This window comes from Streptomyces sp. XH2 (assembly GCF_049725035.1).
Lineage (GTDB): Bacteria > Actinomycetota > Actinomycetes > Streptomycetales > Streptomycetaceae > Streptomyces > Streptomyces roseoverticillatus.
In genome coordinates this window covers 335,825-390,558 of record NZ_JBMMMZ010000002.1, presented here as the reverse complement: position 1 = coordinate 390,558, position 54,734 = coordinate 335,825, and the positions used below count along the sequence as shown (strand labels likewise).

Below are 54,734 nucleotides of genomic sequence, written 5' to 3'. Positions count from 1 at the left end.
GTTCGAGCAAGCAGCAAAGGGAAGCGGTAAGCGGGAAGGCGGGGACCGTGATCCGGGTACTTCTGGTACATGACACCTATCTGCTGCGCACAGCGCTGGCGTTCCTGCTCGGCAGGGAGCCGGACCTGGAGGTCACGTCGGCCTCGTGGCAGCGCGCGGCGGACCTGTCGCGCTCGTTGCGGCCGCACGTGTGCGTGGTGGACATGGACAGCCCGGAGGCCGGCGGGCCGCGCGGGCTGCGGGAGCTGTCCGGGCACGGTGACGCACACGGCGAGGCCCCGGCCGGCGGGGACGGAAGGGCGGCGCTGCTCGCCCTGGTCAGCGCGGGACGGCCGGGGCCCCTGCGCCGGGCGTACGAGGAGAAGGCCCTGGGATACCTGAGCAAAAACGCTTCACCGGACCGGCTGGTCGAGGGGATACGGCATGTGGCGAAGGGCGAGCGGTACATCGACGAGGCGCTCGGCTTCGGCTTCCTGGAGGCCGCGGCGATCCCCCTCACGAGACGAGAGCTGAGCGTGCTCTCACTCGCGGCGGAAGGGGCGTCCATCGGGGAGATCGCCCGCAGTCTGCACCTGTCCAACGGGACCGTGCGCAACTACATGGCCGCCATCACCCGCAAGACCGGGGCGCGGAACCGGGTCGACGCGATCCGCATCTCGCGGGGGGCGGGCTGGGTGTGAGCCGTGCGCCCCGGCCTCCTCGCCCATGAGGTCCCGGTAGAGCGGCGAGCTCGCGAGCAGCTCGTGGTGGTCGCCGCAGGCCGTGTCCGCGCCGTCCATCACCAGGACGCGGCCGGCCCGGCGGGCCGAGGTCGCGCGGTGCGCGATGACGACGAGGGTGCCGCCGGGGCGGCGGGCGAAGGCCCGCTCAGCGCGGGCCTCCGCGGCGGGGTCCAGGTGACAGGTCGCCTCGTCCAGGACGGCGAGGGGGGCGGGCGACAGGTAGGCGCGGGCGAGCGCGATCTGCTGCCGCTCGCCCGCGGACAGCTCCGCCGGGGCGAGCGGCGCCGCGAAGCCGCCCAGGCGGCGGACCAGTTCCGTCATGCCGAGCGCCTCCGTCGCGGCCCGCAGCTCCTCCTCCGGGACGGTGCCGGCGCGCAGATAGCCGAGGTTGGCGGCGAGCGTCCCCGAGAACACGTACGCCTCCTGCGGGATCAGCACCCGCCGGGCGGCCGCCGCGGCCGTGTCCGCCCGGTCCCCGCCGACCGCGACCTCCCCGCTCCCCGGCCGCAGCAGGCCCGCGATCAGCCCGGCCAGCGTCGACTTCCCCACGCCGCTGGGGCCGACCACGGCCAGGTGCGCGCCGTGGGGCAGGGTCAGGTCCAGGTCCCGGACGACGGGGTCGGCGTGGTCGCCGTAGGCGAAGGTGAGGCGGCGGAGGCGGAGAGCGGGGGCCGAAGGGGAGGGTGCGGGTGGGCCCGGGGCCGCCGCGGCCGGCGTACGGGGCGGCGGCGTGAGCCTGCGCGCCACCACGGCGAGGCGCGAACCGCTCGTGCCGAGGCCGTGAACGAGGTTCTGCAGCGCGGGCATCAGCGACTGCGTCAGGTAGGCCAGCGCGCCCACGAGGGCGCCCGCCGTGACGCCGTGGTCCAGCAGCCACGGCGCCGCGGCCAGCAGCAGCACGACCGGCAGCTGGCCCGCCAGGGCCAGGGCCACGACCCGGACGACGGACCAGCGGGCCAGCGCGCGGGACACCCGCAGCGCGGCCTCGGTGAGCGCACCGGCCTCCGCGCGGACGCGCGGCTCGGCGCCCGCCGCCGTGACGTCGCGCAGACCCGCGAAGACCTCGCCGAACCCGGCCGCGAGGGCCTCGTCCGCGGCCAGGTACGCCTCCTGCCGGCGGGCGAGCGGGCGCAGCGTCACCAGGAACAGGGCGAGACCCAGGGCGAGGGGCGGCACGACGACCGCCAGCAGCGGCGGCGCCAGCAGGAACAGACCCGTCAGGGCCCCGGCCGCGGTGAAGACGAACGACCGCGCGACCATGACGAGGCCGGCGAACGCGTCGCGGGCGATCTCGGTCTGGTGCGTGAGGCGGGACACGGCCGCGGAGTCGCCGCGGCGCAGCGCGCGGTCCACGACCGCGGTGACGAGGCGGTCGCGGAACGGCTCCACGAGGCCGGCGACGCCGCCGTACGTCTTCCCCGTGCCGTACGCGCCGGCCACCACGGCCGCGGCGGCCGCACCCAGCCAGGCGAGCCCGGTGCGGGGCTCGCCCGCGAGGAACCCGTCGTCCAGCGCCGCGGCCAGCGCGTACCCCATGGCGAACGTGTGCCCCGCCTCCACGACGGACCACGCGACGAGCCGGGCGACGACGCGTCGCCGCCCCACGAGGAACCGCACCCCTCGCCGCAGGAGCCCGGGCTCAACGGGTGTCACGGTGACCTCCTGGGCACGGCCTGCAGCCGGGGAGGGCACGGCGCCGCCGGATACGGGGGTGGGGGTTGCCCACCGCGGGGGCGGGGGTCAAGAGGCATGGCCTCTCCACGCGCTCCGCTGCCGCGTCGGACGCCCCCGGCGGGTGCGGACAGCCCGAGCCCAGGGCGGGTACGGCACCGCCGGACACCGCCGCGGTGGTTACTCGCCGCTGCGGCGGAAGGGAGAGGCATAGCCTCTCCGCACCCGCTGCCGCCGGCCAAAACAACCCGCCGCAACGGCGCGCAACCCCCACCCACGCCGTCGGCGGTGCCGCACGGCCCGGGCCCACGGCGTGCACGGCGCCGCCGGACACCGCGGGCGGCTTCTCCGCCGGGGAGGCGTGCGGGCTCACGCATGGAAGACCTCGCGATAGGACGGGTCTTGCCAGAGGGTCGCGTGCGGGGCCACCGCGCGCGCTCGGCCCTCGTGGAGCCACAGGACCCGGTCCGCCGTCGCCGCCGTCGCGGGGCGGTGGGCGACGGTCAGCCGCGTGACGGCAGCGGAACCCCGCAGCGCTGCCGAGACGCGCCGCTCCGTCGCCGTGTCGAGGCTCGACGTGGCGTCGTCCAGGATCAGGACGCGCCCGGCGTGGGCGAAGGCGCGGGCGAGCCCGAGGCGTTGGGTCTCGCCGCCCGAGAGGGGCGCGTCCGCGCAGGGCGTGTCGTAGCCGTGCGGGAGGCGGCGTACGAAGTCGTGCGCGCACGCCGCCCGGGACGCGCCCTCCAGCGCCTCGCGCCCCGGGGCGAACGCCCCGAACCCGATGGTGCCGCCGACCGTGCCGCCCAGCAGCGCCGGCCGGGCGAAGGCGTAGCCGATGGCGCGGCGGAGGTCCTCGCGGGGGATCGAAGGGAGCGGGGCGCCGTCCAGGAGGACCGACCCGGTGTCGGGGTCCGTGAGCCGTCCCGCCACTTCCGCCAGCACCGTCTTCCCGCTGCCCGACAGCCCCACGACCGCCAGCGACGTCCCTCCCGGCACCGTCACGCTCACGTCGTCCAGGACCGTCCGCCCGCCCCGCACGACGCTCACTCCCCGCAGTTCCAGCGTGCCGGGCCCGGCCGGCAGCCGCCGCTGCCCGTACGGGACTTGCGGCACGGCGAGCACTTCGGCGACGCGCCCCGCGGCGGCCCGCGCCCGGGCCGCGGCGTTGAGGTGTCCGACGAGCATGCCGACGCCGGTGGCGAGCACGGCGTAGCGGGAGGCGGCGAGGAGGTCGCCGACGGTCAGGAGGCCCTGCGAGAGCCGCAGCCCGGCGACGGCGAGGACGGCGATCTGCAGCAGCGGCACGAGCGTGCCGGCCTGGGCCGTGGAGCGGCCTTGGACGCGCCACATGCGCCGGCCCTGCCGGGAGAGCCGGGGCAGCGGTTCGAGGATGCGGGCGCGCTCCCGCTCCGCGGTGCCGGCGGCGGCGATGGTGCGGGCGCCGCCGAGGGCTTCGACGAGGCGCGCGGCGATCTCGCCCTGGTGCTGCTGGTAGCGGGCGACGCTGTCCGTGGAGGCGCGGGTGAAGGCGCGCAGGAGGGCGGCGAGGAGGGGCGCTCCGGCGAGGAAGGCGACGGCGAGCCAGGGGTCGATGAGCCCGAGGGCGACGATGCCGCCGACGGGTCCGGCGACGGACGCGGCGGCGTGGGCGAGCGTGGCGGGCGCGGTGCCGGTGTCGGCGGCGTTGCCGACGGCGCGGGTGACGAGGTCGCCGGGCGGGAAGCGGCCGGCGGCCCGCGGCCCGGCGGCCAGGACGTGGCCGAGGAGGCGGTGGCGCAGCCGGGCGGTGGCGCGGGCGGCCGTCGTCCCGGTGAGGAGTTCGCCGGCGGCGTCGAGCGCGGCGGGGCCGGCGACGAGGAGGGCGCACAGGGCGGTCCACCGGGCGGCGTCGGGGCCGCGGCGGGCGAGGAGCAGGTCGAGGGTGTGGCCGAGGGCGAGGGGCAGCAGGAGGGCCGCGCCGGTCGAGGCGACGGCGATGAGGGCGAGCACGGCGGCGCGGCCTGCGCTGTGCCGGGCGGTGCCGAGCAGGAGCCGGTCCCCGGCGGAGGCCGAGGCCGAGGCGGAGGCGGAGGCGGAAACGGAAGCGGTGCCGGCAGCGGGAGCAGAGGTGGAGGCAGCGGCTGAGGTGGAGCGGGATGCCTCCGCGGCGCGGGTACGTGCCATGGCAGGGCGGCCCTCCTCTCCGTACCATCCGTGGGTGCAGGACCCGGGCGGGCCCCTTCTGCGACAAGGGGCCCGCCCGGTGCCGGACCGCCGGACCGGCTGGAATCCGGCCTGTCAGCGGCGGATCAGAGACAGATCAGCACGCTGGCCGTGCTGATGCAGGAGAGCAGGCTGACGGTGCTCTGACCGCCGCCGCCACCGTGGGTGTTCTCCTCGGACTCCATGTTCTGCAGGTCGAGAAGCGCCATGGTCGTGCTCCTTTCGTGGATTTCCCGTGGGGACGGGGTTTCCGGATGTGTTTCTTCTTGCTACGGCTCCACAACGGCATGGAGCCGGCTCCGGGGCCCCTGCAGGGGCGGGAGGAACGGCAGCTGCGCGGGCCGGGCCCCGTCGCCGAGGGCGGCGGCGAGGGCCAGCAGGCAGCCGGCGGTTCCGGTGGCGAGGTCCATGGACAGCCGCATCATCTGGCTGCCGGGGTAGGCGAGTTCGCCCTGGTAGGACATGGCGTACCAGGACATGCCGCGCACCTGGCCGGCGAGGTGTCCGGGCCCTGTGCCCGGCGCGGTGGTGCGGGCGAGGTGGAGTACCATCCCGGCCCGGCCCTGGAACAGCCCGGGCTGGGCGTAGAACCGGGAGCGGGCCGCGGTGAGGATGCCGTCGCGGGCCTCGGTGAAGTACGGGTCGGGGTCGGGGTGGTGGGCGAGGAAGTCGTCCAGGACGGTGCCGATGCCGGCGCTGCCGTCACCGAGGTAGGGCATGGTGCGCCAGCCCTCGTCGACTTCGAGCGTGCCGCCCGGCGTGCGGGTGCAGCGGGCGAGGTCGGCGCGCAGGGCCTGCTCGGCGAGGCCGAGGAGGGCGGGGGCGCCGGTGCGCTCGTAGAGCCGGAGGAAGAGCAGGGCGGGGCCGGTGGCGCCGCGCAGGAGGCCGGCGCGGCGGCGCGGGCCGTCCTCACCGGGGCCGGCGGTCTCGGCTGCGAGCCGGTCCGCGAGGAGCTGGGCGGCCTCGACGGCCTGGTCGTGGAGCTGGCGCTCGCCGGTGGTGCGGGCGAGGTGGTCGAGGGCGAGGCCGACGCCGGCGAGGCCCCCGCGCAGGTCGGAGGTGAGCCGCTGCCACTGCTCGCCGAGGAGGACGCCGGACAGGTCGAGGGCGCGCTGCGTGTGGCCGAGGCGGTCGAGGGTGCAGGCGACGCCGGCGAGGCCGTCGTAGAGGCCGAGCGGGGTGCCGGACGGCACGGGGGCGGTGTGGCGCAGGAGCCACTGCTCGCCCTCCTCGTAGCGCTCGGCGCCGGCTTCGGCGAGGGCGTGCAGGACTCCGGCTGCGCCGTGGGCGAGGCCGAGGCCGCCGCCTTCGGAGAACGTGGCGATGTCGCCGGGGAAGAGGCGGTCGTCGCGGCCGGGGGTGGCGGAGGCGAGGAGGGCGCGGATCATCGAGGCGCGGGCGGCGGGCCAGTCCTCGGCGGGGTCGGGGAGCGCCTGCGGCGCGGCGGCGCGGCCGGCGCCGGGGCCGATGGTGCGGTGCGTACGGCGCCGCGGGGGCGCGTCGGAGGCCGGGGCCGTCTCCTGCCGGGCGGCATCCCCCAGGGCGCCGGCTGCGGCGCCCCCCAGGGGCCCGGCTTCGGCATCCGCCGGGGTCCCGGCTGCAGTGTCCACCGGGGAGCCTTCCCCCTCCCCCACGATCTCCACCGAAGTGCCCGCCCCTCCCCACGTGCTCTCCGCCGAAGTGCCCGCCCCCTCCCGCATGATCTCCGCCACCGCCTCGTCCAGGAATTCCCGCGGCACCGGGAACTGTCCTGCGATGACGTCCGCCAGGTGTGCCGCCTTGGCCCGGTCGATGACGAACAGCGTGGTGATGGGCAGGAACAGGGCGAGTCGCAGGCAGGCCAGGGCGTACTTGTCGACGTCCGTGCCGCGTCGGTCCGGCGGGGCGAAGAAGCCGGGGTGGGCGACGACCTGCCGGCCGTGCTCGGAGGCGGGCGCCGCGGCCTCGAAGTCGATGAGGGCGACGGAGCGTTCGTCGGGCGCGACCATGATGTTGAACATGTGGAGGTCGTTGAAGACGAGGCCGCGCGAGTGGACCTTCGCGACGGCTTCCTCGACGGCCCGGAAGATGCGCAGGGCCCATGCCGTGTAGTCGGCCGTGGCGGTGGGCGAGGGGTCCGCGGCGAGCAGCGGGTGGCGGTGGGCGAAGAAGGAGTTGAGGGGTTTGCCCTCGACGAAGTCCATGACGAGGAAGCGGTGGTCGCCGACGGTCAGCCAGTCCCGCGGCTCGGGGGCGACGCCGAGGCCGGAGAGCCGCTCCAGGGCGTCCTTCTCGCGCTCCAGGCGGGCCACGGCGTCGGCCCCGTCGGCGGCGAGCCCGGCGTGCGGGCGGCCTTCCTTGAGGACGACCTTGCGGCCGCCGCGCGTGTCTGTGCCGGCGTAGACGCCGCCGCCGTTGGAGAAGTGCAGGGCCTTCTCGATGCGGTAGGGCAGGTCGGCGACGGTGGTGGCGTTGCGCGCGGCGAGGTGCGGTGCGAGGAAGCCGGGGAGCGTCACCCACGCCGGCACCTGGAAGGCCGGCTTCCGGGAGTCGGGGACGAGGCGGCCCTCGCCGTCCTCGACGGCGGGCACGAGGCTGCCGCGCCCGTCGATGCAGAAGCGGCGGGCGAAGGCGCCGTAGCGGACGTAGAGCGGGCCCTCGTGCCAGCGCAGGTCCGTGAGGATGTACGGGCCGGGCCGGCCGCCGAGGATCCCGTGCAGGCCGGTCAGGGTGGCGTGCAGCTGCTCCTCGCCGTCGGGGTAGACGGTGACGAACTTCCCGCTGTGGCCGCGCTCCGCGTATTTGTTGTTGCGCAGGTGCAGCAGGTGCGGGCCGGGCACGAACTTGAACGGGATGCCGCGGGCGGTGCAGTAGTCCCAGACGTCGGCGGCGGTCTTCTCCGCGGTGTCGGCGGTCGCCGAGACGTGGATCTTCCAGCCCTGGAGGGGCTGCCCGGGGCGCGGGCCGCCCTCCTCGCCGGCGGGGAATCCGCCCATCGGGACCACAGGGAACACATGGAGCCATTCGCCGTGGCGGGAGGTGGCCCAGCCGGCGGGGGCCGGGCGGCGGGCGGTCTCGTACAGACCGCGGTCCTCGCCGCCCGCCCCCGGGACGGACAGGCGGTCCGGGGTCTCGTAGAAGTGCCTGTCGGCCAGGCAGTAGACCTCGTACCGCGCGTCCATCGTCGCCCCCCTCGGCTGCGTTGCCTAGAGATTTCCACGCCGTGAGGGGCCCGGCCAGTCACATGTGTCATCAAGAAAATGTGCGGAACGCATGAGTAACAACGCCCATGCGTACGAAGGGGTTTCACTCGTCGGGAGGAAACACCGTCTCGCCCGTGTCCGGCCTGCTGATCGTGATCGCCTCCACGGGGCAGGTCTCCGCGGCCGCGAGCACTTCCTCGGACGGGTCCGTCTCCTCCGCGAGGGGCCGGGAGCGGCGGCCCGCGTCGAGCGCGAACGCCCCGGGCGCGCTCCCGGCGCACATTCCCGAGCCCACGCACAGCCCCCGGTCGACCCGCACGTGCCAGCGCTCGGCGGCAGTCATTCCGTCAGCCCTCCTCGTAGTCCGCGGGCAGGTGGATCGTCTTGTGCTCCAGGTACTCGGCGAAGCCCTCCGGTCCGAACTCCCGCCCCAGGCCGGAGTTCTTGTAGCCGCCGAAGGGGCCGAACATGTCGAGGCCGAAGGTGTTGACCGAGTACGTGCCGGTGCGCACCCGGCGGGCGACCTCGATGCCGCGTTCGGCGTCGCGGGTCCAGACGCTGCCGGAGAGCCCGTAGTCGGAGTCGTCGGCGATGCGCACGGCCTCCTCCTCCGTGTCGTAGGGCAGCAGGCAGATGACGGGGCCGAAGATCTCCTCGCGGGCGATGCGCATGTCGTTGGAGACGTCGCCGAAGAGGGTGGGCTCGACGTACCAGCCCTTGTCGCGGCCGGCCGGGCGGCCGCCGCCGGCCAGCACCTTGGCGCCCTCGCGCTGCCCGAGCGCGATGTACTCCAGGGACCTGCGGCGCTGCCGTTCGGCGACGAGCGGCCCGACCTGGGTGGCGGGGTCGAGGGGGTCGCCGACGACGAGGGCGGAGGCGGCGGCCGTGAAGCGCTCGGCCAGTTCGGCGTAGTGGGCGCGGGGGGCGAGGATGCGCGTCTGGGCCACGCACGACTGGCCGTTGTTCATCCAGGCCGCGGGGACGATGCCGGCGACGGCCGCCTCCAGGTCGGCGTCCGGCAGGACGATCGCCGCGGACTTGCCGCCGAGCTCCAGAGTGACGCGGGTCAGCCGGCGCGCCGCGACCTCCATGACGCGCTTGCCCGCCGCGACCGAGCCGGTGAAGGCCACCTTGTCGACGCCGGGGTGCCCGACGAGGTACTCGCTGACCTCGCGTTCCGCGGGCAGGATCGACAGGACGCCCTCCGGCAGGCCCGCCTCCGTGACGATCTCCGCCAGGAGGTACGAGTCCAGCGGCGTTTCCGGCGAGGGCTTGAGCACCACCGAGCAGCCCGTCAGCAGCGCGGGCGCGAGCTTGGCCGCCGTCACGAGCTGCGGGACGTTCCACGGCACGACGGCAGCGACGACGCCGACCGGCTCGCGCCGCACGAGCAGCGGCCCGAGGGCGCCGGCCCGCCGCTCCTCGTAGGGCAGGCCGCGGGCGACGGCGATGGCGCAGTCCCACACCATCATCGCGCCGAGGGCCTGGGCGAGGACGCTCCAGGAGTACGGGGAGCCGTTCTGGGCGGAGACGATCCGGGCGATCTCCTCGTGCCGGGCGGCGACGCCGTCCTTGATGCGGGTGACGACGTCGATGCGCTCGGCGAGGGGCCGGTCGGCCCAGACGCCGGAGTCGAAGGCCGTGCGGGCCGCGGCGACGGCCCTGTCGACGTCCTCGCGCGAGGCGTGCGGGACGCGGCCGATCACCTCCTCGGTGTGCGGCGACACGACGTCGATGACGGCGCGGCCGGCCGGGTCGGCCATGGCGCCGCCGATGAAGAGCTGTCCGTGCTCGACGACCGGTCCGTTCGCATGCTGGTTCATGATCCGGATGCCTCCCGCGCGTCTGCGGAGCCCTGCGCGCCGTAACGAAAAACTGACGCAGCATCAGACACTTAGCAGCCCGCCCGGCAGCGGGCAACAGGTCGCCGGACCGTTGATCTTCAGGCCGTCCGGTTAAAGTGTCCGTGACAACTTCATCCCGCCTCGGAACGGGGGAAGCCGGTGCAAATCCGGCGCTGACCCGCAACCGTGACTACGGTCCGCCGCCCGGCGGCCGTACGAGCCGGACCACCCGGTCCAGGCGGCAGGCTTCCGGAACCGGTCGTGCCGCCTGGCGGTGCCGTCCGGTCCACCGGCACCGCCGAGGTATGCGGAGCCGAGCCCGGTGCCACCGCGCGCAGCGCGCGGGGAGGCGGCCGTGCGCGGCCGCGGACCCCGTCAGCCGGCCCTGCCCCCGCCCCCGCAGTGACACCCCACCGAGAGGCTCGACCCCATGGCCCCCTCCCTCGCCGTCCACGCGCGCCGCGGCGCCGCGGCCCTGGCCACCGCCGCCGTCCTGGGCGCGGCCGCGGCCCCCGCCGCCTTCGCCGACGGCTCACCGTCCCCGGCGCCGGGGCTGTACGGCACGGCCGACCCCAAGTTCGACGGTGTCTTCCGGCAGTCGCTGGCCTTCGTGGCGCAGAACGCCACGGGCGTCACCCCGGCCAAGCCGGGGGTCGACTGGCTCGCGGGCCAGCAGTGCGAGGACGGCGGCTTCCCCGGCTACCGCGCGGACACGAGCAAGGCGTGCGACCCGAAGAAGGACGAGTTCACGGACGCCACCGCCGCGGCCGTGCAGGGCCTCGCGGCCGCCGGCGGGCGCGCGGACGCGGTCAGGAAGGGCCTGGACTGGCTCAAGGCCCACCAGAACGACGACGGCGGCTGGGGCTACCAGGCCGGCAGCCCCACCGACGCCAACTCCACCTCCATCGCCCTCGGCGCGTTCGCGGCGGCCGGCCAGGACCCGGCCAAGGACGCCGTCAAGAACGGCAAGAACCCCGTGGAGACGCTGCTGGCCTTCCAGCTCGGCTGCGACGCGAAGGAGGGCGAGCGCGGCGCGTTCGCGTACCTGAAGGACGACAAGGGGCTGCGCGCCGACAACCTGGCCAGCGCCGCCGCCGCGCTCGCCACGCTCGGCAAGGGCTTCCTCGCCGAGCCCCCGAAGAAGGACGCCGACCGGCCCGTCAAGGCGCTGGAGTGCGCGGGCGAGGACAAGGCCGGTCCCAAGGACGCCGCCGCGGCCGCCGAGGCCGTGGACGGCTACCTCGTGGCCGCCATGGACAAGAACGGTGGCTACCTGCTGCCGTCCATGCCCGGCGCCCCCGCCAAGCCCGACCAGGGCAACACGGCCGACGCCGCCCTCGCCCTCGCCGCGGGCGGTCACCGCGCCGCCGCCGAGAAGCCCCTGAAGTGGCTGCGGTCCAAGGAGAGCGGCACCGCCGAGTGGGCCAAGGGCCAGCCCGGCCGGCTCGCCAAGCTGATCCTCGCCACGCGCGCCGCGGGCGGCGACCCGCGCGACTTCGCGGGCACGGACCTCGTGGCGCAGCTGAACGCCACGGGGCCGGCGCCGGAGCGGGCCACGGGCTCCGACGAGTCGAAGAAGGACGAGGACAAGGACGAGAAGGACGGCGGCGTCACCGTCAACGTCTGGTGGATCGTCGGCGTCGGCCTGGCCTTCGGCGCCGGCATCGGCTTCCTGATCAGCGGCCGCAAGAAGAAGCAGCAGCTGTGACGCGAGCTGCCGGAATGCGCCCTGCCGGGGTGCGAGCCGCCGGGATGCGCGGCGGTGCGGTCGCCGCGCTGGTCGCCGTGCTCCTCGTACTGCTCGGCACCGCCCCCGCCCAGGCCGCCGGCTACCGGTACTGGTCGTTCTGGCAGGGCTCCGGCGGCCAGTGGGCGTACGCGACGCAGGGGCCGGGCACGGCGCGGCCCGGCGACGGGGACGTGATCGGGTTCCGGTTCGCGGTCAGCGCGGACTCCTCCGACGCCGCGAAACCGCGCGCCGCCGCCGGCTTCGAAGCGGTCTGCGACAGCACGCCCGCCAAGGACGGGGCGAAGCGCGTCGCCGTCGTCCTCGACTTCGGCACGCCCGCCGACGCCCCCGACGGCGAGACGCCGCCCGCGGCCCGCTCGGCCTGCGCCCAGGTGGGCGAGGACACGACCGCGGGCGAGGCGCTGGCCGCGGTCGCGAAGCCGCTGCGCTACGACTCCTCCGCCCTGCTGTGCGCCATCGCGGGCTACCCGCGGACGGGCTGCGGCGAGCAGGTGAGCGGCGCGAAGAAGGGTGCGGAGAGCGCGCGGCCGAGTGCCGCGGACAAGAGCGGCGGGAGCGACGGAAACGACGGGGGCAGCGGTGACGGCGTCCCGTCGGCCGGCCTGATCGGCGGCGTCGCCGCCGTGGTCGTCCTCGGCGCCGCGGCCTTCTGGCAGGCCCGCCGACGCCGCGGATGAGCGACAGGAAGAAGCCGCAGCGCGCTCGGGGCGAGGCGGCGGGGGCCGGAGGCGCGCCGGGGGGCGGAGCCGCGCCGCTCACTGCACGCGCCTCCGCCCTGCACGCGGGCGCCTGGTGGGTGTGGGCGCTGGGCCTGGCCACGGCCGCCTCGCGGACCACGAACGTCCTGCTGCTCGGCCTGCTCGTCGCCGTCGCCGGCTACGTCGTGGCCGCGCGGCGCACGGACGCCCCGTGGGCCCGCTCGTACGGGGCGTTCCTCAAGCTCGGCCTGGCCGTGATCGGCATCCGGCTCCTCTTCGCGGTCGTGCTGGGCTCACCCATCCCGGGCACCCACACCCTCGTCACCCTGCCGGAAGTCCCGCTCCCGGACTGGGCGCGGGGGGTGCGGATCGGCGGCCGCGTGACGGCCGAGGCGCTGGTCTTCGCCCTCGCCGACGGCATGAAGCTGGCCACGCTGCTGGTGTGCGTGGGCGCGGCGAACGCGCTCGCCAACCCGGCGCGGCTGCTGAAGTCCCTGCCGGGCGCGCTGTACGAGGCGGGGGTCGCGGTCGTCGTCGCCATGACGTTCGCGCCGAACCTCGTCGCCGACGTCCAGCGGCTGCGCGCGGCCCGCCGCCTGCGCGGCCGCCCCGACCGCGGCTTCGCGGCCCTGCTCCAGGTGGGACTGCCGGTGCTGGAGGGCGCCTTGGAGCGTTCCGTCGCGCTGGCCGCCTCGATGGACGCGCGCGGCTACGGCCGTACGGCCGAGGTCCCGCGGGCGGTCCGCCGCACGACGGGCTCGCTGACACTGGGCGGCCTGATGGGCGTCTGCGCCGGCACGTACGGGCTGCTCGCCGACCAGGGCGCGGGGTACGGGCTGCCCGTGCTCCTCACCGGCCTGGCCGCGGCCCTGGCGGGACTGTGGCTGGGCGGCCGCCGCTCCGTGCGCACGCGCTACCGGCCCGACCGGTGGGGCGTGCGCGCGTGGCTCGTTTCGGGCGCCGGCGTGGCCGTCGCGGCCCTGATGATCTGGGCGAACACGTACGCGCCGGGCGTGCTGCACCCGCCGGCGGTGCCTCTGACGGCGCCGGAACTGCCGGTGTGGCCGGCGGCGTCGATCCTGGTGGGCCTGCTGCCGGCGTTCGTCGCGCCGGACGCCTCCGGGGGCGGTCCGGGGAACGCCTCCGGGCCCGGGCCGGCCGGGCACCGCCGGACCGGCCGGTGGGGGCCGGGCGGCGGTGCGGCGGAAGAGGTCCCCCGGCCCCGCCCCTTCCCGGAGCAGGGGCGGCCGAGCCACCGGCTCCCCGGAGGCCGGACGGGCACAGCCTCCGCCATCCCGTCCCCCGGTGCCCGGGGCGCAGCCACCCGCTCCCCCGAGGCCCGGGGCGCGGCCACCACCCACTCCCCCAGGGTCCGGGACGCAGCCCCGGGAAACGGTGAAGGGGCGGCGGGACCGGGGCCTCTTCACCCGCCGCAACGGCGAGGAACCCCCACCCGCCGGCCCGGCGGTGCCGGACCCGCCCACACCCCCCACTCCCAGGAGCCCCAGTGATCCGCTTCGAAAACGTGTCCGTCACGTACGACGACACGGAGGCGCCCTCACTCCGAGGCGTGGACCTCACCGTCCCCGAAGGCGAACTCTGCCTCCTCGTAGGCCCGTCCGGCGTCGGCAAGTCCACCCTCCTCGGCACCGTCAGCGGCCTCGTCCCGCACTTCACCGGCGGCACGCTGCGCGGCCGCGTCACCGTGGCCGGCCGCGACACCCGCACCCACAAGCCGCGCGAACTCGCGGACGTCGTCGGCACCGTGGGCCAGGACCCGCTCGCGCACTTCGTCACCGACACCGTCGAGGACGAGCTCGCGTACGGCATGGAGTCCCTCGGCGTCCCCCCGCACACGATGCGGCGCCGCGTCGAGGAGACCCTGGACCTGCTGGGCCTGGCCGGCCTGCGCGACCGCCCGATCGCCACGCTCTCCGGCGGGCAGCAGCAGCGCGTGGCGATCGGCTCGGTGCTGACCACGCACCCCGCGGTGCTGGTCCTCGACGAGCCGACGTCCGCCCTGGACCCGGGCGCGGCCGAGGAGGTGCTCGCGGTCCTGCAGCGGCTGGTCCACGACCTGGGCACGACGGTCCTGATGGCCGAGCACCGGCTGGAGCGGGTCGTGCAGTACGCGGACCGCGTCATCCTGCTGCCCGGCCCCGGGGAGCCTCCCGTCATCGGCGAGCCGGCCGAGGTCATGGCGGTGTCGCCGGTCCACCCGCCCGTGGTCGAGCTGGGGCGCCTGGCCGGCTGGTCGCCGGTGCCGCTGACCGTGCGGGACGCCCGCCGCCGGGCGGCACCGCTGCGGGAGCGGCTGGCGCCGCCGGCCCCGCCCGCCGCGCCGGAGGCGCGGGAGGCGCCCGAAGGGCCCCCGCGCCGCACCGGCTTCCTGCGCCTGCGCAAGGCCGCCCGCCGCACGACGGAGAGTGAGCCGGCTCCCGCGGCCGCCGTGACCAGCCTCGCCGTCCGTCACGAACGCCTGGTCGCGCTGCGCGACGTGAACCTCTCGGTGCGCCCCGGCGAGACGGTCGCCCTGATGGGCCGCAACGGCGCCGGCAAGTCGACCCTCCTGCGCACGCTCGTCGGCATGCACAAGCCCGCCGCGGGCACCGTCCGCGTCGGCGGCACCGCCCCGCACCACACGTCCCCGGCGGAACTGCTGCGCCACGTCGGCCTCGTACCGCAGGAGCCGCGCGACCTGCTGTACGCGGACACGGTCGCGGCCGAGTGCACGGCGGCCGACGGCGACGCGGGCGCCGCGCCGGGCACCTGCCGCGCGCTGGTCTCCGGGCTCCTGCCGGACGTTCCCGGCACGACGCACCCGCGCGACCTGTCGGAGGGCCAGCGCCTCGCGCTCGCCCTCGCGGTGGTGCTGACGGCGCGCCCGCCGCTGATCCTCCTCGACGAGCCGACCCGCGGCCTCGACTACGCGGCCAAGCACCGCCTGGTGGAGATCCTGCGCGGTCTCGCCGCCGAGGGGCACGCGATCGTGCTGGCCACGCACGACGTGGAACTCGCCGCCGAGCTGGCCCACCGGGTCGTCGTCATCGCCGACGGCGAGGTCGTCGCGGACGGCCCGACGGCGGAAGTGGTCGTCTCGTCCCCGGCCTTCGCCCCCCAGGTGGCCAAGGTGCTGGCGCCGCAGCCGTGGCTCACGGTGGGGCAGGTGCGGGAGGCGCTGGAGGCGGGCTCGTGAAGGCCACTGCCACCGGCCGCAAGGGCACCCTCCCCGACCGCCAGGCGCGGGCGATCCGCCTGGGCCGCCGTTCGATCGCGGCCCTGCTCCTCGTCTCCGCCGTCGGCGTGATGGCCTTCGGCTGGCCCCTGCTCGCCGCCTCCACCTCCGGTCTCGCGCACTCCCAGGACGCTCCGTGGCTGTTCGCGGCGCTGCTGCCGCTGCTGCTGGCGGTCGTCGTGGCGGCCATCGCCGACGCGGGCCTGGACGCGAAGGCCATCGCGATGCTCGGCGTCCTGGCGGCGGCGGGCGCGGCCCTGCGGCCGCTGGGCGCGGGCACGGCCGGCATCGAGCCGATGTTCTTCCTGATGGTCCTGTCGGGCCGGGTCCTCGGGCCGGGCTTCGGCTTCGTGCTCGGCTCGGTGTCGATGTTCGCGTCGGCGCTGCTGACGGGCGGCGTCGGCCCCTGGATGCCGTTCCAGATGCTGGCGATGGGGTGGGTGTCCATGGGCGCGGGCCTGCTGCCCGGCCCGGACCGGCTGCGGGGCGCCCGCGAGGTGCTGATGCTCGCGGGCTACGGGGCGGTGGCGTCCCTCTTCTACGGGACGGTGATGAACCTCCAGGGCTGGCCCTACATCGGCGCGCTCGCCACGGGCGTCTCCTTCGTCCCCGGCGACCCGCTGTCCGAGAACCTCGCCCGCTTCGTCGCGTACTGCCTGGCCACGTCCCTGGGCTGGGACGTCCCGCGCGCGATCGTGACCGTCACCGCGACGCTCGCCCTCGGGCCGACGGTCCTGAAGGCGCTGCGGCGCGCCACGCGCAGGGCGGCGTTCGACGCGCCGGTGTCCTTCGGAGGGCCGGTGACGTCCGGAGAGCCGGTGACGTCCGGAGAGCCGGTGGTTCACAGGGAGCCGCCTGCCTTCAGGGAGCCGCCGGCCGGCTAGCGCGCCGTGCCCGGGAGCTCCTTGCCCATCCACACCTCGGCGTAGGGGTTGTCCTCGACGGTGTTGTAGCGGGGGATCGGGGCGAACCCGTGCCGGGCGTACAGAGCCCTCGCCTCCACCAGGTCCTTGCGCGTGTCCAGCACGATCCGCGCGGCGCCCCACGCGCGGGCGACGTCCTCGGCCGCGGCCAGCAGTGCGGGCGCGGCGCCCAGCCCGCGCGCGGCGGGGCGCACGAACATCCGCTTCAACTCGGCGGTGCCGCGCCCCCGGTCGAACCACCGCAGCCCCAGGCACCCCATCGGCACCCCGCCCTGCCGGGCGACCAGCAGCACGCCCCTGGGCGGGTCGAGGTCGTCGTGCGCCTCCTCGGCGACGTACCCCTCGACCTCGTCCGGCGTCGTGGTGCGGTCCTCGTGGAGCAGGAACCAGCGGTCGGCGACCTCGGTCATGTACTCCCGCATCAGCGTCACGGCCTCGGGAGAGCGGACGGGCTGCGGGGCGATCGTCCAGGACGTGGGGAGAGGGGTACTGCCGGCGCTCATGACGGCATCCTCGCACGCGGCCTTCGCCCGGCGCGCCCGATTATCGGCGCGGTCCGACGGGCTCGCCCCTGCCCCGTCCACCAGGTAAAACGCGCCGCTCGCCGAGCATTTACGGGCAGTCTGACGCTCTCCGACGCCACTACTTGACTTGCGAGTAACTTTCGGATGATCTTACTCGCAACCCACGCGGACAGCCGTCAGCGCGCGACCGGACAGGTCGCCGCGCCGGTGCCGGCTGCCCGCCCTACGCACGAGGTCCTGATGTCCGGAATCCGCAAAACCTTACGCCTTGCCTGCTCCTTATTATCCGCTCTTGCCCTGATGTTGGCCGTCGGCTCCACCGCCTCGGCGGCCTCGGCAGCCGACCGCCCCTCAGCGGTCAGCAGCGGCTGGAACGACTACAGCTGCAAGCCCTCCGCCGCCCACCCGCGCCCGGTCGTCCTGGTCCACGGCACGCTCGGCAACGCCGTCGACAACTGGCTCGTGATGGCGCCCTATCTGGTCAAGCGCGGCTACTGCGTCTTCTCCCTCGACTACGGCAAGCTGCCCGGCGTGCCGGTCCTCTACGGCCTCGGCCCCATCGCCGCGTCGGCCGAAGAGCTCTCCGTGTTCGTCGACAAGGTGCGCGCGGCTACCGGCGTCGACAAGGTCGACATGGTCGGTCACTCGCAGGGCGGCATGATGCCGCGCTACTACATCAACTTCCTCGGCGGCGCGGACAAGGTGAACCACCTCATCGGTCTCGCCCCGTCCAGCCACGGCACGACCATGATGGGTCTGACCAAGCTGATGGACAGCGTCCCGGGCGCCCGGAAGGCGCTCGGGGGCATGACCCCGGGCCTCACCGACCAGGCCCTCGGCTCCGCCTTCCTCAACCGCCTGAACTCCAGCCCCGACACCATGCCCGGCGTCGAGTACTCGGTCATCGCCACCAAGTACGACCAGGTCGTCACGCCGCACGGCACGAACTACCTGTCGGGCCCGAACGTCCGCAACATCCTGCTCCAGGACCTCTGCCCGCTCGACTTCTCCGAGCACATCTCGATCGGCAGTGTCGACCGCATCGTCGTCCACAAGGTCGCGGGCCTCCTCGACCCGGCCAACGCCGAGCCCACCACCTGCGCGTCGGTCCTGAGCTGACACGACGCGGCGCCCCGGCAAGCGGCACGCGCCCGGCCGGGGCGTCACGCCCCGGCCGCACCGGCCCCTGCGGGCGCGTCCCCTCGGACAAGGCCCGGCCCGGCCCCGTGGACGGCCGCCGTCAGCGGAGGTGGCCCCGTTCGTCGATGTGCCGGGTGGGGGTTCCCAGGAACACGTCGCGTGCGTGCGGGCCGTAGGCGATGTTGATGGTGTTCTGTTCGTAGAACCAGTCGGCCATGCCCGCGGCGCTGCTGCTGCGGTGGTTGAGCCGCCAGCGGAGCCACTCGCCCGGAGCGAGCCGGACCGCCGGCGGCCGGCTGCGTCTCGGGGGCATGGCCCGGAGGAGCGAGATGGCGGGCGGGCGGACGAGCAGGCGGCCGCGCCGGGGGTGTTGCCGGGAGGACGCTACGGAACGACCGCGCCCGTGTCGCGCGGATTTCGCGGCAGGGAGGCCCCCGGTGCCGGCCGTCCGATCGCCGGTCGGCCGGCCGGGAGAGCAGCCGGCGTCACAGCCGCTGGATGATCGTCCCCGTCGCCTGCGCCCCGCCCGCGCACATCGTGATCAGCGCGAACTCCTTGTCGGCCCGCTCCAGTTCGTGCAGCGCGGTCGTGATCAGCCGGGCCCCGGTCGCGCCCACCGGGTGGCCGAGGGCTATCGCGCCGCCGTTGACGTTGACCTTCTGCAGGTCCTGTTCGAAGACCTGGGCCCAGGACAGGACGACCGACGCGAACGCCTCGTTGATCTCGACCAGGTCGATGTCGTTCAGCGACATGCCGGCCTTCCCGAGGACGGCCCGCGTCGCGTCGATCGTCCCGTCGAGGTGGAAGTGCGGGTCGGCCCCGACGAGCGCCTGCGCGACGACGCGGGCCCGGGGACGCAGCTTCAGGGCGCGGGCCATCCGCTTGGACGCCCACATCAGGGCGCAGGCGCCGTCGGAGATCTGGGAGGCGTTGCCGGCGGTGTGGACGGCGCTCGGCATCACGGGCTTGAGCCCGCCGAGGGCTTCGGCGCTCGTGTCGCGTAACCCTTCGTCGCGGTCGACGAGCCGCCACATGCCCTGCCCGGCGTTCTGCTCGTCCTCCGTCGTGGGCACCTGGACGGCGAACGTCTCCCGCTTGAAGCGCTCCTCGGACCAGGCGCGGGCGGCGCGCCGCTGGGAGAGGAGGCCGAGCTCGTCCACCTGCTCACGGGTCAGGCCTCGCTTGCGGGCGATGCGCTCGGCGGCCTCGAACTGGTTGGGCAGGTCGACGCTCCACTCGTCGGGGAACGGCTTGCCCGGCCCGTGTTTGGAGGCGCTGCCGAGCGGCACCCGGGACATCGCCTCCACGCCGCACGCGATGCCGATGTCGATGACACCGCCCGCGATCATGTTGGCGACGAGGTGGTTGGCCTGCTGCGAGGAGCCGCACTGGCAGTCGACGGTGGTGGCCGCGGTCTCGTAGGGCAGGCCCATGGCCAGCCAGGCGGTGCGCGCGGGGTTCATCGACTGCTCGCCGGCGTGGGTGACCGTGCCGCTGACGATCTGCTCCACGCAGTCCGGCTGGATTCCGGTACGGTCCAGGACCTCGCGGTAGGTCTCGCCCAGCAGGTAGGCGGGGTGGAGGTTGGCGAGCGTGCCTCCGCGCTTGCCGATGGGGGTCCGTACGGCTTCGACGATGACGGGTTCCGCGGCCATGGTTCGTCCTCTCGTGGCATCCGCTGGGCGTCCCGGCGCCCCCGGCAAACAAGAACACGTTCTTGTTCCGCTCTTCCGTTCGCAGTCTTATGAGCGCTACCCCCGGTACGCAAGGGTCGCGCACGTGCCGGGCGCGCGACAGATGGCCCCGCACCCTCTCTTGCCGCCCGCCGGGCCCGTCACTACCGTCGGGGCATGCGTATCTGATGGACCGTCAGGCATGTGCCCTGGTCAGGCATGCGTCCGTCAGGCGCGTGCCCCGTCAGGCGCGTGTCCGTCAGGCACGGCCTCCGCGCCGCCGACGCCCCATGGAGGACCGATGTCCGCTCCCGCGCTCCCCGAAGGCTTCGACCTCACCGACCCCGCCGTCTACCACCGCCGCGTCCCCCTCCCGGAGTTCGCGGCGCTGCGCCGCACCGCGCCCGTGTGGTGGGTCGCCCAGCCCCACGGCATCGCGGGCTTCGACGACGACGGCTACTGGGCGGTCACCCGGCACGCGGACGTGAAGGAGGTCTCCACCCGGCCCGACCTCTACTCCGCCTCCCGCAACACCGCGATCATCCGCTTCAACGAGCACATCTCCCGCGAACAGATCGACGTCCAGCGGCTCATCATGCTCAACATGGACCCGCCCGAGCACACCCGCGTCCGCCGGATCGTGCAGCGCGGCTTCACCCCGCGCGCGATACGGGCCCTGGAGGAGGCCCTGCGCGAGCGCGCCACCGCGATCGTGGCGGCGGCCCGGGAGCGCGGCAGCGGCGACTTCGTCACCGACATCGCCTGCGAGCTGCCCCTGCAGGCGATCGCCGAGCTCATCGGCGTCCCGCAGGAGGACCGGGCCCGCATCTTCGACTGGTCCAACAAGATGATCGCCTACGACGACCCCGAGCTGGCCATCACCGAGGAGGTCGGCGCGCACTCCGCGACGGAGCTCATCTCGTACGCGATGAACCTGGCCGCCGCGCGCAAGGAGTGCCCGGCGAAGGACATCGTCAGCCGGCTGGTCGCCGCCGAGGACGAGGGCAACCTGGCCTCCGACGAGTTCGGCTTCTTCGTGCTGCTGCTGGCCGTCGCCGGCAACGAGACCACGCGCAACGCCATCAGCCACGGCATGCACGCCTTCCTCACCCACCCCGGGCAGTGGGAGCTCTACAAGCGCGAGCGTCCCGTGACCGCCGCGGAGGAGATCGTCCGCTGGGCGACGCCCGTCGTCTCCTTCCAGCGCACGGCCACGCGCGACACCGAGCTCGGCGGCGCCCGCATCCGCGCCGGTCAGCGCGTGGGGCTCTTCTACGCCTCCGCCAACCACGACCCGGAGGTCTTCGACGCCCCCGAGGTCTTCGACATCACCCGCGACCCCAATCCGCACCTCGGCTTCGGCGGCGGGGGGCCGCACTTCTGTCTCGGCCGTTCGCTGGCCGCGCTGGAGATCGACCTCATCTTCCACGCGGTGGCCGACGCCCTCCCGGGCATCCGGCTCGCCGGGGAGCCGCGGCGGCTGAGGTCGGCGTGGCTGAACGGGATCAAGGAGATGCGGGTGCGGTACGCCTAGCCGCCGCCCTTCGGCCCATGGCTGATCGATGTGGTGATGGTGCGTCAAGTTCCTTTGCCCGTACGGGAATAGTCCGTACCGGGACCTTGTCCGCCGACAGCCGCGGACTTACTCTCGGGTACACCTTCCGGGCAGGCCCGTCACGCCGTACGCCCGTGACATCACCGGCCCCGTGCCGCACGGAGGCCGCCCGTCCGGCAGCGCTCATCCGAGGCTCTCCGAGGGGACGATCAGCATGAACGACGCGCAAGGCAGACCGGTCACGGGACGGGTCAGGTGGCGCAGGTTCGCCGTCCTGGCCGTGCCCGGCTTCGCGGCGACGGCGGCGCTGGCCGTGGCGCTGGCCGAAGGGGCCCTCGCGGCCTCGTTCGCCGTGTCGGGGCAGGAGTTCAAGGTCTCGGCCGACAGCCTGGAGGGCAACGGTTTCGCGCAGTACGGCAGCGTGGACACCAACGCCCGCGGCGACCTGCTGCCCGTCGCGGTCACCGCGATCAAGGAGGCCGAGCTGAAGAAGCTCTGCCAGTCCGTGGTCACCCACCTGCCCGTCATCGGGGACATCTCGCTCAACCTGACGGCGGGCGGCAACGGCACCCCGGTCCGGGCCAGCAACCTCTTCCTCGACGCCACCCAGATGGGCGGCGACGCCGAGTTCAAGAACGTCGAGATCGGCCGCGACGCCTCCACCCTCGACAAGGGCCCGGACGGCGCCCAGGGCCTGCAGGACCTCTTCGCCCAGCAGGCCGACCACGTCAGCGTGAAGAAGCTCCGGCAGGTCGCGTGGGCGACCAACGCGGGAACGTTCAAGCTGGCCGGGCTGCGGCTGAACATCGCCAAGGGCAAGCAGGAGTGCTTCTGACGTGGCGGACGGCACCGCAGGCACAGGGCCCGCCGCCGTCCGTCCCCGTCCCCGGCGCCACCCGTGGGCCGCGTGGCGCCGGTGGCGCAAGGCGCGGCCCTTCTGGGGCGGCCTCGCCACCGTGCTCGCCGGGGCGGAGATCTCCGTCATCCCCCTCGCCCCGCTGAAGATCATGCTCCACCAGGGCATCGCGGGCATCCCCTCGGTCCTGATGGGCCTGATCATGGTGCTGATGGGGCTGAGCGCGTGGTTCGCGCCGCAGTACCGGGCCCTCGCCGGGGTGGTGACGGTCATGATCGCGGCCGCGGCGCTGGTGATGTCGAACCTCGGCGGGTTCCTCTTCGGCACGATCCTCGGCGTGATCGGCGGGGGCATGGTCTTCGCGTGGCAGCCGGTGGCGCCGGTGCCAGTGCCGGCGCCGGAGGACGGGGGCACGGTGCCGCTCTCCGGCACGGGAAGCGCACCGGGCGGCGGAGACGCGCCCGGACGACCCGACGCCCCTCCCGCGCACCGCGACGCGGCGCCCCCCGCACCTCACGACGCTCCCCCCGCGCACCACCCACACCTCCCACCCAAGGAGACCCGATGACCACCCCGCGCAGACTCCGTCCCCGTGCCGCCCTCGCCTGCGGCGCCGGGCTGGCCGTCGCCGCCGCCCTCACGCTGACCGGCGCGGCGGGCGCCCAGACGGGCCCGGCGGCCGCGACGGCCGTGGCGGGCTCCACCACCGTCACCCCGGCCGGCCACTCCTTCGCCGCCACGCTCAACGGCAAGGCCACCTTCAAGGCCGGCTCCGTGACCGCCACGTGTACGGCCTCCAGCTCCACCCCGTCGGACGACTCCGCCGGCAACCGGATCCCGGACGCGCCCGGCAACCAGAACCCCTCGGGCCCGGTCACCAGCCCCATCAACGCGCCCACGTACACCGGCTGCACCGCCAGCATCCCCGGGGTGACCACCACCGTCGTCACGTCCGGCGCGTGGCAGGTGTCCATGCAGAACGGGTCGCCGATCGCCGCGACCCTCACCATCCCGACCGGCGGCTTCGTCCTGAAGTCCACGGGCCTGGCCAACTGCACCATCACCGCGGCCCCGACCGCGGCCGCGGACATCGTCGCGACCTACACCAACGGCTCCCCGGCCAAGCTCACCGTCAGCAACGCCAGTGTCCCGGTGAAGGTCGAGGGCGGCTTCGGCTGCCCGACCAGTGCGACGACGTCCGTCTTCAACGCCGTCTACGACATCACGGACACGACCGACCCGGGCTCCCAGATCACCGTGAGCGACTGACCCGGTCCCGGCCGGGACCGGGGCCGCCGGTCAGCCCTTCGCCGCGGGCGTGGACGCCGTCCCCGTGACCCCCGCGGACCCCGCCGACCCCATGGCCCCCGCGGGCAGCGGATCGCTCTCGCCGCGCGCCGCCGGCACCTTCCCGAACACCAGCCTGCCGGGACCGCTCAGCACGTACTGGATCGCGAAACCGGCCAGGACGACCAGGGCACCGCCGACCGCGTCGAGCACGTAGTGGTTGGCGGTGCCGACGATCACCGCGAACGTCAGCAGCGGATAGAGCATGCCGAGCCACTTCGACCACGGCCTCGACGCGACGACGGCGATCACGATGCCGCACCACAGCGACCAGCCGATGTGCAGCGACGGCATGGCCGCGTACTGGTTCGACAGCTCCGTCAGCGCCCCGAAGTCCGGGTGGTCCAGGTCCTGCGGCCCGTTGACCGTGTCGATGAAACCGAGGCCCGGCATCAGCCGCGGCGGCGCCAGCGGGTAGGCCCAGAAGCCGGCGAGCGCGAGCAGGGTCGCCAGGGACAGCGCGGTGCGGGCCCAGCGGTACGTGCCGGGCCGGCGCACGTAGAGGTAGACCAGCAGGGAGACCGGCACCAGGAAGTGGAAGGTGCCGTAGTAGTAGTTCATGCCGCCGGTGAGCCAGCCGATGCCCGCCACGAAGTGGTTGAAGCCGTGCTCGGCGTCGACGTGCAGGAACTCCTCCATGCCGAGGATCTGCCGGCCGTGCGCCTCCGCGAGCGAGCGCTCGTCCGGGGCCTGGGCGCGGATGAACTGGTAGCACCAGTAGCCGACCCGTATCAGCATCAGCTCCAGCAGGACGTTCGGCCGGGTCAGCGGCCGCCGCCAGAAGCGGAACAGCGGCACCCAGGAGAACCGGCCCGGCTGCGGCTCGGCCGCCGGCGTCGGCACCGGCCGCTCCCAGCCCTCCGCGGTGCGGGACAGGAACGGCACCACGCAGGCCGCCAGCAGCGCGGCCAGCAGCGGGGCGTTGTCGCCGAGGGGGCGCAGCAGCGGGTTGTCCGGCATCAGCACGGTGCTCGGGAGCGTCGTGACGAGCACGACGAGCACGGGCCACACCAGGCGGTCGGCGCGGCGCCTGCCCACGCGGCCGACGACCGCGAGCAGGATCCACAACTGCTGGTGCTGCCACGCCGTCGGCGAGACGGCGACCGCGGTGCAGCCCGCGACGGCCGTCGCGAGGAGCGCCTGCCCGCCGAGGGCGTAGCGGGCGGCCCGGCGCAGGCCGAGCACGGTGACCGCGGCGGCCAGCACGCCGTACAGCGCAAGTTCGGCCGGGCCGTGCAGGCCGGTGCGGAGCAGCAGGCCGTGCAGGGACTGGTTGGCGAGCCCGTCCGGGGCGTGGCCGAGACCTCTGCCTGCAACGTGGTGGATCCAGTACGTCCACGAGTCGTCCGGCATGAAGACCCACGTCAGCGTCGTACAGGCCGCGAAGGTGACGCCGGTGGCGGCGGCCGCGCGGCGGCGGCCCGTCAGCCACTGCAGGACGGCGAACAGCAGCACCGCGGGCTGCAGGGCCGCGGCGACGCCGATGAGCAGGCCGCTCACCCGGCCGGAGCCCTTCACGAGGCGGGGCGGGCAGCAGCCGAGGAGCACCAGCAGGACGGGGATGATGCTCGTCTGCCCCAGCGTGAACGTGTTCCGCACGGGCAGCGACAGCACCGCGAGGATCACCGCCACGGGGGCGGCGAGCAGCGCCGTGCGGCGCGGGACGGGACCGGGCAGGGAACGGGCGGCGACGAGCGCCAGGGCGACCACCAGCAGGAGCGTGCCGAACGTCCAGAAGATGCCGAGGCTCTGCTCGGCGGCCTTCGTCAGCGGCTTGAGGACGAGTCCCGCGAAAGGAGTACCGGTGAACTCGTCCGTGTCGTAGAGCGAGCCCCTGACGTGGAGGACACCGCCGTCACCGATCCACCGCTCCAGGTCGGTGAACCGCCGCCCGGGAGGCAGCCGCAGCACGGCAACGGCCTGACGGACGGCCAGCAGTCCGGCGAGCAGCCACAACGCGCCCAGGACGAGGCCGGTCCCCGGCCCCTCCCGCGCCGGACTCCCGAGCCCACTCCGCTCCGCATTCGCCACGCCCCGCAGCTCCTCCAGTCGCCCGGTTCGGCTTGCCCTCGAAAGACTCGTTGAGACCTTACTGAGTCCCGGAGAAGAGACGCAGGTCACTCTCGGGTCACCTGACGACTTCCTTCATTTCGTCTGGATGGCTTGATTCCGACGGGGTGCCCGTAAAGCCGTCGACCGCCCCGACGCGGCGGATCTGCTGCTGGACGACTGGTGGCGGCAGGCCGTCGTGGACACCGCCGGAGGCGACGAGGCCGCCCGGGCGGTGCTGGAGGATGCCGTGGCTCTTCACCTCATCGAGGTGGCGCGCGAGGAGTCCGGCGGCCGCACCATGACCCACGACGAGGCCATGGCCGTGAACAGCGGGGCGAAGGCGTCGCGTCGTACGCCTGATCCGGGCCGACAACACGGCTCGCAAGATGCGTGCCCTGCGTCAGAGGGGCGGGCGCCCGCCCTCACGCACCCCCCGGACCCCCCGCGCCGCCCTTCCCCCGGTCCCGCCGCGCCTCGTGGTCCCGCCGGGGCAGACCCTCCCGGTCGTGCGGCTGTTCCGCGTCCGAGCCGCACAGTTCCGTGTTGAGTTCGCGGACGAGGGCGTCGAGGTCCGTGGGGCGGTCGGGGGTCCACCAGTCGCCGAGGAGGTCGGCGAGGGAGGCTTCGCGGGCCTGGAAGAGGAGTCCGGCGACGCGGCGGCCCTCGTCCGTGAGGATGAGCGGGAGGCCTTCGCGGCGGGCCAGGCCGCGGACCTCCAGCTGGATGGCGGCCTCGGTGACGGCGCGCAGGGGGACGTCGGCGCGCTCGGCGAGCAGGGAGGGTTCCACGGAGCCGTAGCGGTTCATGCGCAGGAGCATCCAGCTGGCCGCGGGCCGCAGGTCGAGCCCGGCCCGTTCCGTGATCACCTCGTAGATCTTCTTGCGGCCCTCGCGGCTGCCGAGGAGGGAGAGCGCGCGGGCGACCTCCTCGTGGGAGGAGCGCTCGACGGGGTTGCTGGAGACGACCTCGCTCGCGTCGGGGGCGGTGACGCTGCCGCGCAGGGGTTCCTCCCTGAGGAACCAGGCGAGGACGAAGGCGGCGAGGGCGGCGGGGACCGCGTAGATGAAGACGTCGGTGATGGAGTCGGAGTAGGCGGCGAGGACGCGCGCCCGCTCCCCCGGCGGCAGGGTGGAGACGGCGCGCGGGTCGGCCTGGAGCCGGCCCGCGCTGACGCCGGGCGGCAGCTTCGCTCCGGCGAGGGCGTCGGCGATGCGCGGCCCGAGCGCGTTGGCGAAGATCGTGCCGAAGATGGAGACGCCGAAGGAGGCGCCGATGGAGCGGAAGAAGGTGGCTCCGGAGGTGGCGACACCGAGGTCGCGGTAGGCGACGGCGTTCTGCACGATCAGGACGAGGACCTGCATGACGAGGCCGAGCCCGAAGCCGAAGACGAAGAAGTAGCCGCTCATCTCGGCGGTGCTGCTGGCGGGGTCGAGCTGGTGGAGCAGGAGCAGGCCGATGGTCATGATGCCGGTGCCGGCGATGGGGAAGGCCTTGTAGTGGCCGGTGCGGCTGACGATCTGGCCGGAGGCGGTCGAGGCGATGAGCAGCCCGGCCACCATCGGCAGCATGTGCACGCCGGACAGCGTCGGCGAGACGCCCTGCACGACCTGCAGGAACGTCGGCAGGTACGTCATGGACCCGAACATCGCGAAGCCGACGACGAAGCCGATCACCGAGCAGAGGGAGAAGGTGTGGATGCGGAAGAGGCTGAGCGGCAGCACGGGCTCCGCGGCCCGCCGCTCCACGGCCACGAACGGCACGAGCAGCAGCACGCCCAGCACCCCGAGGCCGGTGATCTGCCAGGACGTCCAGGGGTAGGTGACGCCGCCGAGCGAGGTCATCAGCACGAGGCAGGTGGCGACGGCGGCGATGAGGAACGTGCCGAGGTAGTCGATGCGGTGCGGGGTGCGGCGGACCGGGATGTGCAGGACGGCGGCGATGGTGAAGAGGGCGACGACGCCGATGGGGAGGTTGATGTAGAAGACCCAGCGCCAGCTGAGGTGGTCCACGAACAGGCCGCCGAGCAGCGGGCCGAGGACGCTCGTACCGCCGAAGACCGCGCCGAAGAGGCCCTGGTAGCGGCCGCGGTCGCGGGGCGGGACGATGTCGCCGACGATCGCCATCGACAGCACCATGAGCCCGCCGCCGCCGAGGCCCTGGAGGGCGCGGAAGGCGATGAGCTCGCCCATGTTCTGGGCGATGCCGCACAGCACGGAGCCGAGCAGGAAGATGACGATGGCCGTCTGGAAGAGCTTCTTGCGCCCGTACTGGTCGCCGAGCTTGCCCCAGAGCGGGGTCGCGGCGGTGGAGGCGAGCATGTACGCGGTGACGACCCAGGAGAGGTGTTCGAGGCCGCCCAGATCGCTGACGATCGTGGGCAGGGCGGTGGAGACGATCGTCTGGTCCAGGGCGGCGAGCAGCATGCCGAGCAGCAGTGCGCCGATCGCCACGAGGACGGTGCGCCGGGGCTGTCCCTCGCCGGGTACGGAGGCGGGCTCCGGCGCTGCGGCCACGGAGGGGCCAGGGGTGTCGTCCGCCATGGGCGCTCCCGGGTCTCCTGGGGTCTCGCGGGGCCCCGCCGGGTCTCCTGGACGGCGGGGCCCTTCCATCGTGGTCCCGATCGGCGCGTCCGGCCCGCCGGGGTAGGCCATTGGCAGCGTCCGGGGGGCGGCCGGAAGGGGCCTGCGGGGAGCCGCCGGGCCCGCCGGGGGCGGTGCGCCCGCTCCCGCCCGCAGGCACGGGTTGGCATGAAAGGCCCGACTTTTTGTATCGTGGGGAAACAAAGTGGTTCCGCCCGTATTCCCTGACCGGCGGGCGGGACCGCTTGTCTCCCTCCCGCGCGCCCTGGAGTCCGCCGATGCAGGCCAACGCCCCCGCCGCCACGACCACGCTGACCGCCCGCGCCCTGCTCCTGGACATGGACGGGACCATCGTCAACTCCGACGCCGTCGTGGAGCGCTGCTGGCGCGGCTGGGCCGCCGAGCAGGGGCTCGACGGCGACGCGGTGATGAAGGTCGTCCACGGCCGCCAGGGCTACGCCACGATGGCCGTGCTGCTCCCGGACCGCCCGATGGAGCAGAACCACGCCGACAACCGCCGGATGCTCGCGGCCGAGACCGCCGACGTCGACGGCGTCGTGCCGGTCGCCGGCGCCCCCGCCTTCATGGCGGCCCTCGCCGCCCTCCCCCACGCCCTGGTCACCTCCGCGGACCGCGCCCTGGCCGGGGCCCGCATGGGCGCGGCGGGCCTGCCCATGCCGGAGGTCCGCGTGACCGCGGAGTCCGTCGGCGCGAGCAAGCCGGACCCGGAGGGCTTCCTCAAGGGCGCCGCCGCGCTCGGCTTCGAGCCCGCCGACTGCATCGTCTTCGAGGACTCGGAGGCGGGCATCGCCGCCGGCCGGGCGGCGGGCATGCGCGTCGTCGGCGTCGGCCCGCGCGCGGCCGCCCACGGCCCGGACGTGGCCGTGGCGGACCTGACGCAGGTACGGGTCGAGGCGGCGGCGGACGGCGCGATCACGCTGCGCATAGCCGGCCGCTGAGCCGGGCCGGCTCCCGCCGGCCCGCCCCCACCGGGGTGCCGGACGCCCGCCCGGCCACCGCGACCGGCGACCCGGCCACCGCGACCGGCGAAAAGGACCCGCCGCTACGGCGCGACACCGCTACGGCGAGGGTCCGGCGGAATGAACGGGCACCGCGGCTGCCGCGGCCCTGCGCCCCCGGCGATCAGCCGGACACCGCCTCGTACAGGCTGAAGCCCGCCAGCCCCAGCATCACCACCGCCGCCACCCTGGTGACGATCGCCAGCGGTACGTACTTCATCAGCGTGCGCCCGCCGACGATGCCCAGGCCCGCGACGGCCCACAGGGCCAGTACCGCGCCGAGGCCCACCGAGAGCGGGTCGTCGTAGCGGGCGGCGAGGTTGGCGGTCATGATCTGGGTGAGGTCGCCGAACTCGGCGACGAGGATCAGCATGAAGCCCGCCCCGGAGACCTTCCAGAAGGACTGGTCGGCGGGCTTCCGGATCTCCTCGTCGTCCTCGTCCTTCTTGAAGAGGAGCATGGCCGCGCCGGCGAGGAAGAGCAGGCCGACGACGCACTGCACGAGGCGGTGCGGCAGCAGCGACAGGACGCTGCCGGCGGCGACGGCGAGCGCGACGTGCACGGCGAAGGCGGCGGCGACACCGGCGAAGACGTAGCCCGCGCGGTAGCGGGTGCCGAGCATGAGGCCGGCCAGGGCGGTCTTGTCGGGCAGTTCGGCGAGGAAGACGACGCCGAAGGCCAGGGCGGCGACGGTGAAGCTGAACACGTGGTGGATCCCTCAGTCGGTCGGGTGCCGCCGCACCGAGGGGACCTGCACGCTTCCGTACGTTTCAGGGGTCGCTTCGGCACGGCAGCGTCATGGACACTGCGGCCGAAGGTCTCGCTGGCCGGCCCGTACGGGACGGGCGGCCTCCGGGCGCCGGCCGAGGCGAGCTCGGCAGTATGTCGACGGTCCGGCGAAGAGCTACTCCCCTTCTGCTCCCCTCAGGGTACGCGACGACCGCCGCTTCCTTCCCCCGCCCGCGTCCGCCCGGTGCAGCCGCCCCCGCGCCACCAGCTCCAGCACCACCGCGACGGCCACCACCTGCACCGCCATCAGCGCGACCAGCACGAACAGCTGCACCGCGGCGGCCGGCAGCGGCGACGCCCCGCCCAGCAGCATGCCGACGAACGCCCCCGGAAGTGTGACGAGCCCCACCGTGCGCGTCTGGTCGAGCCCCGGCAGGAGGGCGTCGGACGCGGCCGGGCGGGCGATCTCCAGCCGGGCGTCGCGGTCGGGCATGCCGAGCGCCAGGCCGGCCTCCACCTCGCCGCGGCGCGTGTGGAGCTCGTCCAGGGCGCGCCGGCCGGCCAGGACCGTCGCGGTCAGGCCGCCGCCGATGAGGATGCCCGCGACGGGCACGAGCGCGATGCCGTCGACCGGCACGAGGCCGGTGAGCACCAGCAGCACGAGGACCGGCAGCACGGCCGCCCCGATGGGCAGGGCCGCCCACCACCATGTGCGGTTGCCGGTGATCCGGCGCCCGGCGGTCCGTACGGCCACGGCGTACATCAGGGCGACGAAGCACAGCAGCAGCGGCAGGGCCCGCACCACCCAGCCGATCAGCGCCGAGACCGCGGCGAGTTGGGCGGCGGCGCGCACCCCGGCGACCGCGACGGGGCGCGCCCAGCCACGGCCGCGCGCGTCGGCGAGGCGGGCGGCCGCGGCGATCGCCACGGCGGCGGCGAGGAGGACGGCGAGCACCACGGCGAGGGTGGCGTTGACGGGCAGCAGCACTGCGGCGGCGAGCACGCGGACCACCCTAGGCGGACCGAACGGCCGGTTACCGGCGGTCGCATGGCGGCGTGTCAGGAAATGCCGGAACGCTGCGCCGATCGGGTTCAACGTCACGTGAATTGACTCTTGCCTTGTCATGATCGCGTCGTCACCCTGTTACCTGGCGACCACCCCCCGGAAACCGGACGCCGCGATCCTGGCCGTTCCCGACGGCCCAAGACCCCCCACTCCACAGGGAGTTCCCATGCCCGCACTGCGCACCCGTCCCGCCGCGCGCCGTCTCTACGCGCGTCGCACCGCCGCGGCGAGCGGCCTCGCGGCCCTCGTCGGCTCGCTCGTCCTGGGCGGCGGCACGGCCCACGCCGCCCCGCCCACCCCGCCGGACGCCGCCACCGTCCGCGGCTACCTCACGGAGCTGCAGGTCAGCCCCGAGGGCTCCATGGACGGCTACAGCCGGGCGAAGTTCCCGCACTGGGCCACCCAGTCCGGGGAGTGCAACACCCGCGAGGTCGTCCTCAAGCGCGACGGCGAGAACGTGCAGCAGGACGCCAAGTGCGCCGCGGTCTCCGGCACCTGGGTCTCCCCCTACGACGGCGCCACCTGGCACGACGCCCAGGACATCGACATCGACCACATAGTGCCGCTGGCCCAGGCCTGGCGCTCGGGAGCCAACGCCTGGACCACCGAGCAGCGGAAGGCGTTCGCCAACGACCTCACCCGGCCGCAGCTGATCGCCGTGACCGACCGCGTCAACCAGGCGAAGGGCGACAAGGACCCGGCGCAGTGGATGCCGCCGCTGAACTCCTACGCGTGCACGTACGCGCGCATGTGGGTCACGGTCAAGCACTACTACAAGCTGACCGTCGACTCCGCGGAGAAGGACAAGCTCACGGCCGTCCTGAAGGGCTGCTGAGCCGGGACGGCGTAGCAGCATGAACAGAGCGCCAGGGGCGGGCCGGACGCACATCCGGCCCGCCCCTGGCGCATGCGCAGCGGGTGCGGCGCGGCGGTGGCCGTCCGTTCCCGGCTGCTCCCGGATTTCCGCCTGTTCCCGGATTTCCGGCATGTGACAAAGTCGGTCGATCGGTCCTTGAACTTGCAAGTATCGATTAGGGGTACCTAACCTGGGGGACCTCATCGTTCCTGTCCCCGATACGAGGAGCCCCTCATGCCCCCCACGCCCACCACCGCCTCCCCCTCGGCCCCCGCGAGAACCGGCGCCGCCGCGGCCCCCGCCCTCACGGAGCGCCTGGACGCGGCCCGTCCGTACGCCCTCTCCGCCTTCCGGGTCGTGATCGGCCTGCTCTTCGCCTGCCACGGCATCGCCTCGCTCTTCGGCGTGCTCGGCGGCGCGGCCGGCACCAACGGCGGCACCGTCGCGACCGGCCTCTGGCCGTTCTGGTACGCGGCCGTCATCCAGGCCGTCGCCGGCATCCTCGTGCTGCTCGGCGTGGGCACCCGCAGCGCGTCCCTGATCGCGTCCGGCTCCATGGCGTACGCGTACTTCGACATGCACCAGAGCGGGGCGCTGTGGCCGATCCAGAACGGCGGCGAACTGCCCGTCGTCTTCTGCTGGGGCTTCCTGCTGCTCGTCTTCACCGGCCCGGGCGCGCTGTCCCTGGACCGGCTCTTCTCCCGCCGCGGGTGATCTGCGCCATTTTCGCCTCCCCCGCTCACACGTCACACGCGCCCCAGGCGTACGCTGTGCGGTTGTGAAGGCCGCCCCTGCCGCTCCCCTGCGACGTCGCGGCGGGGGACCGTACCGGGAGATCAGGACGTGCTGGAGCAGTTGGGGGCGTTGGCCGACACCCCATGGATCTACGTGATCGTCAGCATCTCCGTACTCCTGGACGTCTTCCTCCCCGTGCTCCCCAGCGGGGTCCTGGTGATCACCGCGGCGACCGCCGCCGCGGGCACCGCGGCCGACGCGGTCGGTGACGCGGCCCGCGGCCACGCCGGCTTCCCCCAGATGCTCGCGCTGGTCATGTGCGCCGCGACGGCATCCGTCCTCGGCGACATGGTCGCCTACCGGCTCGCCTGGCGCGGCGGCGACCGCTTCGACCGGGCCATCGCCCGCTCGCGGCGGCTGACCGCCGCCCAGGAGAAGCTCGGCACGGCGCTGCTGCGCGGCGGCGGCCCCCTGGTGGTCGTCGCCCGCTTCGCACCGGCCGGGCGCTCGGTGGTCAGCCTCGGCGCGGGCGTGATGCACCGCCGGGTGGCCGAATTCCTCCCCTGGTCCGCCCTGGCCGGCCTGACCTGGGCCGCGTACAGCGTGAGCCTGGGCTACTTCGGCGGCCAGTGGCTGGGCGCCGGCTGGATCGGCACGGCCGTCTCCTTCCTCGCCCTGTTCGCGGCGGGGGCGGGCGCGGCGTACGTCGTGAAGCGGCCGCGAGAGGTGTAGCGCCGCCCCGGGAGGCCGGCGGCTCCGTTCCAAAAGCCCGGTGGGAAACACCACCGCAGCCCCACGAGCCGCACTTCCCCGTATGAACCGCTACTACAACGACCGTACGTCCGGTCGGTGACCGGCGGGCCCCCTCGTCCCGCACCCGCACGGGCTTTGGTACGGACCAACGTGCCGCCCGGCTACGCGCCCGCCCGGGCGACCTCCGCCCGCAGCACCCGCGCGCAGTGCCGCGCGTACCTCCGCTGGAAGGCCGGCACCAAGGGCCCGGCGGCCCGCGTGAACCAGCGCGCCGGCCGGCTGAACGCCGTCACGGCCAGGCGTACGTCCTCCGCCCCGTCGAGGGTGACGACGAAGGACTCCTCCCCGCACTCGGGATGGCCCGGCAGCGTGCCGTAGGCGAAGCCCGCGCGGCGCTCCTCCCGTACGGTCCAGACGACCGCGCACGTCCCGGCCGCGCGCAGCGGGCCGAGGCCGAGGGAGACGTCCACGGTGACGCCGGGGGCGGCGGGGAGGGTGCCGGCGGGCACGCGGATGCCGGCGGCGCGGTGCAGGCGCCAGGAGAGGACCGCGTCGGCCGCCGCCTCGAAGACGGGCCGGCCGCGGCCGACGTACCCGGCCTCGTGGAGATGGTGGTAGCCGGCGGGCAGCGGGAAGCGGGCGGTGGCGCCGGCCTCCGGATAGGTGAGGCCAGGGGGCACGTGTGTCATCCGTTCCAGTATGCGGCCGCGCGGCGCGAGGGGCGTGGAGACGGGCGGCGGCCCGGCTCCGCGAGGGAACCGGGCCGCCGGAGAAGCGGGCCTGCTCAGCAGGCCGGCAGGCTCATCGAACCGTGGTGAACACTCCCTTGTCGTCCTTCTTGAAGGCCGACAGGCCGTTGGCCCACAGCTGGTTGACCCTGTTGATCTCGGTGCTGTTGGGGCGCGTGTTCTGGCAGGACGTGCCGGGGCCGCCGCCGGACATCAGCTCGCTGCACGGACCCGAGTAGTGGTCCGGCAGGCCGAGCACGTGACCGGTCTCGTGCGCGGTGACGCGGGTGGAGTTGTACTGCTGGTTCTGCCGGTAGTCGAGGAAGACGTAGCCGCGCCCGTGGCCGTCGGTGCTCGCGTAGGAGCCGCGGGAGTCGTTGCCCTCGTAGTAGCTGAAGTCGGCGTTGCTGCCCGCACGCAGCTGGACGTTGCGCACGGAGCTGTTCCAGATCTGCGCGCTGGCGGCTATCTGGGAGGCGAAGCTGGGCGCTCTGCTGGCGTCGTAGGTGACCGTGACGGCCCGCAGGCCCGGCGACTTCGCGGCCTTCGCCTGCGCCGACTTCATCACGGCGTCGAAGAACGCCTTGTTGTCGGCCTCTTCGGCCGCCGAGCCGGCGTACGACGACCGCACGGTCTGCGATCCGGTGGCCGCCGGGGCCGCGGCCGAGGCGGGAACCGCCGTCACGGCCGCCGTGAGCCCGAGGCCGATCGCAGCCGACAGCACCATCGTGGAGCGTTTCATGTGGGGGACTCCATTCGTGCCGAGGACGTCCGGGCCGGCCGGTGGGTGTGCCTGCCGGATGTCCGTCGGGTGAACTGCTGGTCCCCGAGAGTCTGTGACGAGTTATCAGCGATACGGATGATGCCAACTGGCCATAACACCAGCCAATCACCTACCCTGCCCCGACATGTGCCTGGTGTGACGTGCGGGGCGCAGTTATGCTCCCCCCGTGGAGCTCGAGGTCAGGCACCTCCGCGCGCTTTGCGCCATTGCGGATGCGGGAAGTGTGCGGAAGGCCGCGCTGCAGCTCGGCATGACCCAGCCCTCGCTCACCACGCAGCTCCGCCGCATCGAAGGAGCCGTCGGCGGGCTGCTGTTCACCCGCGGCCAGACCGGCAGCCGCCCCACGCCGCTGGGCCATTCCGTGCTCTCCCGGGCCCGGCCCATCATCGCCGAGATGAGCGCGCTGATGGCGGCCGCCCGGGACGCCGCGGCGGGCGCGGGCGGGGCCCGGCTGCGCGTCGGCAGCCTCGGCGGACGCGTCGTCACGGGCTGGCTGCGCCGCCTCCACGCCCGGCTGCCCGACACGGACGTCGCCATCCACATAGAGGTATCCGCAGGCACGTTGCTGCAACTGCTCGCGACCAACCAGCTCGACGCCGCCTTCGTCCACGAGACCGAGGGCTTCCCCCTGCACATGCCGCCGGGCGTCGAACAGCGCGTCCTCATGACCCGCGAGCCGCGGTTCGTCGCCCTGTCCGTCACGCACCCGGCGGCCGCCCACCCCGTGGTCGGGATCGCCGAACTCGCCGACGACGCCTGGATCGTGGACCCGGCGGCCGACCACGAGTGGTCGGCCCTGCAGCGGGCCTTCACCACCGCCGGGATCGACCCGCGCCTGGTGCACGTCCGCGACACCACCACGGCCGCGGACCTCGTCGCCTCGGGCGAGGCCGTACGGGCCTGCCAGCCCACCGCGGAAGCCGGCCCGGGAACGGTCCTCCGCCCCCTCTACGGCGACCCCCTCACCGTCGAACTCTCCCTGGCCACACGCCCGGGAGCGCTCTCCGTCCCGGAAACCGACGCCCTCTTCCGCGACTTGGCCGACGCCTACCGCTCCCTCGCCTACGCCAACCCGACGTACCGGTCGTGGCTCCACAGGAACGGCGGCATGCTGCCCCTGCCGTGACGGGACCCTCCGGGCGCCCCCGGCCCCGGCCCCGGACGGAAACGCAGGAGCCCCGCACCGGTCCCGGTGCGGGGCTCCTGCTGATCCTGTGGGCACAGACGGATTCGAACCGCCGACATCTGCTTTGTAAGTTCGCCTCGCGGTCCGTCCGGCGCCTGTTCACCGGCTACTGCTTGCGGTCGCCTTGGCCGTGCCGAGTCGCCGTTGTGCGCTGGCATCCGTGCTCGTTGATGTCAGGTGTGGATGTCAGCCCGAGCCTGCCCGCGCGGGTGGTGGGGAGAGAGTTTGAGGGCTGGTGATCTGCGGGGCGAGAGCATGAAAGGGGGCCATTACACTTGTACCAATGGAGAGGGCTGGATGCCCTCACCGCACGAAGTGGGCACTCGGCCCCCTTTCTTGCTCTCGGAGGGGCCCCGCTGATCAGCAGGCCTTAAAGTCTCTCCACGCCGCCCGCCCCAGTCACCCACTTGCCGAAGAAGTGAAGGGCCGGGTCTCTGACCTGCGGCTGTGCGATCGATCAACGCTGTGACCTGTGACTTAGCCGTCGGTGGTTGTCAGCATTGGTCGTCGTTGAGTACCCCCCGACGGCCCTGAGACGGCCCCGCGGGCCTCCATAAGAACGTGATCCGGCTTCCGGAGTGCGTCCGTGGCAGCCTGACCGAACCACGCCTAATGTGATGATTGTGGTGATTGGTGTGGTGCTGAGGCTGAAGACCTGGTGGGGGGTACGCACTGTGCTCCCGCCGGTATCCGCGCTCTGCGCTGCGCTCTTCGGTGCGGTGCGTGAGCATCACCCATGGTGGGCATGGTCTCTGCTTGTAGTGGCGGTTCTTGCCCAGCTGATCCTTGGGCTCATTCAGGCGGCCGACTTGACCGAGCCGCCTACGGCGTTGCGCAAGCTGGCCGCAGCTGCTGCCGGTCTCTTTCCGGCTGTGAAAAAGATCTATAGGGCACCAAATGCATCCAAGCCAGCTGAGAGGCGTGGAGCCTGGGACATTTTGCTGAGTGCGCTGCGGTCTCAAATCGTGCCGGAGGGGAAGCAGCAAGTGTTGCGGGCGTGCTTTTACCAGTACGACCCTGAGGCCGACACGCTGACGAGAGTCTGGGTCAAGGAGCGGGGAGATGCTAGGCAGCAAGCTCCTTTGCAGCTGAACTCGGACGACGGTGCGGTCTTCACCGAGCTGAAAAGGATGATGAACTTGCATCGTCCCGAATACATCCGCACCAGGTGGTACTGGTGGAAGCCGCAGCTATGCCAACGTTTAGGGGCTGGTGTAGTAGCTGTGGGGCCAGCCCTCCAGCGGGTGAAGGACGACAATCAGGTTCCAGTGGGACTGATCATGGTTGATGCCGCCTCTCACCGCACCTTCGGTAAGCACCCTGCTGCGGGCTGCGTAGCTGCCGTAGGGCTGCTGCTTGCCGCAGAACCTGTTCATGAAAAGGCTCACAGCCCGTAGGTGGGGCACACTAGATGTGGCGACTATGTCGATGGCTAGGCGTGCATCTATCCCTCGGAGAGTGCCATGGCCGCGAAGACACAGATCAACATCTCGCCCCCGCTGGAAGAAGAGTACGGTCTGGACGATGTCATTCTTGAGAACCCGGAGGCGTTCTTCGATCAGGTTGGAGCGGAAGTTTTGCGCGAGCAGGGGCCTGTGGCGAGGTTCGCCCGACGCCTGCTGACCTGCTCCATGAGTGGAGAATCCAGCTGATCTGCTGACGCTGCCTGAAGCCGTGGAGCCGACCGCCCCAGCCACGACGGGGTTCTCCCACGGTATGGCCGCGTCCGCCGTCCGGGTGGTGGCCCGATGCAGGAGCGGCGGGCCGTACGAATGCCCGCGTATCAGGCAGCGTCCGTTGTGCCCTCGGGCAGGTTCGAACTGCCGACACCCGCTTTAGGAGCGAGGTTGGGCGATCGCCTTTGTGACCTGGCGCTTCGGAGTCCTGCGCGGGTCTCTCGCCGTTCTTCCCCTCGATACCGTGGTTCCCCGTGACTCCCCGCTTGTTCTGGCACGAGAGTGGCACGGTCGAGCGATGTCTCAACGAATGTAAGGGTCGATCAGAGCTCCGGGCAGTCCAGTCACTACCTTGCTGTCTTCCAACTCTGCGCGGCCATCGCCGCTGACAATGTTGTAGTTGAGGCGGACGACCGATGCCAGTGGTAGTTGTCCCTGTCGAAGCACTTCGCGCTCTCCCACATCGTTGCCCTCTCCGAGTGTGAAGCCACTGACTGTGGCTTGGTGTAGTACCTCGTCCTTGATCCAAGCGGCGTCGATATGCACGGCGGGGAGGCCTCGTTCAGGATCGGGCGTGAACTTGAGCCATGCGTCGTCCGGTACCTCGATCGGAAAGAGCGCTACGAAGTCAAGATCGATGTTAGCGGGAAGCCACTTACCCAAACCTGGGAGTTCATTGCCTGTCGCAGAGGTCATCGCCTCAGACTGCCACAGCCCCAACCTTCTCGATGCGAACTACGGACGTTGCGGTCGCTGAGGACTCCCGTAGTCAGCGCAACGATGAAGGCCGTTAATGGTCACCTGTGGTCGGTGCGGTTGCTGTACTTCGCTGCTGTACCGCAACGCTGGCTGTCCTCTCCGACAGGAACCACAAACTTCCCCAGCTCCCATCCCGTCCGCCGTCGACCCACACACCGTGGAGCGGGCGTGGTCCATGGCGTCCAGGTGGAGCGCGCCACTGTACGAACGACCTGGACGCCATGGACCACGTCTGCTCGGCTCTGCCTGGGTCGACGGTGGACGGGATGGGAGCTTCCTGCGCTCGCCACGACGCGCCGGCACTCGCGAACGGCGCCCCCGTCCATCCCGGAGTCGGAGCGCCCCCGCCGGAGGCATGTCTTTGACCGCGGCTGCCGGGTGATCGCCTTATAGCTTCCGGCCCTATCCGCGTGTGGGCGTGCGTCGGCGCAGCGCGGGCGGAGCGGGCCAGAGGCAGGAGCGGCGCCCGCAGCGGAGCCGGAGCGCGCCCGGCGGCGCGGAGCCGCCGGGGGTGCCTTGATGAGGTAGAGAAACCTGTAACAGGTCTCTGGATGCTGCGCGCTCTTGTGGCCGTGTCGCTCCTGCTGCTGCCATGGCGGCATTGTCACTGCGGGAGCGGAGGGGGCTCGTGGAGAAGCTGAAGGTCACGCGCTGGAAGCGGTACGGCCATGATCGCCTGTATGTGAACCTGCCGGACGGCACTGCTGTCGGTTGGGCTGACTGCAAGACTGGCGAGATCACGGTCTTATGCTCCGAGTACCGAGATGCCGTCATTACAACGCTGGCGCAGCACCTACCAAGCGTTGCCGATCCGACTTCGCCAACCGAAGCAACGGCGGCTGGCGGGCCTCCTCTACTGCCGCCCCTGACACCGGATGACGATCTCGCCCCCAACCCTCCGGGAACGGCCCTGCGAGACTTGCTCGCCAATTCTGGCCCTAGCCTGCGGCAACGGGCAGTTGCATGGGTCTTGCGGCGTCCCACCGAATGGGACTCCTGGCGCAAGGGGCTGGCCGGAGAGCGGCGGGTGGGAGATGAGCTGAACCGGCTGGGGCGCCAGGGCTGGCGCGTCCTGCACTCCATCCCGCTGCCTCGTGAGGTGGACATCGATCACCTGTTGATCGGTCCCGGCGGTGTGTTCAGTATCAACACCAAGCACCATCACAAGAAGGCGGTATGGGTCGGCGATGATGCCGTGAAGGTCAATCACGGCAAACCGGAGCCATACGTCCGTAAGAGCCGGGCTGAGGCTCGACGAGTGGAACGGGTGCTTGAGCGCCACTGCGGTTTTGCAGTGCCGGTGGAGCCAGTGCTTGTCTTCGTCGGCGTCACAGATCTGAAGGTGGTCGTCACACAGCTCAAGGTGCGGGTCTACCAGGAACGCGAAGTCGCGGCGCTGGCCCCGCTCTCAGGGGTGCTGACCGCTGATCAGGTCGAGCAGGTCTATAGCGTCGCCCGTCATCGCCAAGCTTGGCAGGCGGCCTGAGCCGATCGGTCAGCGAGAATGAATGAGCTGGCGGCCATCATGGCTCCGGACGTGAGGGCCGTCTTCGTCCAAGGCGTCCAGCAAACGCACGGCGTAGACCTCTGACATGCGCTCTGCGACCTCCTCGGGCGTGAGCCAGTCGACTGCCGTGGACTCGACAGATGTGCGCTCGATGCCGCCAGAGGGCTTGCAGCGGAAGACCAGGGCGACAATGCCGTGCGCCATGTTCTTGTAGATGCCGGTGAGCTGGTCGACCTCGACATGGACGCCAGTCTCTTCCCAGACTTCGCGGGTGACGCCGTCCTCGGGTGTTTCGTCCAGCTCCAGAACTCCGCCTGGCAGTTCCCAGGTGCCGTTGTCCGCTCGGCGGATCGCCAGAAGCCTCCCGTCCCCGCGCACTACGACTCCGGCCACGGACACGGAGTGCAGTGGCGTCGACCTGCTGTCCTGCGATTTACTCATGCACAGGAGCTTAGGAGAGTGAGAAGGACTATGGGAACCACCGTAGGAGGTGAGAGGGCCGTACCTCGGTACGTGCAGATCGCTGACGAGATCGTCCAGCAGATCCGGGCGGGTGTCCTCAAGCCCGGAGACATGGTGCCGAGTGAGTCTGAGCTGGTGAACCGCTACAGCGTCTCGGGCGGCACAATCCGCAAAGCCATGGTCGAGGTGAGGGCAAGCGGCCTGGTGGAGACACGCCACGGTAAGGGCTCGATGGTGAAGGCTCGGCCGCCCGTGCGGCAGCGCTCGTCTGACCGCTTCCGCCGGTCACACCGTCAGGGCGGCAAGGCTGCGTACCTCGCTGAGTCGGAGCAGGCTGGGGCCACGGCCAGGGTGAGCGTTCTCTACGTCGGCCCCATGGAGGCTCCGAAAGACATTGCTGATCGGCTGGGCGTGGAGGATGGCGCTCAGGTGCTCGCCCGGCGGCGGCTGTACTTCCGGAACGGAACGCCGGTCGAGACGGCCATCTCGTATCTGCCCTGGGACGTCGTCAAGGACATCCCCGAGTTGTTCGCTGAGAACCCCGGCGGTGGCGGCATCTACGCCCGGCTCGAAGACCACGGACACGAGTTCGCCGAGTTCATCGAGACGCTTCAGGCTCGTCCAGCATCCAAGGCTGAGGCATCGGAACTGGCGCTGAGTCCTGGCACACCTGTCATTCATCTCATTCGCGATGCGGTGACTGATAAGGGTCGTGTCGTGGAGGTGTGTGACACGCTCATGGCCGCTGACCAGTTCACCTTCCAGTACCGCATCCCTGCGACTGACTGACGCACCCTCAACTTCCCGCAGCCCGCCGCGATTCCTTGCTCGCGGCGGGTTGACTCATGCACAGGAGTCAGGCACTCTTCTAACTATCACTCATGTACATGAGTGGAGGAGTTCAACTCTTCTGGAGGAGCTGCGATGCCGTCCTTCAAGATCGACCTTTCGACCGCCGTGGTGTTCGTGGCAACGCCGCCCGTGCCGAAGATGGCCAACAAGCAGACCGGTGAGCGGGCCATGGACAGGGAGACCGGTGCGGGCCTCTCCACGGTGGGTCTGCTCATCTCGGATGAGGGTGAGGGGAACCTGTATCAGGTGACCGTGCCGGAGACCGGGATCCCGAACGGACTCAACCCGGGCACCCCGGTGTCGGTCGTCGGGCTCAAGGCCCGGGACTGGGAGAACGAGTTCAACGGCCAGAAGCGCCACGGGATCTCGTTCCGCGCAGTCGCGATCACGGCTGGGGCCTGACCATGCCGGACCTGGCCACGATCCTGGAAGCTTCCGGCGCCTTATCCGGTGCTGCTGGGCTGGGCTACGCGAAGGTGCGTGCTCCTCGCGTGTACTGGTCGCTGATCGGCTTACCCGTGACCTGGGGGCGTTTCGCCACGACCTACCGGTCCACGATGGAAGCGTGCGGGCTGACGGTCCGGCCTTCCCGGATACGGGCCTTCGTCGGGCGGCATGGTGGACGCCGGGAGGTGTTGCCGGAGCTGCCGAAGGTCCGCAGGGTCAGGGGCACCGCGACCGGGATGCGCGTCCGACTCCGGCTCCCCGCCGGCCTGGAGCCCACGGACGTGGCTGCTGCATCAGAGCGGCTGCGCCACGCGTGGGGCGTCCACTCGGTACGGGTCATCGTGATCAGGCCGGGTGTGATCGAACTGCGAATGACCGGCTACGACGTACTGCACCGTGTGCGCATGCCGCGCCAGGTGCCGACTGGGCCGATGGTGGTTCCGGTCGCGCTGCGGGACGACGGAACAGTGTTCGTGCGCGACTACCGGCGTGTGCCTCACGCACTGACCTTGGGCGCCAATCAGTCAGGTAAGTCGATGTACCAGCGCAATCTGATCAAGGGGCTGGCGAAGCTGCCGGTCGGTTTGATCGGCATCGACTGCAAGCGCGGCGTGGAACAGAGCGCCTACATGCCCCGGCTCTCCGCGCTCGCGACCACTCCGGCTGAGGCAGCCGAAGTGCTGGAAGCTCTCGTACGCGAGATGGAATCCCGTTTCGATCTCCTGAGCAAGCATGGCGTCTCAGAGCTGTGGGAGCTGCCGGAGGAGGTCCGGCCCGTGCCGCTGGTGGTTCTGGTGGACGAGGTGGCAGAGCTCTTCCTTGTCGCTGCGAAGCAGGATGAAGAGCGCCGGGATCGCATGGTGATGCAGATGATCCGTCTCGGGCAGTTGGCCCGTGCGGTCGGTGTCTTTCTGGAGATCTGCGGGCAGCGCTTCGGATCCGAACTGGGCAGGGGCGCGACCACGCTTCGCGCGCAGCTCACCGGGCGGGTCGTGCACCGGGTCAACGACAAGCAGACCGCGGAGATGGGGCTGGGTGACATCGCGCCTGAGGCCGTTCCCTCCGCGACGACGATCCCCCCGGACCTCCCCGGGGTAGCGGTGGCCGGCGACTCCTCCGGTGGCTGGTCCCGGATCCGCACTCCCAAGACGACGCTCGATGAGGCTGCCGCGGTCTGCCGGGAGTACGCGCACCTCACGCCCGACCTGCCGTTCCTGGCTCCGTTCCGGCCGACGAGGCTCATCGATCTCCTCACGGCTCATGAGTCGCTGATGGCCCCGGGCCAGACCTCGGCCGACTGACATCTGCCCCACCCGGTCGGCGTGACCGTCTTCGCGCCAAGCCCCTACCCCGTCATGCCCGAAACCGGGCGCATCGATGAAGGAGAGGAAGCAATGTCCCGACGCACCGACGATTTCGACCGCAGTGCCCGCCTCACGCGTGATGTCTGCGAGTACGCGGAGAGCGACGGCGCGGACCTGGAGTTCGCCAACACCGTGCTGGGTTCGATGCTGGAGCAGGCAAGCCGTGAGCGCCAGGGTGACTACCCGCCGGAGGGGCACGACTACCCCGGTCAGAGCAGGTGACGACTCGATGGACGCCCACGAGGACCTCGAACGCACCGTGAACCTGATCACTGCGCTCGTCTTCTACGCCTACCTGCCTGACCACGACAAAGAGTTCGTGGCCGTGGTGGGACCGGCGCTGGCTGCATCCCTGCCCTGCGACCACCTCCCGCCCGGTTGGGCAGACGGCGACGGCCCCGACTACCCCGAAGCGGGGTGGTGACCATGGCCACTCGCAGGGCCGCCGCAGGCAAGCCGCGGGTGAAGAAATGCACGGACTGCAAGGGCGACGGCGCGGTTACGACCCCGGTCCTGGTCGGTCGGCGTGGCCACAAGCGCGAAGTGGCTCAGCAGAACGGCCTGTGCCTGACATGTCTCGGCTCCGGCGAAGCGCCCGCCACCTGACCAGCAGTCGGCATCGGGCGGCTGATCCCGTGCCGCCCGGTGCCAACCGCCGCCTCGGAGGAGGTGACTGATCATGCCCCGTGCACTCCGCTGTGATGCGGTCCTGGTCCAAGCCGTGATCGCTGGTGCGCTGTCCTTCGCCCACCTGCACGACCTTGCTGCCGCAGCCGGTCAAGACGGTTGGAAGGGCTGGGCCTATCCCATCTCGGTAGATCTGCTCCTGGTCGCTGCCTGGCGCCGACTGCGCACCTCGGGACCGTCCCGGCTTGCGTGGTGCTGGTTCCTCATCGCGCTCATCGCCTCGCTGGGCGCCAACGTCGCTACCGCCGGATTCCTCGATCTAGCTCACCCGCCCGCCTGGCTGCGCTTCGGCATCGCCGGATGGCCCGCCCTGGCCTTCCTCGGCGGAACCCTCCTCGCCCACACCCCGGCCGCACCGCGGACCGAAGGGGCTCCGCACTCGGGAGCAGAGGAGGTACAGCCTGAACCGGTTGTCGCCGAGAGCTCCCCTGCGCCGGATCCCGCGCCAGAGCTGGCGCCTGCTGCGGATCCACTGCCCGCTGTCGAGACTGCCCCGGTCGTACCGGCTGCGCTCCTCGATCACGCCCGAAAGATCGCCACCGAGTACCGCTCACGTACCGGTACCGAGATCGACACCACCACCCTGCGTGCCCGTCTCGGAGTCCCGCCGCAGCTCGCCGACGCCATCGCCGCCCAACTCGACTGACACGAGGAGAACACGCCATGGCACGCCCGAACCGCTTCTACGACGTGATCCGCATCGGCCCCATCCAGATCGGCTCCTACACCGATGCTCACGGCCGGGCCAAGCACGCCGCCGCGTGCACGGCCCCCGGCTGCGACTTCTCGGCCGACTACCTGAGCCGGGCCGCCGCCGAACTCGCCGCCCGCACCCACCGGTGCCTGTTCTAGGAGATCGCCGTGAACGTCCCGCTCTGGCTCGCCCTGATCGTCGTCTGCGCCCTCGGCATCAAGCTCGTCCGCCCGCCCTGGTGGCTCGTGGCCGTGCTCCTGCTCGGCGGCTACGCCACCGCCAATAGCTTCCTCGCCCCCGCCATCGACGCCGCACTCAAGTGACCCACCACGAAAGGACAACGCCCGTGTTCACCCCGAAGTACCCCGCGCCGCACACCGCACCGCCCCCAGCCGTCGCCCCGGCTGTCAAAGGCTCTTCGGTCGACCATGCGCCCGCGCCGGTCCAGGTGGAGCCGCGCACGAACCGGCCCACGGTCCAACTGACCCCCGGCAGTGCGCTCGCCCTCGCGGCCGGCGGCGGCGCCGTGGTCCTCGTCGTCGGCGCGGTCTTGGTCTCGATGCTTCTCGCGGTCGCCATCACCGGCGTCTCCGTCGCCGTGCTCGCGGTCGTCCTGCGCCTGCTCATCAAGGACCTGAACAAGCACTGAACGGCCCCGGGGCGGCTCTCTCGCCAAAGATCCACCGCCCCGGCGCCTGCACCCCTTCCTGATCCAACGGACCCGAAAGGGAAGCCCCATCATGCCTCAGCGCGCTCTGAACACGCCCGTCTGCCGCGACTGCGACGGCTTCGCCACCGCCGCCATCACCACCGGTCCCCGCCACACCGACGGCACCCGCGCCACGTTCCGCATCCCCTGCCCGGCCTGCAAGGGCACCGGCCACGCCCTCCCCGCCGCCTACGCCAGTGCCGGGAGGTGACCGCCGTGGCCCTCCTCGACTGGCGATCGCCTGAGCACTTCGACCACACCGGCGACAAGCCGTGCGTGTGCTGCGGTAGGCCGACCCCCTTGCGCTCCGACCGGGGCAAGCCCGTCCACAAGGTCTGTGCCGAAGCCTGGCTCGACGCCCACCCCGGCCGGCAGGAGGACGCGAAGTGAGCCTCTTTCGCCGCAACGACAGCGACAACGACCCGTTGTTCGAAGATGAGGCCATAGCGCGGGCCAAGCGCGAGGGATCCGAGCTGCTGGCAAGGCGTGCCGCGCACGATCAGTTCGACGCCCACCGCCCCACGCCAACCACGAGCACGGGCGAGACGGTTGGGCCGTCCTGCGACAAGGCAAGCACCCCCCGAACAGGGCGGCGCTGGTGACTGATGCCGCCGCCCTGGCGGGCCTGGACCCGGCCACCCTGGGGGATCTCCTCCGGGTGGCCGGGGCACCGGGCTTCGACCGCTGGCACGAGCAGATCCGCCGCACGGGCGGTTGCGCCGACCCGATTCACCTCGTCGGCTACACCAAGACCCTGGACCTGACCACGGGCACGGTCCTTCACGCTTACACCACCGACCGTGAACCTGGCGGGCGGCTGCGGATCGCCTGCGGCAACCGGCGGGCCTCCCGGTGCCCCTCCTGCGCCTGGACCTACGCCGGAGACACCTATCACCTGATCCGCGCCGGGCTGACCGGCGACCCGGCCAAGGGCACCCCGCACACCGTCCGCGGACACCCCCGCGTCTTCGTCACCCTGACCGCCCCCAGTTTCGGGCCCGTCCACAACCGGCCCGGCACCCACCCGTGCCGGTGCGGCATCAGCCACGCCGAAGGGGACGCAGTACTCGGGACCCCGCTCAACCCCCGCGAGTACGACTATGCGGCTGCCGTGATGTGGAACAACCACGCCGGAGACTTGTGGCGCTACTTCACGATCTACCTCCGCCGTGAGATCGCCCGCCGCGCCGGGCTCACCCAACGCGAGGCGCGCGAGCAGGCGCGGGTGTCTTTCGGCAAGGTCGCCGAGTACCAGAAACGCGGTGCCGTCCACTTCCATGCCGTGATCCGCTTCGACGGTCCCGCCGGGCCGCACACCTCACCCCCGCCCTGGGCAACCCTCGCCCTGCTCACCAGAGCCATCCGCGCCGCCGCGACACGCGTGGAAGTACGCGTCCCCGGCAACGAGGACGCCGGTTATGTCGGCTGGACCCTGCGTTGGGGCACACAGCTCGACGTGCAACCCATCGGCGCATTCGGCAATGGGGAAGACCTCACCGAACAGGCCGTAGCCTCCTACGTCGCCAAGTACGCCACCAAGGCAGCCGAGACAACCGGGGTCGTGGACCGCCGGATCGGCGAACTCGCAGAACTCGACAAGCTCCCCGACCTGCCCGAGCACACCCGGCGGCTCATCCGGGCCTGCTGGGACCTGGACGAGCACTACCTCGGCCGCCGCCTGTGGGCCTGGGCACACATGCTCGGCTTCCGCGGCCACTTCTCCACCAAGTCGCGGACCTACTCCACCACCCTGGGCGCCCTGCGCCAGGTCCGCGCTGACTATCGCGCACGCCAGGAACGCGAACGCCTCGGCCTGCCCGACCCTGACGAAGCACCCGAAGCCAGCACGCGGGTCCTCGCCCACTGGACCTACGCCGGCCACGGCCACACCCCCGGTGAGTCCTGGCTCGCCGCCACGATTGCCCGCGACATCGCCGCCTCTCGCGAAGCGGCCCGTCTCGCTCTAGCCGATCTGCAAGATCTGGAAGGAGACCAGCCATGACCACTGCCACTGAGGAGCTGCTGACGGTGCCGGAGGTCATGGCGCTGCTCAAGCTCGGGCGTTCCAAGGTCTACGACCTCATCCGCTCCCGTCGCCTGCCGTCGATCACCATCGACCGGTCCCGACGCATCCCTGCTCTTGCCGTACGCAGCTTCATCGCCGACCGGATCGAGGAGGCCGCCTGATGGCGAGTGAGCGCAAGCGCAACCCCAACGGCGCCGGCACCATAACCAAGCGCAAGGACGGCCGTTACCAAGCCGCCGTCTACGTGCTCCAGCCGGACGGCACCCGCGCCCGTAAGTTCGCCTACGGCAAGACCTGGACGGAGTGCGACACCAAGCGCCGCGATCTGCTCGCCAAGGTCGACAGCGGCACCCCCGTTCCCACCCGGTCGGCAAAGCTCGCGGAGTGGCTGCCCTACTGGCTGGAGCACATCGTCAAGCCGCGCAGGAAGCCCACCACGCACGCCAAGTACGAAACGCACGTCCGGCTCTACCTGATCCCCCGACTCGGCAAGAAGACGTTGGAGAAGCTGAGCGTGCGGGACGTTCGAACGGCTCTGACACAGATCACGAACGCCACCACCCATGCGACCGCCAAGGAGTCGCACCGGGTTCTGCGCTCTGCGCTGACGGCGGCCTGCCGGGAAGAGCTGATCACACGCAACGTGGTCAAGCTGGTCGAGGCGCCGAAGGTAGACAGCTATGAGGGCCAATTGTGGACGCTGGACGAGACCTTAGCGTTCATCCTCACTGCCCGACGTGATCCGCTGTACGCGGCCTTCATGCTGGCGGTCGGGCTGGGCCTGCGTCGCGGCGAACTCGTCGGCTTACGCTGGCAAGACATCGATTTCGACGGCCGTACGGTGCGGGTACGCAAGCAGCGTCAGCGCGTCGGCGGGGTGAATTACGAAGACGACACCAAGAATCGGCGCAAGCGGACGCTGCCCCTGCCGGTGCTGTGCATCGCTCCCCTGCGGTGGCAGCGGATGCGGCAGCAAGCCATGCGCGGCAAGGCGGGCGAGAACTGGCATGAGACCGACCTGGTGTTCACCACCCGCACCGGTCGGCCGATCGAGGGCAGCAACGTCCTCCGGTCCTTCCACCGGCTGACAGCCAAGGCAGGACTCCCCCGCATCCGCGTCCACGATGCACGGCACGGTGCCGCCACCCTGCTTGCCGCAGGGAACGTGCATCCACGCACGGCTATGGAGCTCCTCGGCCACAGCAAGATCAGCGTAACGATGGACGTCTACACCCACGTACCGGATGCACTGAAGCGGGAAGCCATCGCCCACATGGATCGGATGCTCGGCCGACGCCGACGTTGATGTCATCCATGGATGTCAAAGACCCCCAGTCGTGATCGACTGGGGGTCTTCGCGCTGGTGGGCACAGACGGATTCGAACCGCCGACATCTGCTTTGTAAGAGCAGCGCTCTACCGCTGAGCTATGCGCCCTGGCACGAGGTGACAGCCTACATCGACCTGCCGGGGTCCCCGCAAACGCAGGGCCGGGGCGCCCGTGCGGGGGTTATCCCCACCCCCGGTCCGGTAGCAGGCTTCACCCCCCTTTCGGTAGCGGGCTTCATCGCGCCCCATCATGATCCACTCCTACGCTGGTCCCCTACGCAGCGCCTTTGCCGCACCTCGCCGATCTGCCCCACCGGAGACCCGATGAAGCCCCGCACCCGTTCCGCCGCCGTCCGTATCCCGCTCGTCACGGTCGGTGTGCTGATCGCCGGAGCCGTGCTGGCCGGGTGCGGGAGCGCCGACGCCGACGAGGCCACCCCGGAGCACAAGGCGTTCGCCTTGGCCGGGAAGGAGCTCACCGTCGAGTCCGACAACTCCGCGCTGGAGCTCGTGCCCGCCGACGTCAAGGACGTCAAGGTCACGCGGTGGTTCTCCGGATGGACCCTGGGCGGGACGGCGAAGGTCACCTGGGAGATGGACGGCTCCGTCCTCAAGCTCAAGGAGCAGTGCTCCGGGCTGAGCGCCGACTGCGAGGCCCGGCACAAGATCGAGGTGCCGCGCGGCGTGCAGGTCACCGTCAAGAACGACAACGGCGAGGTCAAGGCCCGCGGCTTCGACACCGGCCTCGACGTCCGCTCCAGCAACGGCGCCGTCCGCGTCGAGGACAGCAGCGGCCCCCTGCGCCTGCACAGCTCCAACGGCACCCTGACCACCACCGGCGTCACCTCCCGCCAGGTCAAGGCCGACACGGACAACGGGGCCGTGCGGCTCGCCTTCGGCCGGGTCCCGGACCGCGTCGAGGCCGGGAGCGACAACGGCGCCGTCACCGTCGACCTGCCCCGTGCCCCGTACAAGGCCGAGGGGCGCAGCAACAACGGCAAGGTGCGCGTGGACGTGCCGCGCGACGACAGCAGCGCGCACGTCGTCACCGCCCACAGCAACAACGGCGAGGTGAAGATCCGCCTCGCGGACTGACCGGCAACTGACCGTCCCGTGTGTTCGTCCTTACCGGGTGGGAGAATGGCATCCGGCCAGGGGCGATCCATCGGGAGAGGGCAAGTGACGGCGACCTTCGCACAGTCCGCACGACCGGCGCACCGCCGTTTCCGGGCTGCGGGGGCCCGAGCCGCCGCCGCCCGCGACGCCCTCGCCCTCGTCCTCCTGCCGCTCCCCCTGCTCGCCGCGGCCCTCGCCGCCGCGCCCGCGGCCTTCGCCGGCGGCGGCACGCGCCGCTGGGGCTGGGGCCGCGGCGAGGGCCAGCGGGCGGACGCCCAAGCCGCGAAGGACGCCGCCGCGGCCGCCTTCTACGAGCTCGACACCGCCCAGCGCGAGCTGCGGATCTCCATCGAGACGATCACCGCGGTGGACTCCTCCCCCGCCGCCCGCAAGGCCGCCGCCGACTTCGCGGCCTTCGGGCAGCGCATCGACGAGGTCTCGCACGCCTACATCACCGCCGTCGACTCCCACGACCTCGACCGCGAGGACCTCGACGCCGGCGCCGCCGCCCGCGCCCGCACCGACCTCACCAAGGCCAAGGACGAGCTGCTGCGCGCCAAGGCCGACCTGGAGCGGTTCGGGCAGGGCCTCGGCCCGCTCCTGAGCACCGCCGAGGAACAGCTCTCCCGGCTCGCGCCCGCCGTGGAGCGCGCCCGCCAGGGCCTCCTCGCCGCCACCGTCGCGCTCGACGCCGTGCGCGACGCGGGCCTGCGGGCCGACGGCCTCGCCGCGCGGCTCGCGGCGCTCGCCCCCGAGCTCACCAAGCTCAACCAGGGCGCCGGACAGCACGGCGTGCCGGACACGCTCCGGCGCGCGGAAAGAGTCCTGCAGGAGGCCGGGGCCGTACGAGCCGAGGCGGAGGGCCTGCCGGCCAAGGCCGCGGAGATCGACAAGCGGCTGGTGTCCCTGCGGACGCGGGCCCAGGCCCTGACCACCCGCGCCGCGGGCGTCGAGCCCGTCCTGAGCGAGCTGCGCCGCCGCTACAGCGCCGCCTGCTGGCAGGACCTCCAGCAGGTGCCCGGCGAAGCGCAGCGGGCCGTCGCCCAGGCCGAGGAGAAGCTCGCCGAGGCGCGGCGGGCGCGCGACGAGCAGCGGTGGCCCGACGCCCAGGCCCTGCTGTCGACCGTACGGGCCGTGCTGAGCACGACCGACGAATCCGTCTCCGCCGCGGCGGACCGGCTGCGGCGGCTGGACGAGGTGTCCTTCGACCACCAGCAGGAGGTCGAGCGCACGCGCTTCGCGATCCGCGACGCGCAGCGGCTGGCCATGGCGGGCCGCAGCACGCCCGACCCCCGGCATGCGGGGCCGCTGGACGCGGCGGTGGAACGGCTGGACCGTGCGGTGGCCGGGCTGGAGGGGCGGCATCCGGACTGGTGGCACTTCCTCATGGAGACGGAGGCTGTGCGGGGGTCTGTTTCCCGGGTCGTCCAGGAGATCCGGGCGGCTGCGGCGGGGTGAGCCGCCGGCGGGTGCGGGTGCGTCTCGGGTGCCGGGGGGGGGGGGGGGGGGGGGGGGGGGGGGGGGGGGGGGGGGGGGGGGGGGGGGGGGGGGGGGGGGGGGGGGGGGGCGGGGGGGGGGGGGGGGGGGCGGGCCGCGGCCGCGGGGGGTGCCCGGGTATGGGGCCCAAACATACCCGTCCGCCCCCCGCCCCCCCACCCCTGCGCCCCCGCCCCCTCCCGCCGTCGCCGACAGCCGCGCCGTCGTAGGCCCCGCCGCCTCCCGCCGTCGTCCGCTGCCTGCCCGACGGCAGTCTGACTATGCTGCCCGCATGCCTCGTTACGAATACCGTTGCCGTGCTTGTGGGGACACCTTCGAGCTGAGCCGGCCCATGGCCGAGTCGTCCGCCCCCGCGTCCTGCCCCGCGGGGCACGAGGACACGGTGAAGCTGCTGTCCGCCGTCGCCGTCACGGGCGGGTCCTCCGCCGCGCCCGCACCGCAGGGCGGGGGCGGCGGAGGCTGCTGCGGGGGCGGCTGCTGCTCCTAGCCGGCCCTGCGCGCCAGGGTCAGGCCGTCCGCCACCGTGAGCATCACCGACTCCATGCGCTTGTCGGCCGCCACGTGCGTGTTGAACTCCCGTACGTGGGCGCCCGCGGGGTGGTTCTCCGGGTCCAGGACCGACCCCATCATCAGGGTGTTGTCGGCGACGATCAGCCCGCCGGGGCGCAGCCGCGGGACGAGCTCTTCCCAGTAGTTGACGTAGTTGTCCTTGTCGGCGTCGAGGAACGCCAGGTCGATGTGGGGTTCGGCGGGCATGGCCCGCAGGGACTCCAGAGCGGGCGCGATCCGCAGGTCGATGCGGCCGTCGACGCCGGCCCGCTCCCAGGCCTGCCGGGCGTAGGCGGTCCACTCCTCGGAGATGTCCAGGGCGACGAGTCTGCCGCCCTCGGGCAGCGCCTGCGCCATGGCGAGCGCGGACAGGCCGGTGAACGTGCCGACCTCCACGACGTGCCGGGCCCCGGTCAGCCGTACGAGGAACGCCAGCAGCGGCACCTGCTCCTCGGCGATCTGCTTGACGGCGTGCGCGGGGAGGGCCCGCTGGGTGGTCTCGACCAGGCCGCGCTGCACGGGGTCGAGGGGAGGGTTGTGGGCGAGGACGTACGCGTACAACTCGGGGGTGAGCGCGGTGCCTTTGAACTCGGTCACGGGTTCCTCCTCGACGACGTGCAAGGCCGCGAACGAGCCTACGCCGCCGCGTCCGCGAAAGCCCGCAGGATCTCCTCGCCCGCGGCCACGCCCCGTGTCTCCAGGGCGGTGACGTGCGGGGCGGACCAGCCGGTGTCGGCGAGCTCGCCGTGGCCGGGCCGCCAGCCGCGCCCGGCGGCCAGCAGCAGGTCGGCGTCGAGGAGCGAGTCGCCGGCGGCGAGCACCTCGGAGACGCCGGCGCGCCGCACGACCTCCGCGACCGCCGCGCTCTTGGTGAGCGGGCGCGGCACGGCGTAGAGCTTGCGGCCCTGCAGGGACACGCTCCAGCCGCGGGCGCCGGCCCACTCGGCGAGCTCCGCGACCCAGCCGCCGGGCAGCTTCGCCCGCTCCACGACGAGGTAGGCGAAGAGGTCCTCCGCGGTGCGCTCCTTGAGCAGCCATGACGGGTCGGAGGACCGCACGAGGTGCTCGCGCACCTCGGCGAGCGGCGCGCACCCGGCGGCGATCCGCCGCTCCACGCCGGCCCGCCAGGAGCGGTCGGACTCGCCGTCCACGAGGAGCTCGCCGCCGTTGGCGCAGATCGCGTACGCGGGCGGGGGGCCGGGCAGCCGGATCCGCTGGTACTGCTCGCGCGTCCGGGTGGTCGTGGGCACGACGGGCACGGCGGCGGCCAGGCCGGTGAAGGTGGCGGCCGCCGTCTCGGTCATGTACGAGAGCGGCTTGCGGTCGTAGACCTCGACGCACAGCAGCCGCGGGGCCTGCGCGTCGGGCCCCGCGAGGTCGAGCGCCGCGGCCGAGTAGATGAGGGTGCGGTCGAGGTCGCTGGCGACGAGGAGGGTCACTTGGCGACCGCCTTGCCGTCGGCGCCGGTCGCGCCACGGGTGTACCGGGGGTGGATCAGGCCGACGCAGCTGTACGGCAGGCCGTCCACCTCCTCGACGGGCACCCCGCGCTGCCCGGCCAGCAGGCGTACGTGGTCCAGGTCCGCTCCGGCCCCGCGCTGGGCGAGGATCTTCCACGGGACGCGGCGCAGCAGCACGCGGGTGGTCTCCCCCACCCCGGGCTTGACGAGGTTCACGTCGTGGATGCCGTACTCCTCGCTGATCCGCTCGACGGCGGCCCAGCCGGCCCAGGTCGGCGCGCGGTCGGCGCCGGCGAGCTCCTTGGCGTCCCGCCGCACGTCCGCCGCCACCTCGCCGAAGCGTGCGGTGACGGCGTCGATGAAGGCGCGGGACACGTCGGCACCGGCCAGCTCGCGGTAGAACTTGGCGCCGTGGAAGTCGTCCGGTCCGACGAGGTCGGAGCGCAGCACGGTCCGGGAAACGAGCCCCGAGACGGTGGAGTTGAGGCAGGCGGACGGGATGAGGAAGTCGTCCCGGGTGCCGAAGGTCTCCACGCAGTGGCCGGGATCGGCCAGCACGGCGATGCGCGGGTCGAAGCCCGGGAACTCCTCCAGTGCCGCGGCCAGTTCACGGGTGATCGCGCCCTTGCCCGTCCAGCCGTCGACGAAAACGACGTCGGCGGGGTCGTGGTGCGCGGCGAGCCAGCGCAGGGCGACGGGGTCGATGCCGCGGCCCCGGACGATGGAGACGGCGTAGTGCGGCAGGTCCAGCCCGTGCGCGTACCGGGCCCAGCGGCGCATCAGCACGCCCACGGGCGTCCCGGCCCGGGCCAGCGAGACGATGACGGGGCGGGGGGACCGCTCGGCGAGCACGGTCTCGGTGACGGCACCGACGGCGCGGGCGATCCGGTCCGCCGAGGCGTCGAGGGCGGCCGTGTAGAGGGCCTGGTACTGCTCGCTGGGCTGGTACTCGACGGGCAGCGACTCGGCGTAGTGCGCGCCGCCGCTCTGGATCGCCTCCTCGCGCTCCTCGGTGGGCGCCTCCAGTTCGACGCCGGACAGGTCCTGGAGGAGCCAGCCGACGTCCTCGGGGTCGTAGGAGGAGAAGGCGGGACCGCGGAGGGGTTGGGGCATGGGGCTCTCAGGTGCGTAGGAGGGGACGACGGCGAGCAGGACGTCTTCGGCGTGAGCGCCGAGCACGTCCAGCAGGCCGCCGGGGGCGTGGAGTTCGGCGGTGTCACCCGCGGAGTCCACGACCACGATGATCGTGTCGAAGCCGGCGCCGGCAACGTTGTACGCGTAGCGGTCGCCGGGACCGTCGTCAGGGGCGTCGTGCGCCGGGAAGGTGATCCGCGACCGGATCGCGTAGCCGGGGTCGTCGACGGGCAGCACGGGGGACCGGGTGGTCGTCGAGAAACGGACGGAGGCCGTATCCCCCAGGGTTTCTTCCAGTGCCTGGGCGATGCGCAGGGGCGCGTACATGAGCTCCTCGCTCCCGAGGACGAGGACGCGCCGCGGGGTGCGATCGCCGTTGTCGCCTGCGGGTGCGGTTGTGCCCACCTGTGCCGCCCCTGCGGCACGATGGCCCACAACCTGGGCGATGCTGGGCAGAGCCGCCTCCAACCTCGCCCGGTGCTCCGGCGTGAAGCCGTGCCGGCCGCCGTCGGGGAGGCCGGGCGGCCACGGGAGGTCCACGCGGGTCGCGCGCGGCGCTTGGTCCGTACGGGAGGGGGCGGGGGCGCAGGGGTGGGGGTCCGGGGCGCTGACGGGTATGTGTGGGCCCAATAACGGGGCACCCGCGGCGTCCGCGGCAA

The 54,734-nt window shown here is 72.7% G+C and carries 56 protein-coding genes, 1 tRNA gene, 1 pseudogene and 1 riboswitch; of the genes and pseudogenes, 36 read left to right on the top strand and 22 right to left on the bottom strand.

Annotated features, from left to right (window positions below; translation table 11 throughout):
• The first annotated feature begins 47 nt into the window (after positions 1-47).
• Complete coding sequence (locus ACOTKD_RS05390) at positions 48-680, top strand: response regulator transcription factor (RefSeq protein WP_424887699.1); 633 nt, start codon at positions 48-50, stop codon at positions 678-680.
• Between the two features lie 282 nt (positions 681-962).
• On the opposite strand, the pseudogene ACOTKD_RS05385 reads toward ACOTKD_RS05390, so the two are convergent.
• The 6 genes and pseudogenes from ACOTKD_RS05385 to ACOTKD_RS05360 form a co-directional block, all read right to left on the bottom strand.
• Positions 963-1,529, bottom strand: a pseudogene (locus ACOTKD_RS05385) (ATP-binding cassette domain-containing protein); the annotation flags it as partial.
• A gap of 1,233 nt (positions 1,530-2,762) precedes the next feature.
• Positions 2,763-4,556 (bottom strand): ABC transporter ATP-binding protein, encoded by a 1,794-nt coding sequence (locus tag ACOTKD_RS05380; protein WP_424887698.1) that lies wholly within the window; start codon positions 4,554-4,556, stop codon positions 2,763-2,765.
• A gap of 125 nt (positions 4,557-4,681) precedes the next feature.
• Positions 4,682-4,804, bottom strand: a complete 123-nt coding sequence (locus ACOTKD_RS05375) for a SapB/AmfS family lanthipeptide (RefSeq protein WP_424887697.1) — start codon at positions 4,802-4,804, stop codon at positions 4,682-4,684.
• Between the two features lie 60 nt (positions 4,805-4,864).
• Complete coding sequence (gene lanKC, locus ACOTKD_RS05370; RefSeq protein WP_424887696.1) at positions 4,865-7,756, bottom strand: class III lanthionine synthetase LanKC; 2,892 nt, start codon at positions 7,754-7,756, stop codon at positions 4,865-4,867.
• A 124-nt stretch (positions 7,757-7,880) separates the two neighbouring features.
• Positions 7,881-8,120 carry a ferredoxin gene (locus ACOTKD_RS05365; RefSeq protein ID WP_424887695.1) on the bottom strand — a complete coding sequence of 80 codons (240 nt, stop codon included), beginning with the start codon at positions 8,118-8,120 and terminating at the stop codon, positions 7,881-7,883.
• A 4-nt stretch (positions 8,121-8,124) separates the two neighbouring features.
• The gene (locus ACOTKD_RS05360) at positions 8,125-9,600 is read right to left on the bottom strand and encodes an aldehyde dehydrogenase (RefSeq protein ID WP_424887694.1); all 1,476 of its coding nucleotides are present in this window, start codon (positions 9,598-9,600) and stop codon (positions 8,125-8,127) included.
• A 112-nt stretch (positions 9,601-9,712) separates the two neighbouring features.
• Positions 9,713-9,874, top strand: a riboswitch (cobalamin riboswitch).
• A gap of 177 nt (positions 9,875-10,051) precedes the next feature.
• Here ACOTKD_RS05360 and ACOTKD_RS05355 point away from each other — a divergent pair.
• From ACOTKD_RS05355 to ACOTKD_RS05335, 5 genes are read left to right on the top strand one after another with little or no spacing between them, the layout of a single operon-like run.
• Entirely contained in the window at positions 10,052-11,329 is a 1,278-nt protein-coding gene (locus ACOTKD_RS05355; RefSeq protein ID WP_424887693.1) for a prenyltransferase/squalene oxidase repeat-containing protein, read from the top strand.
• Between the two features lie 44 nt (positions 11,330-11,373).
• Complete coding sequence (locus ACOTKD_RS05350; protein ID WP_424887974.1) at positions 11,374-12,048, top strand: SCO2322 family protein; 675 nt, start codon at positions 11,374-11,376, stop codon at positions 12,046-12,048.
• Entirely contained in the window at positions 12,045-13,580 is a 1,536-nt protein-coding gene (locus ACOTKD_RS05345; protein ID WP_424887692.1) for an energy-coupling factor transporter transmembrane protein EcfT, read from the top strand. Before ACOTKD_RS05350 ends, ACOTKD_RS05345 begins: the two co-directional genes overlap by 4 nt.
• Positions 13,577-15,265 (top strand): ABC transporter ATP-binding protein, encoded by a 1,689-nt coding sequence (locus ACOTKD_RS05340; protein ID WP_424887691.1) that lies wholly within the window; start codon positions 13,577-13,579, stop codon positions 15,263-15,265. The genes ACOTKD_RS05345 and ACOTKD_RS05340 overlap by 4 nt, the downstream gene beginning before the upstream one ends.
• Entirely contained in the window at positions 15,262-16,188 is a 927-nt protein-coding gene (locus ACOTKD_RS05335) for an ECF transporter S component (RefSeq protein WP_424887690.1), read from the top strand. Before ACOTKD_RS05340 ends, ACOTKD_RS05335 begins: the two co-directional genes overlap by 4 nt.
• On the opposite strand, the gene ACOTKD_RS05330 is transcribed toward ACOTKD_RS05335, so the two are convergent.
• The gene (locus ACOTKD_RS05330) at positions 16,185-16,730 is read right to left on the bottom strand and encodes a GNAT family N-acetyltransferase (RefSeq protein ID WP_424887689.1); all 546 of its coding nucleotides are present in this window, start codon (positions 16,728-16,730) and stop codon (positions 16,185-16,187) included. The two genes, ACOTKD_RS05335 and ACOTKD_RS05330, sit on opposite strands and share 4 nt — an antisense overlap.
• Positions 16,731-17,051: 321 nt before the next feature.
• On the opposite strand from ACOTKD_RS05330, the gene ACOTKD_RS05325 reads away from it, so the two are divergent.
• Positions 17,052-17,870, top strand: coding sequence for an esterase/lipase family protein (locus tag ACOTKD_RS05325; protein WP_424887688.1), 819 nt, complete (start codon positions 17,052-17,054; stop codon positions 17,868-17,870).
• 121 nt (positions 17,871-17,991) lie between these two features.
• Here ACOTKD_RS05325 and ACOTKD_RS05320 read toward each other — a convergent pair whose 3' ends face one another.
• Both ACOTKD_RS05320 and ACOTKD_RS05315 read right to left on the bottom strand, forming a co-directional pair.
• Positions 17,992-18,204, bottom strand: a complete 213-nt coding sequence (locus ACOTKD_RS05320) for a hypothetical protein (protein ID WP_424887687.1) — start codon at positions 18,202-18,204, stop codon at positions 17,992-17,994.
• A gap of 172 nt (positions 18,205-18,376) precedes the next feature.
• Positions 18,377-19,546 carry a steroid 3-ketoacyl-CoA thiolase gene (locus tag ACOTKD_RS05315; protein WP_424887686.1) on the bottom strand — a complete coding sequence of 390 codons (1,170 nt, stop codon included), beginning with the start codon at positions 19,544-19,546 and terminating at the stop codon, positions 18,377-18,379.
• Positions 19,547-19,865: 319 nt separating this feature from the next.
• Between ACOTKD_RS05315 and ACOTKD_RS05310 the strand changes: the two genes are divergently transcribed.
• From ACOTKD_RS05310 to ACOTKD_RS05295, 4 genes are all read left to right on the top strand, one after another.
• Entirely contained in the window at positions 19,866-21,098 is a 1,233-nt protein-coding gene (locus ACOTKD_RS05310; protein ID WP_424887685.1) for a cytochrome P450, read from the top strand.
• Between the two features lie 235 nt (positions 21,099-21,333).
• On the top strand, positions 21,334-21,954 hold the full coding sequence (locus tag ACOTKD_RS05305) for a DUF6230 family protein (protein ID WP_424887684.1): 621 nt from the start codon (positions 21,334-21,336) through the stop codon (positions 21,952-21,954).
• A 1-nt stretch (position 21,955) separates the two neighbouring features.
• Complete coding sequence (locus ACOTKD_RS05300; protein ID WP_424887683.1) at positions 21,956-22,543, top strand: DUF6114 domain-containing protein; 588 nt, start codon at positions 21,956-21,958, stop codon at positions 22,541-22,543.
• Positions 22,540-23,244, top strand: a complete 705-nt coding sequence (locus tag ACOTKD_RS05295) for a hypothetical protein (RefSeq protein WP_424887682.1) — start codon at positions 22,540-22,542, stop codon at positions 23,242-23,244. Before ACOTKD_RS05300 ends, ACOTKD_RS05295 begins: the two co-directional genes overlap by 4 nt.
• A 30-nt stretch (positions 23,245-23,274) precedes the next feature.
• On the opposite strand, the gene ACOTKD_RS05290 is transcribed toward ACOTKD_RS05295, so the two are convergent.
• The 3 genes from ACOTKD_RS05290 to ACOTKD_RS05280 all read right to left on the bottom strand — a co-directional run bounded on the left by ACOTKD_RS05290 (position 23,275) and on the right by ACOTKD_RS05280 (position 27,914).
• A complete protein-coding gene (locus ACOTKD_RS05290) occupies positions 23,275-25,353 on the bottom strand; it encodes a bifunctional glycosyltransferase 87/phosphatase PAP2 family protein (RefSeq protein WP_424887681.1) in 2,079 nt (692 codons plus the stop codon).
• Between the two features lie 97 nt (positions 25,354-25,450).
• Positions 25,451-25,681, bottom strand: coding sequence for a hypothetical protein (locus ACOTKD_RS05285; protein WP_424887680.1), 231 nt, complete (start codon positions 25,679-25,681; stop codon positions 25,451-25,453).
• Positions 25,682-25,796: 115 nt separating this feature from the next.
• Positions 25,797-27,914: a DHA2 family efflux MFS transporter permease subunit gene (locus tag ACOTKD_RS05280; RefSeq protein WP_424887679.1), complete on the bottom strand. Its 2,118-nt coding sequence runs from the start codon at positions 27,912-27,914 to the stop codon at positions 25,797-25,799.
• 317 nt (positions 27,915-28,231) lie between these two features.
• On the opposite strand from ACOTKD_RS05280, the gene ACOTKD_RS05275 reads away from it, so the two are divergent.
• Entirely contained in the window at positions 28,232-28,912 is a 681-nt protein-coding gene (locus tag ACOTKD_RS05275; protein WP_424887678.1) for an HAD-IA family hydrolase, read from the top strand.
• A 184-nt stretch (positions 28,913-29,096) separates the two neighbouring features.
• Here ACOTKD_RS05275 and ACOTKD_RS05270 read toward each other — a convergent pair whose 3' ends face one another.
• Both ACOTKD_RS05270 and ACOTKD_RS05265 read right to left on the bottom strand, forming a co-directional pair.
• Positions 29,097-29,678, bottom strand: coding sequence for a TMEM165/GDT1 family protein (locus ACOTKD_RS05270; RefSeq protein WP_424887677.1), 582 nt, complete (start codon positions 29,676-29,678; stop codon positions 29,097-29,099).
• A gap of 198 nt (positions 29,679-29,876) precedes the next feature.
• Positions 29,877-30,689, bottom strand: a complete 813-nt coding sequence (locus ACOTKD_RS05265) for an ABC transporter permease (protein ID WP_424887973.1) — start codon at positions 30,687-30,689, stop codon at positions 29,877-29,879.
• Between the two features lie 244 nt (positions 30,690-30,933).
• On the opposite strand from ACOTKD_RS05265, the gene ACOTKD_RS05260 reads away from it, so the two are divergent.
• The 3 genes from ACOTKD_RS05260 to ACOTKD_RS05250 all read left to right on the top strand — a co-directional run bounded on the left by ACOTKD_RS05260 (position 30,934) and on the right by ACOTKD_RS05250 (position 33,090).
• Positions 30,934-31,602, top strand: coding sequence for an HNH endonuclease family protein (locus ACOTKD_RS05260; RefSeq protein WP_359094219.1), 669 nt, complete (start codon positions 30,934-30,936; stop codon positions 31,600-31,602).
• A gap of 255 nt (positions 31,603-31,857) precedes the next feature.
• Entirely contained in the window at positions 31,858-32,337 is a 480-nt protein-coding gene (locus ACOTKD_RS05255) for a DoxX family protein (protein ID WP_424887676.1), read from the top strand.
• A gap of 129 nt (positions 32,338-32,466) precedes the next feature.
• Positions 32,467-33,090, top strand: a complete 624-nt coding sequence (locus tag ACOTKD_RS05250) for a DedA family protein (RefSeq protein ID WP_424887675.1) — start codon at positions 32,467-32,469, stop codon at positions 33,088-33,090.
• A gap of 182 nt (positions 33,091-33,272) precedes the next feature.
• On the opposite strand, the gene ACOTKD_RS05245 is transcribed toward ACOTKD_RS05250, so the two are convergent.
• Both ACOTKD_RS05245 and snpA read right to left on the bottom strand, forming a co-directional pair.
• Positions 33,273-33,800 carry a DUF1990 family protein gene (locus ACOTKD_RS05245; RefSeq protein ID WP_424887674.1) on the bottom strand — a complete coding sequence of 176 codons (528 nt, stop codon included), beginning with the start codon at positions 33,798-33,800 and terminating at the stop codon, positions 33,273-33,275.
• 112 nt (positions 33,801-33,912) lie between these two features.
• Positions 33,913-34,581 (bottom strand): snapalysin, encoded by a 669-nt coding sequence (snpA, locus tag ACOTKD_RS05240; RefSeq protein ID WP_424887673.1) that lies wholly within the window; start codon positions 34,579-34,581, stop codon positions 33,913-33,915.
• A 265-nt stretch (positions 34,582-34,846) separates the two neighbouring features.
• On the opposite strand from snpA, the gene ACOTKD_RS05235 reads away from it, so the two are divergent.
• The 3 genes from ACOTKD_RS05235 (at position 34,847) to ACOTKD_RS05225 (ending at position 37,461) form a co-directional block, all read left to right on the top strand.
• Positions 34,847-35,749 carry a LysR family transcriptional regulator gene (locus ACOTKD_RS05235; RefSeq protein WP_424887672.1) on the top strand — a complete coding sequence of 301 codons (903 nt, stop codon included), beginning with the start codon at positions 34,847-34,849 and terminating at the stop codon, positions 35,747-35,749.
• Between the two features lie 674 nt (positions 35,750-36,423).
• Positions 36,424-37,206, top strand: a complete 783-nt coding sequence (locus ACOTKD_RS05230; RefSeq protein WP_424887671.1) for a hypothetical protein — start codon at positions 36,424-36,426, stop codon at positions 37,204-37,206.
• Positions 37,207-37,272: 66 nt separating this feature from the next.
• On the top strand, positions 37,273-37,461 hold the full coding sequence (locus tag ACOTKD_RS05225; RefSeq protein WP_424887670.1) for a hypothetical protein: 189 nt from the start codon (positions 37,273-37,275) through the stop codon (positions 37,459-37,461).
• Between the two features lie 327 nt (positions 37,462-37,788).
• Here the strand turns inward: ACOTKD_RS05225 and ACOTKD_RS05220 are convergent, their stop codons facing one another.
• Positions 37,789-38,181 (bottom strand): hypothetical protein, encoded by a 393-nt coding sequence (locus ACOTKD_RS05220; protein WP_424887669.1) that lies wholly within the window; start codon positions 38,179-38,181, stop codon positions 37,789-37,791.
• Positions 38,182-38,836: 655 nt separating this feature from the next.
• Here ACOTKD_RS05220 and ACOTKD_RS05215 point away from each other — a divergent pair.
• On the top strand, positions 38,837-39,730 hold the full coding sequence (locus ACOTKD_RS05215) for a nuclease-related domain-containing protein (RefSeq protein ID WP_424887668.1): 894 nt from the start codon (positions 38,837-38,839) through the stop codon (positions 39,728-39,730).
• Between the two features lie 9 nt (positions 39,731-39,739).
• Here the strand turns inward: ACOTKD_RS05215 and ACOTKD_RS05210 are convergent, their stop codons facing one another.
• On the bottom strand, positions 39,740-40,192 hold the full coding sequence (locus ACOTKD_RS05210; RefSeq protein WP_424887667.1) for an NUDIX hydrolase: 453 nt from the start codon (positions 40,190-40,192) through the stop codon (positions 39,740-39,742).
• Between the two features lie 30 nt (positions 40,193-40,222).
• Here ACOTKD_RS05210 and ACOTKD_RS05205 point away from each other — a divergent pair, with 30 nt between their 5' ends.
• The 14 genes from ACOTKD_RS05205 to ACOTKD_RS05140 all read left to right on the top strand — a co-directional run bounded on the left by ACOTKD_RS05205 (position 40,223) and on the right by ACOTKD_RS05140 (position 48,298).
• A complete protein-coding gene (locus ACOTKD_RS05205) occupies positions 40,223-41,002 on the top strand; it encodes a GntR family transcriptional regulator (RefSeq protein WP_424887666.1) in 780 nt (259 codons plus the stop codon).
• A gap of 135 nt (positions 41,003-41,137) precedes the next feature.
• The gene (locus ACOTKD_RS05200; RefSeq protein WP_424887665.1) at positions 41,138-41,467 is read left to right on the top strand and encodes a hypothetical protein; all 330 of its coding nucleotides are present in this window, start codon (positions 41,138-41,140) and stop codon (positions 41,465-41,467) included.
• Between the two features lie 2 nt (positions 41,468-41,469).
• Positions 41,470-42,813 carry an FtsK/SpoIIIE domain-containing protein gene (locus tag ACOTKD_RS05195; protein WP_424887664.1) on the top strand — a complete coding sequence of 448 codons (1,344 nt, stop codon included), beginning with the start codon at positions 41,470-41,472 and terminating at the stop codon, positions 42,811-42,813.
• Positions 42,814-42,906: 93 nt separating this feature from the next.
• A complete protein-coding gene (locus ACOTKD_RS05190) occupies positions 42,907-43,098 on the top strand; it encodes a hypothetical protein (protein ID WP_424887663.1) in 192 nt (63 codons plus the stop codon).
• Between the two features lie 7 nt (positions 43,099-43,105).
• Positions 43,106-43,300 carry a hypothetical protein gene (locus ACOTKD_RS05185; protein ID WP_424887662.1) on the top strand — a complete coding sequence of 65 codons (195 nt, stop codon included), beginning with the start codon at positions 43,106-43,108 and terminating at the stop codon, positions 43,298-43,300.
• Positions 43,301-43,555: 255 nt separating this feature from the next.
• On the top strand, positions 43,556-44,209 hold the full coding sequence (locus tag ACOTKD_RS05180; RefSeq protein ID WP_424887661.1) for a DUF2637 domain-containing protein: 654 nt from the start codon (positions 43,556-43,558) through the stop codon (positions 44,207-44,209).
• Between the two features lie 17 nt (positions 44,210-44,226).
• Complete coding sequence (locus ACOTKD_RS05175; RefSeq protein ID WP_424887660.1) at positions 44,227-44,415, top strand: mobile element transfer protein; 189 nt, start codon at positions 44,227-44,229, stop codon at positions 44,413-44,415.
• A 9-nt stretch (positions 44,416-44,424) separates the two neighbouring features.
• The gene (locus ACOTKD_RS05170) at positions 44,425-44,580 is read left to right on the top strand and encodes a hypothetical protein (RefSeq protein WP_424887659.1); all 156 of its coding nucleotides are present in this window, start codon (positions 44,425-44,427) and stop codon (positions 44,578-44,580) included.
• Positions 44,581-44,603: 23 nt separating this feature from the next.
• Complete coding sequence (locus ACOTKD_RS05165) at positions 44,604-44,906, top strand: SpdD protein (protein WP_424887658.1); 303 nt, start codon at positions 44,604-44,606, stop codon at positions 44,904-44,906.
• Between the two features lie 91 nt (positions 44,907-44,997).
• Positions 44,998-45,177, top strand: coding sequence for a hypothetical protein (locus tag ACOTKD_RS05160; RefSeq protein ID WP_424887657.1), 180 nt, complete (start codon positions 44,998-45,000; stop codon positions 45,175-45,177).
• Between the two features lie 5 nt (positions 45,178-45,182).
• Positions 45,183-45,356, top strand: a complete 174-nt coding sequence (locus ACOTKD_RS05155) for a hypothetical protein (RefSeq protein WP_424887656.1) — start codon at positions 45,183-45,185, stop codon at positions 45,354-45,356.
• Between the two features lie 208 nt (positions 45,357-45,564).
• Positions 45,565-46,968 (top strand): replication initiator protein RepSA, encoded by a 1,404-nt coding sequence (gene repSA / locus ACOTKD_RS05150; protein WP_424887655.1) that lies wholly within the window; start codon positions 45,565-45,567, stop codon positions 46,966-46,968.
• Complete coding sequence (locus tag ACOTKD_RS05145; RefSeq protein WP_424887654.1) at positions 46,965-47,153, top strand: helix-turn-helix transcriptional regulator; 189 nt, start codon at positions 46,965-46,967, stop codon at positions 47,151-47,153. The genes repSA and ACOTKD_RS05145 overlap by 4 nt, the downstream gene beginning before the upstream one ends.
• A complete protein-coding gene (locus ACOTKD_RS05140) occupies positions 47,153-48,298 on the top strand; it encodes a site-specific integrase (protein WP_424887653.1) in 1,146 nt (381 codons plus the stop codon). The genes ACOTKD_RS05145 and ACOTKD_RS05140 overlap by 1 nt, the downstream gene beginning before the upstream one ends.
• A gap of 55 nt (positions 48,299-48,353) precedes the next feature.
• On the opposite strand, the gene ACOTKD_RS05135 is transcribed toward ACOTKD_RS05140, so the two are convergent.
• Positions 48,354-48,428: transfer RNA gene (locus tag ACOTKD_RS05135), tRNA-Val, on the bottom strand.
• Between the two features lie 216 nt (positions 48,429-48,644).
• On the opposite strand from ACOTKD_RS05135, the gene ACOTKD_RS05130 reads away from it, so the two are divergent.
• The 3 genes from ACOTKD_RS05130 to ACOTKD_RS05120 all read left to right on the top strand — a co-directional run bounded on the left by ACOTKD_RS05130 (position 48,645) and on the right by ACOTKD_RS05120 (position 51,420).
• Positions 48,645-49,415, top strand: a complete 771-nt coding sequence (locus tag ACOTKD_RS05130) for a DUF4097 family beta strand repeat-containing protein (RefSeq protein WP_424887652.1) — start codon at positions 48,645-48,647, stop codon at positions 49,413-49,415.
• Positions 49,416-49,460: 45 nt separating this feature from the next.
• The gene (locus ACOTKD_RS05125; protein ID WP_424887651.1) at positions 49,461-50,894 is read left to right on the top strand and encodes a hypothetical protein; all 1,434 of its coding nucleotides are present in this window, start codon (positions 49,461-49,463) and stop codon (positions 50,892-50,894) included.
• 310 nt (positions 50,895-51,204) lie between these two features.
• Entirely contained in the window at positions 51,205-51,420 is a 216-nt protein-coding gene (locus ACOTKD_RS05120) for an FmdB family zinc ribbon protein (RefSeq protein ID WP_424887650.1), read from the top strand.
• Here ACOTKD_RS05120 and ACOTKD_RS05115 read toward each other — a convergent pair.
• The 3 genes from ACOTKD_RS05115 to ACOTKD_RS05105 all read right to left on the bottom strand — a co-directional run.
• On the bottom strand, positions 51,417-52,079 hold the full coding sequence (locus tag ACOTKD_RS05115) for an O-methyltransferase (RefSeq protein ID WP_424887649.1): 663 nt from the start codon (positions 52,077-52,079) through the stop codon (positions 51,417-51,419). The two genes, ACOTKD_RS05120 and ACOTKD_RS05115, sit on opposite strands and share 4 nt — an antisense overlap.
• Before the next feature lie 38 nt (positions 52,080-52,117).
• Positions 52,118-52,921: an HAD family hydrolase gene (locus ACOTKD_RS05110; protein WP_424887648.1), complete on the bottom strand. Its 804-nt coding sequence runs from the start codon at positions 52,919-52,921 to the stop codon at positions 52,118-52,120.
• Positions 52,918-54,734 (bottom strand): cysteine protease StiP domain-containing protein (locus ACOTKD_RS05105; protein WP_424887647.1); only part of this gene is annotated, 1,817 nt, incomplete at its 5' end. The genes ACOTKD_RS05110 and ACOTKD_RS05105, both read right to left, overlap by 4 nt.

What these genes read in the sequence shown, in the direction of transcription:
- ACOTKD_RS05210 (WP_424887667.1), bottom strand. Translation starts at nt 40,192, where the DNA reads ATGAGTAAATCGCAGGACAGCAGGTCGACGCCACTGCACTCCGTGTCC.
- ACOTKD_RS05140 (WP_424887653.1), top strand. Translation starts at nt 47,153, where the DNA reads ATGGCGAGTGAGCGCAAGCGCAACCCCAACGGCGCCGGCACCATAACC.
- ACOTKD_RS05360 (WP_424887694.1), bottom strand. Translation starts at nt 9,600, where the DNA reads ATGAACCAGCATGCGAACGGACCGGTCGTCGAGCACGGACAGCTCTTC.
- ACOTKD_RS05130 (WP_424887652.1), top strand. Translation starts at nt 48,645, where the DNA reads ATGAAGCCCCGCACCCGTTCCGCCGCCGTCCGTATCCCGCTCGTCACG.
- ACOTKD_RS05295 (WP_424887682.1), top strand. Translation starts at nt 22,540, where the DNA reads ATGACCACCCCGCGCAGACTCCGTCCCCGTGCCGCCCTCGCCTGCGGC.
- ACOTKD_RS05245 (WP_424887674.1), bottom strand. Translation starts at nt 33,800, where the DNA reads ATGACACACGTGCCCCCTGGCCTCACCTATCCGGAGGCCGGCGCCACC.
- ACOTKD_RS05280 (WP_424887679.1), bottom strand. Translation starts at nt 27,914, where the DNA reads ATGGCGGACGACACCCCTGGCCCCTCCGTGGCCGCAGCGCCGGAGCCC.
- lanKC (WP_424887696.1), bottom strand. Translation starts at nt 7,756, where the DNA reads ATGGACGCGCGGTACGAGGTCTACTGCCTGGCCGACAGGCACTTCTAC.
- ACOTKD_RS05380 (WP_424887698.1), bottom strand. Translation starts at nt 4,556, where the DNA reads ATGGCACGTACCCGCGCCGCGGAGGCATCCCGCTCCACCTCAGCCGCT.
- ACOTKD_RS05160 (WP_424887657.1), top strand. Translation starts at nt 44,998, where the DNA reads ATGCCTCAGCGCGCTCTGAACACGCCCGTCTGCCGCGACTGCGACGGC.
- ACOTKD_RS05220 (WP_424887669.1), bottom strand. Translation starts at nt 38,181, where the DNA reads ATGACCTCTGCGACAGGCAATGAACTCCCAGGTTTGGGTAAGTGGCTT.
- ACOTKD_RS05375 (WP_424887697.1), bottom strand. Translation starts at nt 4,804, where the DNA reads ATGGCGCTTCTCGACCTGCAGAACATGGAGTCCGAGGAGAACACCCAC.
- ACOTKD_RS05145 (WP_424887654.1), top strand. Translation starts at nt 46,965, where the DNA reads ATGACCACTGCCACTGAGGAGCTGCTGACGGTGCCGGAGGTCATGGCG.
- ACOTKD_RS05320 (WP_424887687.1), bottom strand. Translation starts at nt 18,204, where the DNA reads ATGCCCCCGAGACGCAGCCGGCCGCCGGCGGTCCGGCTCGCTCCGGGC.
- ACOTKD_RS05175 (WP_424887660.1), top strand. Translation starts at nt 44,227, where the DNA reads ATGGCACGCCCGAACCGCTTCTACGACGTGATCCGCATCGGCCCCATC.
- ACOTKD_RS05190 (WP_424887663.1), top strand. Translation starts at nt 42,907, where the DNA reads ATGTCCCGACGCACCGACGATTTCGACCGCAGTGCCCGCCTCACGCGT.
- ACOTKD_RS05305 (WP_424887684.1), top strand. Translation starts at nt 21,334, where the DNA reads ATGAACGACGCGCAAGGCAGACCGGTCACGGGACGGGTCAGGTGGCGC.
- ACOTKD_RS05330 (WP_424887689.1), bottom strand. Translation starts at nt 16,730, where the DNA reads ATGAGCGCCGGCAGTACCCCTCTCCCCACGTCCTGGACGATCGCCCCG.
- ACOTKD_RS05275 (WP_424887678.1), top strand. Translation starts at nt 28,232, where the DNA reads ATGCAGGCCAACGCCCCCGCCGCCACGACCACGCTGACCGCCCGCGCC.
- ACOTKD_RS05345 (WP_424887692.1), top strand. Translation starts at nt 12,045, where the DNA reads ATGAGCGACAGGAAGAAGCCGCAGCGCGCTCGGGGCGAGGCGGCGGGG.
- ACOTKD_RS05310 (WP_424887685.1), top strand. Translation starts at nt 19,866, where the DNA reads ATGTCCGCTCCCGCGCTCCCCGAAGGCTTCGACCTCACCGACCCCGCC.
- ACOTKD_RS05200 (WP_424887665.1), top strand. Translation starts at nt 41,138, where the DNA reads ATGCCGTCCTTCAAGATCGACCTTTCGACCGCCGTGGTGTTCGTGGCA.
- ACOTKD_RS05255 (WP_424887676.1), top strand. Translation starts at nt 31,858, where the DNA reads ATGCCCCCCACGCCCACCACCGCCTCCCCCTCGGCCCCCGCGAGAACC.
- ACOTKD_RS05185 (WP_424887662.1), top strand. Translation starts at nt 43,106, where the DNA reads ATGGACGCCCACGAGGACCTCGAACGCACCGTGAACCTGATCACTGCG.
- ACOTKD_RS05180 (WP_424887661.1), top strand. Translation starts at nt 43,556, where the DNA reads ATGCCCCGTGCACTCCGCTGTGATGCGGTCCTGGTCCAAGCCGTGATC.
- ACOTKD_RS05315 (WP_424887686.1), bottom strand. Translation starts at nt 19,546, where the DNA reads ATGGCCGCGGAACCCGTCATCGTCGAAGCCGTACGGACCCCCATCGGC.
- ACOTKD_RS05195 (WP_424887664.1), top strand. Translation starts at nt 41,470, where the DNA reads ATGCCGGACCTGGCCACGATCCTGGAAGCTTCCGGCGCCTTATCCGGT.
- ACOTKD_RS05355 (WP_424887693.1), top strand. Translation starts at nt 10,052, where the DNA reads ATGGCCCCCTCCCTCGCCGTCCACGCGCGCCGCGGCGCCGCGGCCCTG.
- ACOTKD_RS05125 (WP_424887651.1), top strand. Translation starts at nt 49,461, where the DNA reads ATGGCATCCGGCCAGGGGCGATCCATCGGGAGAGGGCAAGTGACGGCG.
- ACOTKD_RS05365 (WP_424887695.1), bottom strand. Translation starts at nt 8,120, where the DNA reads ATGACTGCCGCCGAGCGCTGGCACGTGCGGGTCGACCGGGGGCTGTGC.
- ACOTKD_RS05225 (WP_424887670.1), top strand. Translation starts at nt 37,273, where the DNA reads ATGGCCGCGAAGACACAGATCAACATCTCGCCCCCGCTGGAAGAAGAG.
- snpA (WP_424887673.1), bottom strand. Translation starts at nt 34,581, where the DNA reads ATGAAACGCTCCACGATGGTGCTGTCGGCTGCGATCGGCCTCGGGCTC.
- ACOTKD_RS05325 (WP_424887688.1), top strand. Translation starts at nt 17,052, where the DNA reads ATGTTGGCCGTCGGCTCCACCGCCTCGGCGGCCTCGGCAGCCGACCGC.
- ACOTKD_RS05350 (WP_424887974.1), top strand. Translation starts at nt 11,374, where the DNA reads ATGCGCGGCGGTGCGGTCGCCGCGCTGGTCGCCGTGCTCCTCGTACTG.
- ACOTKD_RS05215 (WP_424887668.1), top strand. Translation starts at nt 38,837, where the DNA reads ATGGCGGCATTGTCACTGCGGGAGCGGAGGGGGCTCGTGGAGAAGCTG.
- ACOTKD_RS05260 (WP_359094219.1), top strand. Translation starts at nt 30,934, where the DNA reads ATGCCCGCACTGCGCACCCGTCCCGCCGCGCGCCGTCTCTACGCGCGT.
- ACOTKD_RS05120 (WP_424887650.1), top strand. Translation starts at nt 51,205, where the DNA reads ATGCCTCGTTACGAATACCGTTGCCGTGCTTGTGGGGACACCTTCGAG.
- ACOTKD_RS05205 (WP_424887666.1), top strand. Translation starts at nt 40,223, where the DNA reads ATGGGAACCACCGTAGGAGGTGAGAGGGCCGTACCTCGGTACGTGCAG.